The organism is Arundinibacter roseus (assembly GCF_004348825.1).
In the GTDB taxonomy this organism is placed as follows: Bacteria; Bacteroidota; Bacteroidia; order Cytophagales; family Spirosomataceae; genus Arundinibacter; species Arundinibacter roseus.
The window spans coordinates 458,170-515,840 of the sequence record NZ_SMJU01000001.1; the positions used below are offsets into that span (position 1 = coordinate 458,170).

53 protein-coding genes (2 of these 53 only partly in view) are annotated in these 57,671 nt (G+C 46.0%); 40 read left to right on the forward strand and 13 right to left on the reverse strand.

Annotated features, from left to right (window positions below; all coding sequences use genetic code 11):
- The 28 genes from EZE20_RS02065 to EZE20_RS02200 form a co-directional block, all read left to right on the forward strand.
- Positions 1-2,589 carry the 3' portion of a class I SAM-dependent DNA methyltransferase gene (locus tag EZE20_RS02065; protein WP_132113947.1) on the forward strand. Its footprint begins 108 nt before the window's first position, so only the last 2,589 of its 2,697 coding nucleotides appear in the window; its start codon lies beyond the left edge, outside the window; its stop codon occupies positions 2,587-2,589.
- 132 nt (positions 2,590-2,721) lie between these two features.
- On the forward strand, positions 2,722-3,135 hold the full coding sequence (locus EZE20_RS02070) for a GxxExxY protein (RefSeq protein ID WP_132113949.1): 414 nt from the start codon (positions 2,722-2,724) through the stop codon (positions 3,133-3,135).
- Positions 3,136-3,272: 137 nt separating this feature from the next.
- Positions 3,273-3,791, forward strand: a complete 519-nt coding sequence (locus EZE20_RS02075) for a Fic family protein (RefSeq protein ID WP_132113951.1) — start codon at positions 3,273-3,275, stop codon at positions 3,789-3,791.
- A 121-nt stretch (positions 3,792-3,912) separates the two neighbouring features.
- Complete coding sequence (locus EZE20_RS02080) at positions 3,913-6,048, forward strand: DEAD/DEAH box helicase (RefSeq protein ID WP_132113953.1); 2,136 nt, start codon at positions 3,913-3,915, stop codon at positions 6,046-6,048.
- Positions 6,035-7,192 carry a GIY-YIG nuclease family protein gene (locus tag EZE20_RS02085; protein ID WP_132113955.1) on the forward strand — a complete coding sequence of 386 codons (1,158 nt, stop codon included), beginning with the start codon at positions 6,035-6,037 and terminating at the stop codon, positions 7,190-7,192. The genes EZE20_RS02080 and EZE20_RS02085 overlap by 14 nt, the downstream gene beginning before the upstream one ends.
- Positions 7,193-7,537: 345 nt before the next feature.
- A complete protein-coding gene (locus EZE20_RS02090) occupies positions 7,538-8,293 on the forward strand; it encodes a hypothetical protein (protein WP_132113957.1) in 756 nt (251 codons plus the stop codon).
- A gap of 11 nt (positions 8,294-8,304) precedes the next feature.
- Positions 8,305-10,395: a DUF3883 domain-containing protein gene (locus tag EZE20_RS02095; protein WP_132113959.1), complete on the forward strand. Its 2,091-nt coding sequence runs from the start codon at positions 8,305-8,307 to the stop codon at positions 10,393-10,395.
- Positions 10,396-10,573: 178 nt separating this feature from the next.
- Complete coding sequence (locus EZE20_RS02100; RefSeq protein ID WP_132113961.1) at positions 10,574-12,688, forward strand: bi-domain-containing oxidoreductase; 2,115 nt, start codon at positions 10,574-10,576, stop codon at positions 12,686-12,688.
- A 9-nt stretch (positions 12,689-12,697) separates the two neighbouring features.
- Positions 12,698-14,587 (forward strand): heparinase II/III family protein, encoded by a 1,890-nt coding sequence (locus tag EZE20_RS02105; RefSeq protein WP_132113963.1) that lies wholly within the window; start codon positions 12,698-12,700, stop codon positions 14,585-14,587.
- A gap of 12 nt (positions 14,588-14,599) precedes the next feature.
- Positions 14,600-15,844: a glycosyltransferase family 4 protein gene (locus EZE20_RS02110; RefSeq protein ID WP_132113965.1), complete on the forward strand. Its 1,245-nt coding sequence runs from the start codon at positions 14,600-14,602 to the stop codon at positions 15,842-15,844.
- Positions 15,845-15,895: 51 nt separating this feature from the next.
- Positions 15,896-16,345 carry a methylglyoxal synthase gene (locus EZE20_RS02115; RefSeq protein ID WP_199879861.1) on the forward strand — a complete coding sequence of 150 codons (450 nt, stop codon included), beginning with the start codon at positions 15,896-15,898 and terminating at the stop codon, positions 16,343-16,345.
- 51 nt (positions 16,346-16,396) lie between these two features.
- Positions 16,397-17,011, forward strand: coding sequence for a thioredoxin family protein (locus EZE20_RS02120; RefSeq protein ID WP_132113969.1), 615 nt, complete (start codon positions 16,397-16,399; stop codon positions 17,009-17,011).
- 37 nt (positions 17,012-17,048) lie between these two features.
- Complete coding sequence (locus EZE20_RS02125) at positions 17,049-18,212, forward strand: 4Fe-4S binding protein (RefSeq protein ID WP_132113971.1); 1,164 nt, start codon at positions 17,049-17,051, stop codon at positions 18,210-18,212.
- Between the two features lie 39 nt (positions 18,213-18,251).
- Complete coding sequence (locus tag EZE20_RS02130; RefSeq protein WP_132113973.1) at positions 18,252-18,770, forward strand: NADH-quinone oxidoreductase subunit J family protein; 519 nt, start codon at positions 18,252-18,254, stop codon at positions 18,768-18,770.
- Entirely contained in the window at positions 18,770-19,084 is a 315-nt protein-coding gene (gene nuoK / locus EZE20_RS02135; RefSeq protein ID WP_132113975.1) for an NADH-quinone oxidoreductase subunit NuoK, read from the forward strand. The genes EZE20_RS02130 and nuoK overlap by 1 nt, the downstream gene beginning before the upstream one ends.
- 45 nt (positions 19,085-19,129) lie before the next feature.
- Positions 19,130-19,576, forward strand: coding sequence for a DMT family transporter (locus EZE20_RS02140; protein ID WP_132113977.1), 447 nt, complete (start codon positions 19,130-19,132; stop codon positions 19,574-19,576).
- A 7-nt stretch (positions 19,577-19,583) separates the two neighbouring features.
- Positions 19,584-20,165 carry a hypothetical protein gene (locus EZE20_RS02145; RefSeq protein WP_132113979.1) on the forward strand — a complete coding sequence of 194 codons (582 nt, stop codon included), beginning with the start codon at positions 19,584-19,586 and terminating at the stop codon, positions 20,163-20,165.
- A 102-nt stretch (positions 20,166-20,267) separates the two neighbouring features.
- The gene (gene gldG / locus EZE20_RS02150) at positions 20,268-21,929 is read left to right on the forward strand and encodes a gliding motility-associated ABC transporter substrate-binding protein GldG (RefSeq protein ID WP_132113981.1); all 1,662 of its coding nucleotides are present in this window, start codon (positions 20,268-20,270) and stop codon (positions 21,927-21,929) included.
- 228 nt (positions 21,930-22,157) lie between these two features.
- On the forward strand, positions 22,158-23,282 hold the full coding sequence (gene dnaN, locus EZE20_RS02155) for a DNA polymerase III subunit beta (protein WP_132113983.1): 1,125 nt from the start codon (positions 22,158-22,160) through the stop codon (positions 23,280-23,282).
- Positions 23,283-23,583: 301 nt separating this feature from the next.
- Positions 23,584-26,688: a histidine kinase gene (locus EZE20_RS02160; protein ID WP_132113985.1), complete on the forward strand. Its 3,105-nt coding sequence runs from the start codon at positions 23,584-23,586 to the stop codon at positions 26,686-26,688.
- 4 nt (positions 26,689-26,692) lie between these two features.
- Entirely contained in the window at positions 26,693-27,481 is a 789-nt protein-coding gene (locus EZE20_RS02165) for a LytR/AlgR family response regulator transcription factor (RefSeq protein ID WP_132113987.1), read from the forward strand.
- A 537-nt stretch (positions 27,482-28,018) separates the two neighbouring features.
- Positions 28,019-29,017 (forward strand): TolB family protein, encoded by a 999-nt coding sequence (locus EZE20_RS02170; RefSeq protein WP_132113989.1) that lies wholly within the window; start codon positions 28,019-28,021, stop codon positions 29,015-29,017.
- 74 nt (positions 29,018-29,091) lie between these two features.
- On the forward strand, positions 29,092-30,216 hold the full coding sequence (locus EZE20_RS02175) for an RCC1 domain-containing protein (protein WP_132113991.1): 1,125 nt from the start codon (positions 29,092-29,094) through the stop codon (positions 30,214-30,216).
- Positions 30,217-30,220: 4 nt separating this feature from the next.
- Positions 30,221-30,730, forward strand: a complete 510-nt coding sequence (locus EZE20_RS02180; protein ID WP_132113993.1) for a hypothetical protein — start codon at positions 30,221-30,223, stop codon at positions 30,728-30,730.
- Positions 30,731-30,796: 66 nt separating this feature from the next.
- Positions 30,797-33,292 carry a BACON domain-containing protein gene (locus EZE20_RS02185; RefSeq protein ID WP_165933386.1) on the forward strand — a complete coding sequence of 832 codons (2,496 nt, stop codon included), beginning with the start codon at positions 30,797-30,799 and terminating at the stop codon, positions 33,290-33,292.
- Between the two features lie 57 nt (positions 33,293-33,349).
- Positions 33,350-33,691, forward strand: a complete 342-nt coding sequence (locus EZE20_RS02190; protein ID WP_132113997.1) for a hypothetical protein — start codon at positions 33,350-33,352, stop codon at positions 33,689-33,691.
- 107 nt (positions 33,692-33,798) lie between these two features.
- Positions 33,799-34,173 (forward strand): LytTR family DNA-binding domain-containing protein, encoded by a 375-nt coding sequence (locus EZE20_RS02195; RefSeq protein ID WP_165933387.1) that lies wholly within the window; start codon positions 33,799-33,801, stop codon positions 34,171-34,173.
- A gap of 193 nt (positions 34,174-34,366) precedes the next feature.
- Complete coding sequence (locus tag EZE20_RS02200) at positions 34,367-34,921, forward strand: hypothetical protein (RefSeq protein ID WP_132114001.1); 555 nt, start codon at positions 34,367-34,369, stop codon at positions 34,919-34,921.
- A gap of 100 nt (positions 34,922-35,021) precedes the next feature.
- On the opposite strand, the gene EZE20_RS24515 is transcribed toward EZE20_RS02200, so the two are convergent.
- The gene (locus EZE20_RS24515) at positions 35,022-35,156 is read right to left on the reverse strand and encodes a hypothetical protein (RefSeq protein WP_262709634.1); all 135 of its coding nucleotides are present in this window, start codon (positions 35,154-35,156) and stop codon (positions 35,022-35,024) included.
- 23 nt (positions 35,157-35,179) lie between these two features.
- On the opposite strand from EZE20_RS24515, the gene EZE20_RS02205 reads away from it, so the two are divergent.
- Positions 35,180-36,280 carry a hypothetical protein gene (locus EZE20_RS02205; RefSeq protein WP_132114003.1) on the forward strand — a complete coding sequence of 367 codons (1,101 nt, stop codon included), beginning with the start codon at positions 35,180-35,182 and terminating at the stop codon, positions 36,278-36,280.
- Here EZE20_RS02205 and EZE20_RS02210 read toward each other — a convergent pair.
- A complete protein-coding gene (locus EZE20_RS02210; RefSeq protein ID WP_132114005.1) occupies positions 36,277-37,995 on the reverse strand; it encodes a hypothetical protein in 1,719 nt (572 codons plus the stop codon). The two genes, EZE20_RS02205 and EZE20_RS02210, sit on opposite strands and share 4 nt — an antisense overlap.
- Positions 37,996-38,389: 394 nt before the next feature.
- On the opposite strand from EZE20_RS02210, the gene EZE20_RS02215 reads away from it, so the two are divergent.
- From EZE20_RS02215 to EZE20_RS02240, 7 genes are all read left to right on the forward strand, one after another.
- Positions 38,390-38,959 (forward strand): RNA polymerase sigma factor, encoded by a 570-nt coding sequence (locus tag EZE20_RS02215; RefSeq protein WP_132114007.1) that lies wholly within the window; start codon positions 38,390-38,392, stop codon positions 38,957-38,959.
- The gene (locus EZE20_RS02220) at positions 38,931-40,430 is read left to right on the forward strand and encodes an outer membrane beta-barrel protein (protein WP_132114009.1); all 1,500 of its coding nucleotides are present in this window, start codon (positions 38,931-38,933) and stop codon (positions 40,428-40,430) included. Before EZE20_RS02215 ends, EZE20_RS02220 begins: the two co-directional genes overlap by 29 nt.
- Before the next feature lie 110 nt (positions 40,431-40,540).
- Complete coding sequence (locus EZE20_RS02225; RefSeq protein ID WP_132114011.1) at positions 40,541-41,773, forward strand: serpin family protein; 1,233 nt, start codon at positions 40,541-40,543, stop codon at positions 41,771-41,773.
- A 157-nt stretch (positions 41,774-41,930) separates the two neighbouring features.
- The gene (locus EZE20_RS23925) at positions 41,931-42,083 is read left to right on the forward strand and encodes a hypothetical protein (RefSeq protein ID WP_165933388.1); all 153 of its coding nucleotides are present in this window, start codon (positions 41,931-41,933) and stop codon (positions 42,081-42,083) included.
- Between the two features lie 146 nt (positions 42,084-42,229).
- Positions 42,230-43,528 (forward strand): LVIVD repeat-containing protein, encoded by a 1,299-nt coding sequence (locus EZE20_RS02230; protein ID WP_132114013.1) that lies wholly within the window; start codon positions 42,230-42,232, stop codon positions 43,526-43,528.
- A 12-nt stretch (positions 43,529-43,540) separates the two neighbouring features.
- Entirely contained in the window at positions 43,541-44,137 is a 597-nt protein-coding gene (locus tag EZE20_RS02235) for a hypothetical protein (protein ID WP_132114015.1), read from the forward strand.
- Positions 44,138-44,160: 23 nt separating this feature from the next.
- Positions 44,161-44,628 carry an META domain-containing protein gene (locus EZE20_RS02240; RefSeq protein WP_132114017.1) on the forward strand — a complete coding sequence of 156 codons (468 nt, stop codon included), beginning with the start codon at positions 44,161-44,163 and terminating at the stop codon, positions 44,626-44,628.
- A gap of 3 nt (positions 44,629-44,631) precedes the next feature.
- On the opposite strand, the gene EZE20_RS02245 is transcribed toward EZE20_RS02240, so the two are convergent.
- Entirely contained in the window at positions 44,632-45,771 is a 1,140-nt protein-coding gene (locus tag EZE20_RS02245) for a glycosyltransferase family protein (RefSeq protein WP_132114019.1), read from the reverse strand.
- Between the two features lie 18 nt (positions 45,772-45,789).
- The gene (locus EZE20_RS02250) at positions 45,790-46,659 is read right to left on the reverse strand and encodes a UDP-2,3-diacylglucosamine diphosphatase (protein WP_199879862.1); all 870 of its coding nucleotides are present in this window, start codon (positions 46,657-46,659) and stop codon (positions 45,790-45,792) included.
- Positions 46,660-47,064: 405 nt separating this feature from the next.
- On the opposite strand from EZE20_RS02250, the gene EZE20_RS02255 reads away from it, so the two are divergent.
- Positions 47,065-47,274, forward strand: coding sequence for a helix-turn-helix domain-containing protein (locus EZE20_RS02255; protein WP_228713497.1), 210 nt, complete (start codon positions 47,065-47,067; stop codon positions 47,272-47,274).
- Between the two features lie 121 nt (positions 47,275-47,395).
- On the forward strand, positions 47,396-47,683 hold the full coding sequence (gatC, locus tag EZE20_RS02260) for an Asp-tRNA(Asn)/Glu-tRNA(Gln) amidotransferase subunit GatC (protein ID WP_132114021.1): 288 nt from the start codon (positions 47,396-47,398) through the stop codon (positions 47,681-47,683).
- 282 nt (positions 47,684-47,965) lie between these two features.
- On the opposite strand, the gene EZE20_RS02265 is transcribed toward gatC, so the two are convergent.
- From EZE20_RS02265 to ruvX, 3 genes are read right to left on the reverse strand one after another with little or no spacing between them, the layout of a single operon-like run.
- A complete protein-coding gene (locus EZE20_RS02265) occupies positions 47,966-48,748 on the reverse strand; it encodes an amidohydrolase (RefSeq protein WP_317129148.1) in 783 nt (260 codons plus the stop codon).
- Between the two features lie 39 nt (positions 48,749-48,787).
- A complete protein-coding gene (gene def, locus EZE20_RS02270) occupies positions 48,788-49,366 on the reverse strand; it encodes a peptide deformylase (protein ID WP_132114023.1) in 579 nt (192 codons plus the stop codon).
- Between the two features lie 42 nt (positions 49,367-49,408).
- Complete coding sequence (gene ruvX / locus EZE20_RS02275) at positions 49,409-49,855, reverse strand: Holliday junction resolvase RuvX (RefSeq protein WP_132114193.1); 447 nt, start codon at positions 49,853-49,855, stop codon at positions 49,409-49,411.
- Between the two features lie 213 nt (positions 49,856-50,068).
- Here ruvX and recJ point away from each other — a divergent pair, with 213 nt between their 5' ends.
- Entirely contained in the window at positions 50,069-51,781 is a 1,713-nt protein-coding gene (recJ, locus tag EZE20_RS02280; protein ID WP_132114025.1) for a single-stranded-DNA-specific exonuclease RecJ, read from the forward strand.
- 74 nt (positions 51,782-51,855) lie between these two features.
- Entirely contained in the window at positions 51,856-52,587 is a 732-nt protein-coding gene (lptB, locus tag EZE20_RS02285; RefSeq protein WP_132114028.1) for an LPS export ABC transporter ATP-binding protein, read from the forward strand.
- 14 nt (positions 52,588-52,601) lie between these two features.
- Here lptB and EZE20_RS02290 read toward each other — a convergent pair whose 3' ends face one another.
- From EZE20_RS02290 to arsN2, 6 genes are all read right to left on the reverse strand, one after another.
- Entirely contained in the window at positions 52,602-53,315 is a 714-nt protein-coding gene (locus EZE20_RS02290; protein WP_228713498.1) for a hypothetical protein, read from the reverse strand.
- A 137-nt stretch (positions 53,316-53,452) separates the two neighbouring features.
- Positions 53,453-53,842: a hypothetical protein gene (locus EZE20_RS02295; protein ID WP_132114030.1), complete on the reverse strand. Its 390-nt coding sequence runs from the start codon at positions 53,840-53,842 to the stop codon at positions 53,453-53,455.
- A 13-nt stretch (positions 53,843-53,855) separates the two neighbouring features.
- Entirely contained in the window at positions 53,856-55,223 is a 1,368-nt protein-coding gene (locus tag EZE20_RS02300; protein ID WP_132114032.1) for a vanadium-dependent haloperoxidase, read from the reverse strand.
- A gap of 288 nt (positions 55,224-55,511) precedes the next feature.
- On the reverse strand, positions 55,512-56,207 hold the full coding sequence (gene recO, locus EZE20_RS02305; protein ID WP_132114034.1) for a DNA repair protein RecO: 696 nt from the start codon (positions 56,205-56,207) through the stop codon (positions 55,512-55,514).
- A gap of 142 nt (positions 56,208-56,349) precedes the next feature.
- A complete protein-coding gene (locus EZE20_RS02310) occupies positions 56,350-56,955 on the reverse strand; it encodes an arsenate-mycothiol transferase ArsC (RefSeq protein ID WP_132114036.1) in 606 nt (201 codons plus the stop codon).
- 43 nt (positions 56,956-56,998) lie between these two features.
- Positions 56,999-57,671: the 3' portion of an arsenic resistance N-acetyltransferase ArsN2 gene (gene arsN2, locus EZE20_RS24580; protein ID WP_132114038.1), read on the reverse strand. 641 nt of this gene lie beyond the right edge of the window; 673 of the gene's 1,314 nt are visible here — the last part of the coding sequence; its start codon lies off the right edge, out of view — the gene reads right to left on this strand; it ends in the stop codon at positions 56,999-57,001.

A 57,671-nucleotide genomic window follows, 5' to 3' on the forward strand; every position in this document is an offset into this window, starting at 1 on the left:
ATCAAGCGCTTACAGATTGGTTCGCTCAATCTGGCAAAGCAGGCCGGCGAAATAGCCTGGAAGAAAAAACTCTACTACCGCGAGATTCCCGCCGGAGACGATCTGAACGCCCAACTCGACGAGCTGCGGGCCGATGCGGCCGTTACCAAACATGATCCGCGCTTTATCGTGGTCACGGACCACAGGTCCCTCGCGGCCTGCGACCGCAAAACTCAGGAGACAATCTGCTGCACGCTGACCGAACTGCCCCGGCACTTTGATTTTTTTCTGCCCTGGGCGGGCATGGAAAAAACGCAGCTCCAAAACGAAAATCCCGCTGATGTAAAGGCCGCCGAGAAAATGGCCCGGCTATACGACGAAATCCGGAAGGACAACCCCACCGATACGCCCGAAGCCGTGCATGGCCTCAATGTGTTTTTGTCGCGGCTGCTGTTCTGCTTTTTTGCCGAAGATACCGGCATTTTTGAAAAGGCACAGTTTACCAATGCCATTGGCAGCCACACGCAGACCGACGGCAGCGACCTGCATGCGTATCTCGACCGCCTTTTTGAGATCCTGAATACGCCCGCGCGGGCAGCAGACCTACCGGCCTACCTCACGGCTTTTCCGTACGTCAACGGTGGGCTGTTTCGCAACCGCCACCACGCACCGGTGTTTACGCGCCGCAGCCGGCAGGCCGTCATCGATAGCGGCGAGCTGGATTGGAGCGCCATCAATCCCGATATTTTCGGGTCTATGATTCAGGCCGTGATTACGCCCGAGCACCGGGGCGGGCTGGGTATGCACTATACGTCGGTGCCCAATATCATGAAGGTCATTGAGCCGCTGTTTCTCAACGAGTTGCACGAGGAGTTTGAGGCGGCACAGGGCGCGCCCAAAAAACTCAACGCCCTGCTCACACGCATGCAGCGCATCAAACTCTTTGACCCCGCCTGCGGCAGCGGCAATTTTCTGATTATTGCCTACAAGGAACTCCGGCGGCTCGAAATGAAGATTTTCCGGGCCCTCAACACGCTCGCACTTTCCAACATCAGTCTTAGTAATTTTTACGGCATTGAGCTCGACGACTTTGCGCACGAGGTCGCGATTCTTTCGCTGTGGCTGGCGGAGCATCAGATGAATCAGGAGTTTTTCCGGGAGTTTGGCCGCTCCAAACCTTCCCTGCCCCTCACGAGCGCCGGGCACATTGTACACGGAAACGCCTGCCGACTCGACTGGGAATCCGTTTGCCCCAAACTCGAAGGCGATGAAGTGTATATTCTCGGAAATCCGCCGTATTTGGGATATAGTATGCAAAATAAAGTGCAAAAAGAAGATATTGATTTAGTTTTTAAGGGGTTAGATAACTATAAAAACTTAGATTACATTGCCTGTTGGTTTTTGAAAGGAGCTAATTTTATTCAAAATTATAACGCTCAATTCGCATATGTAAGCACAAACTCTATTTGTCAAGGGGAGCAAGTGGCATGTCTATGGAGACATGTTTTTATTAGAAATCTCGAAATAGGATTTGCACATACCTCATTCAAATGGGCAAATAACGCAAAGTCAAATGCAGGGGTTATTGTAGCTATAATTGGAGTTAGAAATTTGTCGAATAAGAAAAAATTTATTTTTAGAAACTCTACAAAAAAAATAACTTCCAAAATTAGCCCATATTTGATTGAAGCAGGCGATTTTATAATTCAGAAAAGAAGTACTCCTCTTTCACAATTTCAGCCTATACTTAGAGGTAGCGGTCCCATTGATGATGGAAATCTAATTTTAGATAGTTTTGAAAAAGATGAATTATTGGCAAAATATCCATCAGCGAAAAAGTTTATTAAAAGACTATTAGGAGCTCATGAATTTATTAATGGATTTGAAAGATGGTGTTTGTGGATTGAGGACAATGACTTAAATGAAGCAAAAAGTATACCTGAATTTCAAACACGCATCAAGAAAGTAGAACTATTTAGACTTTCCAGTAATAAGAAAAATACTAGAAATGATGCGATAAATTCCCATAGATTTAGTGAAAATAGATTTAATAATACTCATGGATTATTTGTTCCAAGAGTATCATCTGAAAGGAGAGTTTATATACCATTTGGTTTTGTTGAAAATACTGTAATAGTTGATTCTGCCCAAGCTATCTATGATCCCGATCCATACCTTTTCTCCATCCTAACCTCCCGCATGCACATGACCTGGGTGCGAGCTGTGGCGGGTAGACTAAAAACGGACTATCGTTATTCCAACACCCTCTGCTACAACACCTTCCCCTTCCCTCCCATTTCCGAAACGCAGAAGCAGGAGCTGGAAGGGCACGTGTATAATATTTTGGGTGAGCGGGAGGCGCATTCGGAAAAAACCCTGGCGCAGCTCTACGACCCCGAAAAAATGCCCGCCGGCCTGCGCGAAGCCCACCGCCAAAACGACCTCGCCGTGGAGCGCTGCTACCGTAGCCGCCCTTTCGAGAGCGACGAAGAACGGCTCGAATACCTCTTCAAACTCTACGAGCAGATGATCGCGCGGGAGCAGGAAAAGGGGACGTTGTTTGAAGGTGCCGGGAAGAGGAAAAGGTCTGGAACTTTGATTAGAAAATGATTAAATGAAGACTATGAGATTGTAGGGTTTAGATTTTGTGTGTGCTGTGATTGGGATAATTAGATTGTTTTGATTTTTTGATTGACTTCTTTATTATATTTTGGCTGTTTATTATTTAATTAACTGATTATCATGGAAGAAAAGCCTATTTATCCGTTGTCTGATCTGACTGGAAAAATAATTGGCTGTGCGATGGAAGTACACCGAACTTTGGGTAATGGATTTCAAGAGGTAATATACCAGCGGGCATTGGCTATTGAAATGAGTGAACAGGGCTTGAAATTCAGTCGTGAGCACGAAATGGATATTTTCTATAAAGGTGAAAAGATTGGATTACGTCGGGTTGATTTTTTTGTGGAAAGCAATATTATGCTGGAACTAAAAGCCGTCATTCAACTCGATGATGTTCATCTTGCACAAGCAATCAATTATTTAGAAGCCTCGAAAATGCCGATTGGACTTTTAATAAACTTCGGCAGTACAAGCCTCCAATTTAAACGAGTTATGAAACCTACCAGAAAACGCACTAATCAGAATCCAAAATAATTACAACCATCAATCAGTTAACCAATAAAAAATTATAATTTCACAATCCTCAATGATAAAAAAGCACGGACTAATGGTCATCAGTCAATCATAAAATCATAGTCCCACTCCCCGAAATCGTCAGCGAGTTTACTCGGGTGGCAGTGACGGTGTATTCCGGCATAGTAGATACGGAGGTCATCTCCATTCTTGATTATATAGATAAGCACTACCGGCTGACACAAAAGGAGTTCATTGCCCTGGGACTGATAGCAACAGAGAAGAAAATACTTTCTACTCAATTGGCCACCAAACTGCAACTGGCTCAGGAAGACAAAATGCGTTCGTGGGTAGGCCCACTGATTGAGAAAGGGGTTATCATCAGTCAGGGCGTCAAAAAAGGAACAGAATATTTATTAAATCCTGAGCTGTTTTCACAAGCGAGATTAGACATAAAGCCCTCGTTAAAGACCATTGAGCCTTATAAGCTAGAAGCATTGATTATCGAGGACCTGCGCTATAATGGTAAAAGTACAATGCAAGAAATAATGAAAAGATTGCCAGAACTATCCAGTAGTCACATTCAAAAGGCTGTATATCAACTTGTTGAAAGAGGGGATTTGTTACCCGAAGGAGGCAAAAGAAATAGGAGATATACGTTGTCCAAAAAAAAATAAATAAAAGTAAAATTAGAAAATAAACTACATAACTAACTATAAATCAGATATATATATTTTCATTTATAAAAAGTAAAAAGAAAATAAAACACAGTTTAGTCAGCAATTAACCCTTTTCTTAATGCCCGATATAGTCCACGTCACCTACGCCCAAACGGGCCAAAGCGCTACCACTGATCCGCTGGGAATGCGCGAAATGCAGCAGAAAGTCTATCAGGCCCGCGATGCGCAGTACCTTTTACTCAAAGCCCCGCCTGCCTCGGGCAAATCGCGCGCGCTGATGTTCGTGGCCCTGGACAAGCTCATGAATCAGGGCATCCGGAAGGTCATTGTGGCCGTGCCGGAGCGCTCCATTGGGGGGGCATTTGCGGCCACCCCGCTCAAAGCGGACGGTTTCTACGCCGATTGGTCGCCCAATCCGCTGTACAACCTTTGCACGCCCGGCATGGACGGCAGCACGAGCAAGGTGCAGGCCTTCAAAAACTTCCTGAACAGCGGCGAGCAGATTTTGATCTGTACCCACGCCACACTGCGCTTTGCCTTTGAGGAACTCGACGAATCGGCCTTCGATACCATCCTGCTGGCTATCGACGAATTTCACCACGTATCTGCCGACGGCGACAGTCGCCTGGGCGAGCTGCTGCGGAGCATCATGGCCAAGTCCAGCGCCCACATTGTAGCCATGACGGGCTCCTACTTTCGGGGCGACAGCGTGCCGGTGCTACTGCCCGAAGACGAAGACCGCTTTACCAAAGTCACCTACAACTATTATCAGCAGCTCAATGGCTACCGCTACCTGAAATCACTGGGCATTGGCTACCATTTTTACCAGGGCAAATACACCTCGGCTATTCTGGAAGTGCTGGACACCAACAAAAAAACCATCCTGCACATTCCGAACGTCAACTCGGGCGAGTCTACCAAGAAAAAGCATGAGGAAGTAGACACCATTCTGGATGCCGTGGGAGAAGTAGTTTCTGTCGATCCTGACTCCGGCATCATCCACCTCAAACGCCATACCGACGGCAAAGTATTGAAAGTAGCCGACCTGGTAAACGACACCTCCCGCGACCGCGAAAAGGTGGTGGCTTACCTGCGGGGCATCAGCTCTGCCGACGAGCTGGACCTGATTATTGCCCTGGGCATGGCCAAAGAGGGCTTCGACTGGCCCTACTGCGAGCACGCCCTCACGGTAGGCTACAGGGGCTCGCTCACGGAGATTATCCAGATCATTGGCCGCGCCACCCGCGACAGCGCCAACAAAACCCACGCGCAGTTTACCAACCTGATTGCCCAGCCCGACGCCGCCGATGACCTCGTACGGGTGTCGGTCAATAACATGCTGAAAGCCATCACGGCTTCGCTGCTGATGGAGCAGGTACTGGCGCCCAACTTCAAGTTTAAGACCAGGCTGTCGGACGACGATCGGACGGAACCCGGCGAAATAAAGGTGCGTGGCCTGAAAGAACCCAGTACACAGCGGGTGCAGAACATTGTGGAGTCGGATCTGAATGACCTCAAAGCCCGAATTCTGCAAGACGACACGATGCTCAAAACCATCCCCGGCACGGTAGACCCGGAGGTAATCAATAAAGTACTGATTCCAAAGATCATTCAGGCCAGGTACCCGCAGCTCACCGAAGAAGAAGTGGAAGAAGTACGGCAGTATGTAGTGCTCGACTCCGTGGTGAAAAACAACCTGATGGTAGACATACAGGAGCTCAAAAAGGCGATTCAGAAAGACGAAAGTATTCAGAAAGCCATACAGGGCGGAGTGCCGGAAAGTCAGATTAACAAAGACCTGGTGCCCAAAGTAGTGCAGGCGCTATACCCCGACCTGGAACAGGACGACCTGCGGAAGTTCAGCGAATTGGCCGTTGCGGAGGACAATCCGGCCTACTCAGGTTCAGAAAGTGGCGATACACGTTTTATTCGCATGGCCGGACAGTTTGTCAATATAGATGACCTGCACATTGACCTGATTGACCGCGTCAACCCGTTTCAGAAAGCCTACGAGATTCTGTCAAAATCGGTGACGACCAAAGTCCTGAAAGTGATTCAGGACAGCATTGAGGCTACGCGCATTCAGATGACGCTGGAAGAGGCTTTGCTGCTATGGCCAAAGATTCAGGATTTTGTAAAAACCTTCCGGCGAGAGCCCGGTTTACACGCTTCCGATCCTCTGGAAGTACGCATGGCGCAGGCGTTGATCTATCTGAAAGAACAAAAACGCAAGGCACAGTATGGACAAGGATAAGCTACTGCGGGCAATTTTTGAAAACGATCCGCTGGGCCTGCTCAACATAAAGCCGGCGGGCCATCCGGTACGTAATGAAGACGAACGGCTGGTCGCAAGTTTTCAGGAAATTGTCGATTTCTTTGAGAAACACAGCCGCCCGCCCGCCTCCGGTGGCGGTATTCAGGAGCATCAGCTCTATACCCGACTGGAATCCCTGCGGAAGAATCCCGAAAAAGTAGCGGTGCTCCAAAAACACGACCCTCATAACCTGCTGCAACCAGAGAAAAAGGAACTTACCTCGCTGGAAGATGTGCTGTCAGATGATATTTTGGGCCTACTGAATGACGACGCCGGGGATTTATTTGACCTGCGCCACGTACCCAAAGAAACCACAATGCCCGACTACGTGGGTAAGCGCACAGTCTGTGAAGATTTTGAGCAGTTTGTACCCTTGTTCACGGCCTGTCAGGGCGACCTGAAAACGGGCAAACGGAAACTGCTGCCTTTCCGCAACGAGCAGCAAATTGAGAAGGGATATTTCTTTGTGCTGAAAGGGATTTTGTTGTACGTAGCCGACGTAGGCACCCGCGAACAGGACAAGGGGAAAGTCAACGCCCGCCTGCGCTGTATATTCGAGAATGGCACCGAGTCGGACATGCTGCTGCGCTCTTTGGCTGCCGAACTATACAAAGACGGCCGGCGTGTTACCGAACATCAGGATCGCTATCTGAATGGGCTCCGGGGGATTGGGCCGGAAGACGAAAACACCGGATTTATCTACATTCTGAAATCGCAGAGCCAAAATCAGGCGATTCGAAGTATCCAAAACCTGTACAAAATAGGCTTTACGAAAATGCCCGTAGAAGACCGAATCGTACAGGCCCGACAGGACCCAACCTTCCTGATGGCTGACGTCCGGATCGTGATGACCTACCAATGCTACAACCTGAACCCACAGAAACTGGAACAATTGCTGCATAGCTTCTTTGGCAACTCCTGCCTCAACCTCGACGTATTCGATCAGGCCGGTCAGCGCCACACGCCCCGCGAGTGGTTCATTGCACCGCTGCACATCATCGAACAGGCCGTGCACCTGATCCTATCAGGCGAGATTGTGCACTATCGGTACGATGCAGAGAAGGAGGAGATTGTGGGGAGGTAAGTGGAGATAAAATTTAGATTGTATTCACCAACACTTTGGCTGAGTCGTTCAAAATGAATATTGAAGCATATATAGCCAGTTCAGAGGCTTTTGAAATGTTTAATTCTTTTTTTACCCAATGACTCGAAGTATACTAAACTAGATTGACTCCGCAATATTTAGTCTTGATCTTGGAAGACTAAGTATAACTATACAGTAGCCGTACACTTTTTCAGTTTCTTTGTCTACCAATTCACTATTTTATTACCCTTAATTTCCAATTAGTAAGTATTTTTATTAATTTTCAAGAGATCGTACCGCGCTGATCTAGTGATTTCTTATATTGTCGCAAAAAGGAGATAGTTTATGACGAGAAGTACTAACCCTGTATCTGATTTTAATGTAGAGATTATTGGCGAGAAGAAAGTAGAGAAGCCATATGCAGAAACCCTTCAAGTCTTCACCTTTAAGGTTTCAAACCTGTTGCCAAAGGAGAGAGAAATAGAATTCATGCCATGTATTTATATCACTAGTAAGCAAGAGCAGTTAGAGACTAGGGATTTAATAAATACATCAAGTCTATGGTCTGATAGTCTTAAACCAAATGTATATAAAATCTATGATTTCTTATTCAAGGAAGAGCAGCTATCCAAAATTGTAAATGGTGACCAAATCTTTATTGCTCTAATGCTAGAATCTAAATCCGTACAATTAAAATATGAATTCATCCGGGAAAAAGGTAGTTGGGTTTTAAGTAATTTCACAAAGATCGATTTCATATTGACCAAAAAGTTGATCCAAAATAGTCTTACAAAAAAACTTGAAAGGCTTGAAGTTTTTGAAGAAAAGTATAAAGTCACTTTTGAAAGTTTAACCATAGAAGTAAAAAGTAATGATTTAATTACTGTTGTTGGGGAACTTCATTCAAGCGAAGGAATGTATTTAAAAAACACTTCATTCTTTGTTTATGCTATTGCTTATGATGAGGAAGGAATAATTATAGCTCAGAACAGAGATCGTATCCATAAAGAACGTTTCTATGGTTTCGAAATTATTGACTTTAATTTAGCAGGTCACGATATCGTCAACCGGGTACGAAAAATTAGAGTTTATCCTACTTAAAAATTAAGCTTATGTTTGCTAAAACCATTCGAGAAAAATTATTAAGTGAGGCTAAACAATCACCAGACCTTCTCTCAGATTTGGCTGGCTTGGAGAACTACATTGCTGAAAGCTATAATAATCGATCCTTTATAGAGCTTTTACAAAATGCAGATGACTCTGGTTCGACTAAGTTTAAGATACTCAAAGTTGGCGATCTACTATATGTCGCAAATAATGGCAGACTATTCAATGAATTAGACTTTGAGAGTCTGTGTAGAAGTGCTGCATCATCCAAAATCAGAACAAAGTCAATAGGTTATAGAGGTATAGGTTTCAAGTCAGTAGTAGGTTTTGCGCAGGAAATCCATATCATAAGTGGAGAACTTGAAGTAACCTTTTCAAAAGCCAGAACCCAAATAGAAATACCAAATGCAACAAGAGTACCATTGATAAGGGTTCCTCACTTTTTGTTAGAAGAAGACAAAATCAAATTAACAACAACCATTGAACAGCTACGAAATGAAGGGTTTACCACCATTTTTGTATTTACTGGCATCCAAAATAGTAAAATCGAAGCCGAGTTTGAAACTTTTAATTACCGATCTTTGATTTTTCTTCGCAATGTTACTTTTACAGACATCTCCATATCACAACCTAATATCACCTACGTAGTTAAAAATAAATTTTCAGATACTAAAACTAAGATTATAATTACCCAAAATGGTATTTCTTCTTCGTGGTTATTATCGGCAGTTAGCAAGTCTACTATTGCTTTCCAATATAAAAATGAGGAAGTGGTGAAAATACCGGGGAATGAAGCATTGGTTCATTCCTTCCTTCCTACTGAGGTTTCTAGTGGGCTCGGCGTACTATTAAACTGTGATTTTAGCACTGACCCATCAAGACGGCATCTTATATATGATGACCAGACTATTTCGTCGATTAAGGAATGTGCCTACCATATCATGGGTATAGTGAATGATTGCCTGAATACTCCTTCGCAGGATTCTGTGCAAATAATCAATGCACTGATCCCCTACAATGACCCAAGAACTCTCTTGCTCAAAGCTCGCTCCTTTGAAAAGTATTTACTTGAAGAGCTTCAACTTTGTAGTTTGAATACATTTGACTCCATTAGACTTCCACCTAGTTGGCTAAACCCTAAGGATTATTATTCAATTGTTGATAATAATTTCAAAACGTTTGAGTGGGCTTTCCTTCAACTGCAAGGCTTTAAATCATACTCTTTATATCTCGGCTCATCTGAAAGTCACCTAAACGACTTCAAAGAGTATATAAACAATACAGAAATAACCACTCTCGGGTGTGTCCAAATATCTAAGTATATATTTAAAATACTTATTTCCGGCAACCTAAGTAACAAAGAAGAACTTTCGGACATACGGGTAATTTACACCTCACAGGGAAGACTTTCGCTTATAGAGTTATCCTCGCCATTAGTACTTGATGAGCGTTATTTATCTCTGCTCCTTGAAAATGGAATTACTCAAAGTGACATAAAATACACTTTCTCCAAGTTTGTAGCTGATTTTAACTTTATAAATAATAAAAGTGGCATTGCTAATAATACACATACTAAAGTGCCTAATCCTGATTTGTTAGTTGATAAGAGTAAGCCATTAAATAAGATCGAAGCTAATTCGCAAAACTTAACTTATGGTGGAAACCAATCACGTTCCGAAGGGTTAAGTAATACTTATAAAAGTAAGCCGTTTACCAATGCTGCAAAATGGAGAAGTGCCGAAGAATTGACTCTTCTAGTCTTAAATGCATATGGCTATAATCTCGAAGACGTTAGCAAACAAAATATCGGGTACGATATTTCAGGTACTGATCCCAAAGGTAATCCAATTCAAATTGAAGTGAAATCAATCAATTTACCAGGTCAGAAGTTTAAGCTTACCAATAATGAGATCGCTGTGGCTCAGGAGAAACAAGATTCCTACAACGTAGCTGTAGTTCGCCAAATTAATCACACACTAGAAATTTGTCTTATACCAAACCCCATTAACAATTTGTCATTCAACAGGCAATGTGTTCAGTGGATATGGGAGTGCGACCACTATGATTATAACCCCGTCATTTTTAATATTGAATAATTCCCCTAATAGAGGTTTTACTTAGAACTCCCATCCACCCCATAAAACGAATCGCCCCCGCTGTTCGTTTTTTTTTATGTCTTCTATCGTAACTTGCGATTGCATTTACTTTTAAAACATATCCTTCACCAACAATCAGTTGACTTTATCAGGTAGAAAGGCAAAACCCCTGCTCGCTATGAAACAACTTATTCAAAATCTAAAAAATGGTCAGACCAGCCTGGAAGACGTACCCGCTCCGCAGGTGAAGCCGGGCACGGTGCTGATTCAGACACGCCGAAGCCTGGTGTCGCTCGGTACCGAACGCATGCTGGTGGAGTTCGGAAAAGCAAACCTGCTGGACAAGGCCCGTCAACAGCCCGATAAGGTAAAAATGGTGTTTGATAAAATCCGGACAGACGGCCTGAGGCCCACGCTGGAAGCCGTTTTTAGCAAACTGGATCAACCCCTGCCACTAGGCTACTGCAACGTCGGTACGGTACTGGCGGTGGGTGCAGGCATAACGGATCTGCACGTGGGCGACCGCGTTGCAAGCAACGGCCCGCATGCCGAGGTGGTGTGCGTGCCCCGCAACCTGGTGGCGTCGATCCCGGCAGAAGTATCGGACGACGAAGCCGCATTTACCGTCATTGGCGCCATTGGTTTGCAGGGCATTCGCCTGCTTAATCCTACCCTTGGCGAAACGATCGTGGTGGTGGGCCTGGGTCTCATTGGTTTATTGACTGCTCAAATGTTGCGGGCAAACGGCTGTCAGGTCATTGGTATTGACCTCGACGAAAGCAAATTGGCCCTTGCCCGGGCGGCGGGTATCAGCACCTGCAACCCCTCCGCCGGCGATGATCCGGTGCAGGTGGTCGAAAGCCTCACCCGGGGCGTTGGCGCAGATGGCGTGATTATTACCGCTTCGGCCAAAAGCAACGACATTATCTCACAAGCCGCCCGCATGTCGCGCAAGCGGGGTAAGATTGTGCTCGTGGGGGTGGTGGGATTAGACATTAGCCGGGCGGAGTTTTACGAAAAAGAACTTTCCTTTCAGGTATCCTGCTCTTACGGGCCGGGCCGCTACGACGACACCTACGAGCAAAAAGGGCAGGACTATCCGCTGCCGTTTGTACGCTGGACCGAAAATCGAAATTTTCAAACCGTGCTTCAACTGATTGCCTCCCGGCAACTTGACGTGCAACCACTCATTACGGAACGGGTGCCGCTGAGCGAGTACCACACCATCTATGACCAAATCGGCACGTCGCGAGCGATTGCGTCGCTGCTTGTGTACCCTGAGCAACTCGCCTCGCCGGGAGCGGTGCAGCATACGACCGCAACCTTTGACGGGCGTCGGGGCATTGCCGGGATCATAGGGGCCGGTAATTTCACCAAAATGACCTTGCTTCCTGCCCTGAAAGGATTTGAAATAAAATACATTGCCAGCGCAAACGGCCTCTCTGGAACAACCCTCGCCAAAAAGTTTTCGATTGCCAACAGCACTACTGACCCGCAGGAAATTCTTCGGGACCCGGAGGTTGACCTTGTGCTCATTACAACCCGACACCATCAGCACGGCACGTTTGTACTCGACGCGCTGCAGCACCGAAAACATGTTTTTGTAGAAAAACCGCTGACTATTTTTGAAGAAGAACTAGACGAAATTGAGCAGTTTTTTATTCAAAATAATCCTTCTTTATCGCTTACTGTCGGTTTCAATCGTCGGTTCTCGCCGCATGCCGTACAGATGAAAACGCTGCTTGGGAGCGCGCCCATGAACATTGTGGCTACCATGAACGCCGGCTTTATTCCGGCTAACTCGTGGGTACACGACCTGGCCGTGGGCGGTGGGCGGATTTTGGGCGAAGCCTGCCATTTTCTGGATTTGATTACCTATCTGACTGGAAGCAAACTAACGGCTGTTTGCATGAACGCAATGGGCACGCAGCCCGACCAAACCACCGACAACGCCAGTATTTTGGTTCGGTGCGAAAACGGCTCCACGGCAACGATTCACTATTTTTCCAACGGTAGCAAAGCCTATTCCAAAGAACGTGTGGAAGTGTATTCCCAAAACCGAACGCTGGTACTGGACAATTTTCGGCTCCTGACCGGGTATGGTTTTAAAGGATTTTCCAAATTAAAAACACAGCAGGACAAAGGGCATCGCAATCAGTTTCGGCAGCTGTTTGAATCCGTTCAGCAAGGTGGGGCAAGCCCGATTCCGCTGGCAGAAATTCTGAATGTTAGCCGGGCTACTTTTGCGGCTCTCAAAAGCCTGCAACGCAACGAGTGGGTAGAAATAAACTAAAAAAAAACGATGAGTTCTCGGGCAAAAGACATGATTCAGCTACTACGCAACATGGGCTTGCCCTACGTAGCATTTCGGATTCAGCACGAAATCCGTCGACGGTCGGGCTGGGCCAAAAAGAGATTTCCGGTCAATCCACCGGCTCAAACCTTCGGCTCACTGACGGAGTGGCGGGCGCTTCCAGTTGCCTTTTTTAAGCCTGTTCCTAAATTACCTTTGCCTCCTGCCGAACAAATTTTGCTCAAAAACAGAGTCAATGCCCAGCGTGAAGGCAAGGTTTTGTTTTTTAGCTCCCAAACTCATCCTGTCTCCGATTGGCTCACGCACCCGCTCACGGGCTTTCGCTACGAACCGACGACACATTGGTCAGAAGTCCCTGATTTTTCGCCCGAAGCCGGGGACATTAAGTATGTATGGGAAAAAGCCCGGTTCACGTTTTTGTATGATCTGATCCGGTATGACCATCATTTTCAGGAAGACCAATCAACGTTTGTTTTTGAAGAAATAAACAGCTGGATTTCTGCCAATCCGATCAACTGCGGCCCGCATTGGCGATGTAGTCAGGAGATTTCGCTTCGCCTGCTCAACTGGACTTTTGCGCTTCACTACTACCGCAACTCCCCTGCCCTCACGTCGGAGCGCTTTGACCAAATCATGCACAGCATGTACTGGCAGTTGCGGCATGTGGAAGACAACATTCAATTTTCGCGCAAGGCCGTGCGCAACAACCACGCCCTGACCGAAACCCTCACGCTGTATCTAATGGGGCTGCTCTTCCCCTTTTTTCCCGGAAGTGCTGCACGCAAAATCGCTGGTAAACGCTGGTTTGAACAGGAAATCGAGTATCAGATTTATGAAGACGGTACGTTTCTGCAATTTTCCATGAACTACCATCGGGTGGTCGTGCAGTTGCTTAGTTGGGGCATTTCGCTGGCGCATCTCAACCACGAGCGCTGGGCACCCGTGGTGTACGAGCGTGCGGAACGGTCGCTTCAATTTCTGCGGGCTTGCCAGGATTCGTATACCGGCTGGCTGCCCAACTACGGCAACAACGATGGCGCCTTGTTTTTCCCTTTAACGGCCTGTCATTTCCGTGATTTCCGGCCACAGCTCAATGCCCTTGCCGCTGCCCTTGACCAAACCTGCCCTGCGCAAACGGAACTTTGGGCCGAAGAAGCACAATGGCTGGGATTGCTGCCTCATGAAAGTGCCGAAACAGCACCTTTAGAAGGTTTTTTCACCTTTCCAAAGGGAGGTTATTCTGTATTCCGTGAAGGGCCCATGCTACTTTTTATGCGGTGTGGCTCCTATGCAGACCGCCCGTTTCAGGCAGATAATCTTCATCTGGATCTTTGGATGGATGGCGAGAATCTATTGCGCGATGCGGGCTCGTATCTATACAATACGGATGAAAAATGGACCCGGTATTTTGCCGGAACGGCCTCCCACAACACGGTCATGCTCGGGGATTTTGATCAAATGCGCAAAGGTCCGCGCTTCATTTGGTACGACTGGATTCGGGAAAGTAGCCTGTCGGGCTGGTTGGCAGACGGCGATAAGGCCGTGTGCGAAGAGCAATTTACGGGTTTTAGGGCCCTCGGGTCGGGAATCGTTCACCGCCGACGGGTGACAAAGAAAAATGGGGAATTTTCCTGGGTCATCGAAGATTGGCTCCTGAATGCTCCACCCGCCCTGCCGATGCATCAGCGGTGGCATCCGTCGGCGGTTTTTTTGAAAAAATATAGCTTGCGGGCTTTTGATAAAATGCATAAAGAAATTGCGGCTACTCAGGCCGAAGGTTGGTATTCGGAGAAATACGGTGAAAAAGAGCCTGCACCTCAAATCATTTTTACTACCTCTCAGCGCTATATCCGAACAGAAATAAGGCGAATTCCTTAACTTCGCCGCACTATGCGCATCCTTCTCATTCATCAGTTTTTTCTGGAAGATAACGACGGTGGCGGCTCCCGCTGGAACGAAATGAGCCGAATCTGGACTCAGGCCGGGCATGAGGTGACGGTCCTGGCTGGTATGGTCCACTACATGGGGCAACGCCCTGACCGATACAAAGGCCGCTATTTTCACAAAAGTACCAATCAGGATGGCGTACGGGTGATTCGCTGCCATGTTTCCGAAAGCTATAATTCAAGTTTCCTCGGAAGGCTTTGGGCCTACTTTTCGTTTACATGTTCCAGTAGCTGGGCCGGGCTTCGCTATGCAACCGATCGGTACGACTGCCTGGTGGTAACTTCCCCACCCTTGTTTGTGGGCATCACCGCCCTGCTGCTTTCGTGGGGAAAGCGCATTCCTTTTTTGTTTGAAGTCAGAGATTTGTGGCCCGAATCAGCTATCGCCACAGGCGTATTGACCAACCCAACGGTGATCCGGTTTGCTTATTGGTTTGAAGCGCTTGTGTATCGACGGGCCAAAACGATCAACGTACTGACGCCGGCCTTTCGGGACGCTTTACTGCAAAAACACGTACCTGAGGAGAAAATTATCTTCATACCCAATGCCGCCGATTTTGCGCTTTCAGAAGAACTTCTCACCACGTTTGATGTAGCTGCTTTTCGGCGTCAACATGCCCTGGATTCCAGGTTTGTTATCACGTATGTTGGCGCTCACGGGGTGGCCAATCACCTCGAACAAGTACTCGAAACCGCCGATCTGCTGCGCGATACCAACGTACTTTTTTTACTTATCGGGGACGGAATGAAGAAAAAAGAATTGATGCAACAGGCACAGGACATGAACCTTAGCAACGTGCGGTTCATAGATTCTGTACCCAAGCGGACGGTTTTTACCTATATTCTTGCCTCCCAAATGGGAGCTTCGGTTTTGAAAAAAACAGACACCTTCAAGACCGTTTATTCCAATAAAACATTTGATTATTTTTCGTGTAAAAAGCCCGTTTTGATGGCTATCGACGGTGTTTCACGGGAATTGGTCGAAACTGCCGAAGCCGGAATATTTGTAGAACCGGAAAATCCGCACGATTTTGCGCAAAAAATCCGCCTCTACCTGGCTCATCCCGAATGGCTGGCCCAGCAGGGCGAAAACGGCTATCAATATGCCCGCACGCACTTTGACCGTGACGTGCTGGCGCGTCAGTATCTGGCTCATCTGGAATCATGGGACGCTCGCAAAAGTCTTTAATTTTTCAAAAACAAAAAGAAGATTTTAACCAACCTTCAACGCTTCATTTCCATGCAACCACGCAAAATTCTTTCCCGCAAGCGAATTGCTCTGGTAGCTCACGACAACCGCAAAGCCGAGTTGATGGACTGGGCCTACTACAATCGCACCACCTTATCGAGGCATCAGCTCTATGGCACCGGAACCACCGGAAAAATGCTGGAAGAGGTTTTGGATCAATCAGTTACTAAACTTTTGAGCGGCCCACTCGGGGGTGATCAGCAAATTGGCGCAATGATTGCCGAAGAACGAATTGACCTTCTGATTTTTTTCTGGGACCCCATGGCGGCCCAACCCCACGATCCCGATATTAAAGCTTTGCTACGCCTATGCGTCGTATGGAATATCCCGATGGCATGCAACCGGGCTACGGCCGATTTTTTACTTACATCACCCCTGATGTACGAAGACTATGACGCCCGACAGGTTGATTATTCAGGATATTTGAAGCGAAAAATGTGAACTGAAAACCGATAGGCAAGGTTTTAGGTACTAACATTACTCGATTTGTCTATGAATGCTCCACAGACTCTTTTTTCTTCTAAAACAATCCGCCAAACGTATACATATACCGAATACCTCGCCCTGATGGATCAGGTGGTAGCACAAAAACAAACCACAGGCCCGAAACAATCGCCGGAACTAGCTGAGTATACCCGTCTGAATCAATACCGGATGCATCGCCTGGATAAAACTCTGGTGCTTGATCCGGTGTTGCAACAACTGGTGTTTCAAATTGCCACGCCACAAACCTGGTACGTACTTACCGAGGCCTGGTGTGGAGATGCCGCGCAAAATCTGCCCGTTATTGCCAAAGTAGCTCAGGTGAACCCAAACATAACACTAACCCTGCTGCTCCGCGACGAACACCCGGAGCTGATGGATGCCTATCTGACGCACGGTGGCCGGTCGATTCCTAAACTCATTGCGATGGACAACTCCGGACAGGAACTTTTTACCTGGGGACCGCGCCCACAGGCGTTGCAGGAGCTCGTGGAAGAGCATAAAAAGAATCCTGTCAAATCGTACCCGGAGTTTCTGGAAGATGTGCAGCGGTGGTACAATGCCGACAAAACGCAGTCGGTACAACTGGAATTGACCGAATTGTTGAAAACCATTTATGTGTAATAAACTACTACTTTTGTAGAGACAGTAGATTAATCAAATGCCTTCGAGCTATTTTCAACATATTGCCTCCGGGATCAAAACCACCCTCAAAGGCATGAGCCTGACGTTTCGCCATGCCTGGGCTGCCCGCAAACGCCGGATGCCGGGGGATGTACGGCTGCCTTCGTTTTTTGAGCAGGCCGATGGCATGGTCACGATTCAATACCCGCTGGAAACAATCCCAATTCCTGATAATGGCCGTTATCGATTGCACAATGAAATGGATGACTGTATTGTGTGCGATAAGTGCGCCAAGGTTTGTCCCGTAGACTGCATTGAAATTGAACCAATTAAGGCTATTGAAGAAGTAGGAAAAGCCTCCGATGGCTCGTCGATTCGGTTGTATGCGGCGAAGTTTGACATTGACATGGCCAAATGCTGCTATTGCGGACTTTGCACGACAGTTTGCCCTACGGAATGTCTGACGATGACCCGTACCTTTGATTATAGTGAGTTTGACGTTCGGGATATGGTGTACGAATTCGGGAACCTCACCTCAGCCGAAGCAGAAGAGAAAAAACGTCTGCTCGATCAGTTTCAAAAAGAAAAAGAAGCACTTAAAGTAACACAGGCTGCTCAGAAAGCAAGCGTTCCGACAGAAACTGCGGCGGCGCCGCGCCCGGCGTTCAGACCCGGCATGAAACCGAAAACAACGGCTGTTGCGCCAGAAGTAGAGACTCCGGCTGAGACTACGACCCCGGCGCCAAAACCCGAATTTAAACCGGGCATGAAACCAAAAACTGCCACAGAATCACAAGTCGAAAAAACAGCCGAACCGCAGCCCGTGACCGAAGAAAGCCCGAAACCCAAGGCGCCTTTTCGGCCTTCCATGAAACCCAAAACTGCCACAGAACCACAAGCCAAAAAAACAGCCGAACCGCAGCCCGTGACCGAAGAAAGCCCGAAACCGAAGGCACCTTTCCGGCCTTCAATGAAGCCGAAACCGGCCACAGAACCGGAGGCAGAAAAAGCAACTGAACCGCAGGCCGTTCCCGAAGAAAGCCCGAAACCAAAGGCACCTTTCCGGCCTTCAATGAAGCCAAAATCGGCCACAGAACCGGAGGCAGAAAAAGCAACTGAACCGCAGGCCGTTCCCGAAGAAAGTCCGAAACCGAAGGCACCTTTCCGGCCAACAATGAAACCGAAACCTCCTCGTGAGTAAACCTCTTTTTGTATAAATTAATCAAAAAAGTCCTTTCCATTGGAACTAGCCGTTTTCTATTTTTTTGCTTTTCTGGCGCTTGGGTCGGCAGTTTTTATACTTCTGACCAAAAATCTGATGTATGCAGCCTTTGCGCTGTTTCTTTCTTTGGTAGGCGTAGCTGGTTTGTTTGTACTTTCGGGAGCTGACTTTCTGGCTATTACGCAGCTCATGGTGTATGTCGGAGGAATTCTCGTACTAATCATTTTTGGTATCATGCTCACCCGAACGCCCGATAAAACGGATGATTCACAAAGCGCCAACCGCATTTTGCTCAACAGCCGCCGCCGATTTTGGGGCCTTACGCTCAGCATTTCTTTATTTCTGGTATTGATCGCCACGATTACCCAGGCTACGTTCCGGCTTAGTGGCATGCCTATCAAAAGCCGTTCTACAATCAAAACGTTGGGCGTAGAACTCATGACAAGCCACTTGTTGCCTTTTGAAATTGCCGGAATCCTGCTGTTGGTTGCCCTGATTGGTGCCGCTTACCTCGCCCTAAACCGAAGCCCATCCTGATGCAAACCCCAATTCCACTTTTTCATTTTCTGATCGTTGCAGCCGCACTATTCAGTATCGGGCTGGCCGTAGCTGTTACCAAGCGGAGCGTCATCGGGATTTTGATTGGGCTCGAACTGATGCTCAATGCCGTTAATCTAAACTTGATTGCATTTAGCCGCTATGATCCGGTTCTGCTGCGTGGCCAGTTATTTGCCCTTTTTGTAATCGTCGTTGCGGCTGCCGAAGTTACGGTAGCGCTCGCCCTCGTGCTGCGGGTATACCATCATTACGGCAGCATTGACCCCGACGAAATGAATCAGCTTAAACACTAAAAGTCAATCAAAACGGGTATACGCCATTAACATTTTTTCTTACTCATGAACTGGATTTTCCTTTTTATTGCGTTTCTGCTTGGGGTGGCCAACACCGCCCAATCGGGAATTAACTCTCAGCTACGGGTATCGCTCAATAATCCGATTCTGGCGGCAATCCTTTCCTTTATGAGCGGCCTGATCGTACTGATTGGAGCTTATGCCCTGTTCAATCAATCGGCCATTCCGACGTTGGATTCCTTTCGTCAAATAACCTGGTGGAAGTTTACCGGAGGACTTTTGGGGGCTTTTTATGTCGTATCGGTGATTTTTATTGTACAGGATCTGGGTCCGGCCAACATGCTCTGCCTGATTGTGGCCGGTCAGCTTATTTCTGCTCTGATAATTGATCACTATGGCTGGCTGGGATTTTCGGTTCATGCCATCAATCTCCCCCGAGTTTTGGGTAGTGTGCTGCTGATTTTGGGGGTTTATTTAATTCTGAAATATTAAGCAATAAATGGCGGAACCTATTCATTATCAGCTGTACCCTACCCTGCTCAATACCTTTGCGTACTTTCAAAAAGGGTACCTGAGTGAGCAGGAACTGCTGGATCGGATTAACCGCGTGCCAATACCCCAAACAGCGGCTCAGGCAAGGGGCGTTTCTTTTGAGGAAGCCGTAATTAAGGGGACGAACGAGGATGCGTTTGACGTTGACATTTTACAAAAAGCCCGAAAACTACTCCCCCGCCCCATGGTAGCTACGCAGGTGTACTGTCAGTTTCAGTTACAGAATGTACTGATTTATGGCTACGTAGATGTATTGGGAAAAACTTTGGCGGCAGATCTAAAAACAACCGCAAAGTATCACCCCGGGCGCTATGCAACCGATCACCAAAATTTTTACCTGCCTGCTCTGAGAGCCAAAGGCGTGCGTAATTTGCGGTATATTATTACTGATTTCAAGGAAGTTTATCAGGAAGACTATTCGCTGCAAACGGACTTATCCGTTCAGATTTCTCAACTTGAAGAATTTCGGCTTTTTCTGGAAAACCATCGGTCTGAAATCACCGATGCCAAAATCTTCCGAAAGTCCTAAACAAGCCTTTCTCAGGTTCATAACTGTCACAATCCGCTTAGGGAATACTACATTTGCCCTTCCTTTTTGTATTTTTGCCCCTCTATTGAGCGTTTAAGCTTCATGAAAAAAAGTATCCTGCGATTTTCCTTTCTTCTGATTGCCCTCGTCGGAATCAACTGGCTGAGCTCCTTTGTTGCACTCCGCTGGGACTTGACCGAAGATAAACGCTACACGATCTCCGACGCGAGTACCCAACTCATGGAAAGCCTGGATCGTAACGTGCACGTAACGGTCTACTTGTCAGGAGATTTCCCCCCCGGTTTTGAACGACTCGAAAAGGCGACCCGAGAAACACTTGACGAGTTTAAGGCTTCGTCGCGCGGACGGCTGACCTATCAGTTTATTGATCCGTCTGTGGCTACTTCGGAAGAAAAAAGACAACGTCAGTATCAGCAGCTGGTGGAAGCGGGCCTGGTACCAACCAATCTTTTTGCCAACGAGCAAGGCAAGCGCACCGAAAAAATCATCTTTCCGGGCGCACTAGTAGAAGTCGATACCCTGGCACTGCCGGTGCAGATTTTGAAAGGAAATAAGAGCGGTACTCCCGAAGAAAAACTCAATCAATCGTACGAAAATATCGAGTTTGAAATGGCATCAGCTATTCGGCAGCTTTTGCCCACAGACCGAAAAAAAATAGGATTGGTGGTAAGCCACACAAGCAGTTCTCCGGCGCTTTTTTCGGATTTGGTAGCCACTTTGCAGCTTAAATACGATGTATTTCTGGATGTCAATAACCCTGAGACATACGACGGCCTCGATGCACTACTGCTGTTAAAACCCGATCAGCCATTTACCGAAGAAGAAAAATACAAGCTCGATCAGTTTGTGGTTAATGGTGGAAAAGCGCTCTTCTTTACCGATGGTGCCCGCATCGACAGCGTTGGACTGGATGGTACCTATGCCCAACCGCTGGATCTTAATCTGGGCGATTTGTTTTTTAAATGGGGACTCCGGGTCAATGCGAATCTGGTGAAAGATCTGAATTGTGCACCTATTGTACTAAACGTAGGCGCTATGGGCGACGAGCCGCAACTCAAACCCCTGCCCTGGCGTTTTTATCCGTTGCTCAACCGCTTTGGCGCACACCCGATTGTCCGAAACATAGACGCCGTGTACACCCGCTTTTTAAGCTCCATTGATACCGTGGGTAGTGAGGCTGGCTTACTCAAAACTCCTTTGCTAATGACCTCACCTTATACCCGAACGCTGACGGCCCCCGCGATGGTAAGCTACAATGAAGCCCGTCAACAGCCCGATCCGGCTGATTATCAGGGAGGTGAAAAATTGGCCGCTGTGCTGCTGGAAGGCACTTTTACCTCCCTATTTCAAAACCGACTGCTACCGCAGGATCCACGACGGGCAAACTTTCAGGCCTCCGGCACTGACGGAAAAGTGGTCGTCGTTGCGGATGGAGATGTCGTTCTCAACGACTTTGACTACCGCCGGAACACCCCTTTTCCGCTTGGCTATGACCGCATTACGCAAAATATATTTGGCAATAAAGACTTCATCCTGCATGCCCTGGATTATATGCTCGAACCCGAAGGTCTGATTCAGGCACGCTCCCGACAGATTAGCATACGCATGTTGGACAAAATCAGGATTCAGGAAGAGGGCACACCCTGGCAACTACTAAACATGCTCGTGCCGGTAGGACTTGTCGGACTTTTCGGGGCCATAAGATATGGGCTCCGGCGGCGAAAATTCGGAAAGCAAGCGTGATGGGTTCGTTATTTTTCTTACTTTTGTTTTTTACAGAGCATTTCTCTAAAAAGGTACATAAGAGTCAATTTTTGTTCTCTATTCTACCTGAAAACAATTATCATAAAACCTTTGTAATCAACGGGTACAGGTTACAGCCCTCGCTTTTCAACAGCCGGGCCTGTACATAAATCTGCCGTAGATTGCATCTAAAATAGTACAGTCATTTTTTAAAAGCTACCAACTCCTATGAAGTTTGTTGTATCCTCTTCGGTGCTCCTGAAGCAGCTATCGGCCATAAACGGAGTCGTTTCGACTAACCCCATCGTGCCCATATTAGAAAATTTTCTGTTCAGGTTAGAGGGAAACATCCTGACCGTAACAGCCTCTGATTTACAGACTGTTATGATTACAGAAATTGAAGTTGAAGGAGGCGACAAAGGCGCAATAGCCGTTCCGGCGAAGCTTCTCCTCGATACACTGCGCGGCCTTCCCGAGCAGCCCATTACCTTTAATGTTGACGAAGAGACATTTGGTACCGAAATCGTGTCGGACAATGGCCGATATAAGCTTTCGGGCGAAAACCCCATTGATTTTCCAAAAACACCAACCGTAAACCGGGGACAAGCCGTTGATTTTTCTTCGGCTTCACTCGGAACCGCGATTGCCAATACTATTTTTGCCACGAGCACGGATGACCTTCGCCCGGCTATGACGGGAGTTTTTGTGCAAATCGGCACCGAAAACGCAACGTTTGTGGCTACCGACGGACACCGGCTCGTGCGGTATCGCCGCACCGATATTCAATCGAGCGCTGATACGTCAATGATTATTCAGCGCAAGGCGCTCAATCTGCTCAAATCGTGTTTGCCTTCCGACGATGTTCCGTTGAAAGCTGAATTTACAGCATCTAATGCTTTTTTTAGTTTCAACAACATCCGGATGATTTGTCGCCTGATCGACGAGCGCTTCCCGGATTATGAAAATGCAATTCCGACCAATAACCCCAATACGCTGACGATCAACCGGATGGAGATGCTCAATTCGTTGAAACGGATTTCGATTTACTCCAACCGCACGACGCATCAGGTACGGCTCAAAATGACGCTGAACGATCTGTCGATTTCAGCCGAAGATTTGGACTATTCCAACGAAGCCAACGAAAAACTCATGTGTGAGTACAATGGCGACCCGATGGAAATAGGCTTTAATGCTAAATTTTTGATAGAAATTTTGAGCAATCTGGTCAGTAAAAATGTAACCTTTGAACTCTCTGCTCCAAATCGTGCCGGACTCATCATTCCGGTAGAACAGGAAGAAAACGAGGATATTTTGATGCTTGTGATGCCGGTGATGCTAAATACGTATGCCTGATAATTTGGCTAATTTTAGGTTAGTTTTTTCTATGATATAGCCTCGATTTTTACCACTGAGTTTCGATTGTGGTGCTGCGAAATGAAAATTAATTTTCATTTCGCAGCACCACTTTTTTTTTCAAAAAGCATCAAATTTTAGTAACCTTTTATTTTAAATGTTTTACTAAAATAGTGCTCTTACTTGTTACCTGAATAGGTAAAATAGAGTCCTACACACTTTTAGCCAGCATATAGAGATTGGCTTTGCATGTATGGAATAGTTCTTTCTTTGCACGCATTTAAATAAATCAACCCTCCACATGATCCATTTAGATATGCATCGAATTTTATGTTTGCTCTCTATTGCAGTATTTCTTTCGATAGGTGATAGCTTCGCCCAAAAGTATCCCATCGTTCAATATACCCCCAAGGACGGTCTCTCCCAAAGTCAGGTAATGAGCCTTTTTCAGGACAGCCGGGGCTATATTTGGGTAGGTACCAAGTATGGATTCAATAAGTTCAATGGCGAAACTTTTGAGCAGTATCCCCCTGATTACAAACACTTTACTACTCAGATAGGCGCATTTGCAGAAGATAGCAAAGGTCATCTGTATATTCAATCAGATCCAGGAGTTCTAAGCTACTTTGATGGCAAAAACTTCGCTCGTATAGGTGCGGAATGGCAGATGTACCACAACCTAAGCATAGATGATCAGGACCGCATCTTTTGCGTCAACGACGAGGGCACCCTTTATACAGTAGATGCAGATACTTTGGTAGCAGCCGATTGGCCTTCGCTCGAAAACCAAAAAGTAAAGTATATCTTTTACGACAAGAGCAGCCGGTCACTTATTGGGCATATAGATTCCGTGGGGCTTGCACGCATCAGCCCTCAACGGTACGAACTCATTGACCCCATTTTTGAAACAAGAAATAAATCCTTTGATGAAAAAAGTTTCTTGTGGAAGTATGCCCCTAATGATCAGTCTGTCATAGAAGAGCTATCATCAGGCCAATATACCTTCTATGTGCAGGTAAATGGCAAAGAGTGGCTGCCGTTCTTACGTACCAAAGGCAACCGCTGTGAGGTGCTGCGCAAGGTGCCTTTCGACTGGATTTTTGGATTTCAATCCCAAACCTACCTGCTCGAATCCAATACGTCAAACTTCATCTCCCTGTTTCCGGCAGTTCTAAATGACAATCAAAGTGTCCTTTACACCCCTCAGGGGGCCTGGTTCGGCACGGAGAAAGGACTCGTACATGTCTTGCTCAATGGCTTTCGGTACTTCCCTGAAAACGAGGTGCCTTACGCATGGTCGGTGGTAGAAGACGCCAAAAAAGATATATGGATAGCGAGCTATGGCTACCCTCTTCAACGGTACAATGGCCAACGCCTGCATCCTGTGAAAGGCTATCAGGAGGTTATGCGGCAAGAAATGTGGAAAGCACAAAAATTTATCAGTCGGCATAGCGTCCATTACATGTGGTACTATCAGGCGCTGCGCGATAAGCTCGGACACTTGTGGCTACCGGAAGGAGGGGGAGTTTTATGGCATGATGGTAAAAAGTTTGAATTTATCACGCGTTCCATTCCTGCTATCAGTGCTCCAACGTCCATTGCTTTTTGCCTGCTCGAGGACCCTGACCGCAACCTCGTGCTGCAAGGCAGCCAAACTGCGGTCCATATTTTTGAAAATCGGCCGCCCTTCCGCAGCCGCAGCCTTACCCCCAAAGAAGGCATGAACGTAGAAGGTTATGTATTGAGCATGGCCCTGGAAAAGCCCGGGGTATACTGGTTTGGGGGCTGCAATATGATTAGCCGCTACGATGACAACATAAAGCAATGGAAAGAGTATAGCGCTGAAAATCAAAAATATACTGGAAGCTGCACAGGAGCTATGAGCTTCGATACGCATGGAACGCTTTGGCTTGCCACGATACGGGGCGGCCTGATGTATTTGGATAGCCGCCGCGACAGCACCCGCACACTGCCATCGGGTGTACCAGAGCTCGAAGGGAATACGTTCATTAACTCTGTGGCGCTCCTGGACGATGATCACCTGCTCATTGGGGCTATGTATAACTTGTACGTGCTGGATCTGAAAGCCTGGTATGAAAGCCGTAAAGTGGTGTTGAAAAGCTACAATCATCGCAATGGTTTTATGGGTATAGAGACCGGCCAAAACGGAATTTATAAAGATAGTCAGGGAAAAATGTGGGTTACCTCAGGTACAGTGCTGTCGGTGATAGATCCCAAAAAACTCAATCTCAAACCACAGCTTTCGCAAACATACATTACCAAACTCAACCGACAGCCGGTACCTTTTGTCCAATTTGCGCGCGACAGCGTGTTTCAGTTGCCCTTTGGCACCAATACTTTCCGGGTAGACTTCGAGTCGGTGGGCGGCGATAAGCCCTTTCGGTCGCAGTATAGTTATTATGTAGAAGGCCACAGCGAACAGTGGTCGGCCTGGCAGAAAGAGCCCTTCGTCACACTTTCTAATCTGCCGTCAGGTACGTACAAGTTGCTGGTCAAATCACGCATGGGAAGTTCTGATGGTAGCGATAGCCCGGCGGCAGCGCTGCGTTTTGGAGTAAAGGTTTGGCCGTGGAAGTCGCCTTATGTGCCTTACTATGCAGCAGGTCTGATGCTTTTGCTGGGGAGTGTAGCAGGTTGGTACCTCCTGCGGCAACAGAAACAGCTGTTGCAGGAACAACAGCGCAGCATGGAGCAGGAACAAAAAAATACCCAACAAACCTACGATCTCAAATTACTGGAACTCCAAACGGCACAGGCCCAAATAAATCCGCACTTTATTTACAATGTGCTGAATACCATGAAAAATCTGGTGTACGAAGGCAAAATACGGCTCATGATTGACTCTATCGTCAATTTGGGCGATTTGATGCGTAGCTATCTGTCGGCTTCTATGAGCTTGGATGGCACCCGCCAATCCTTAGCGGAAAGCCTGATTACGCTCGAACAGGAAATAAAACTACTCAAAATGTATATTGAGTTTGAGCAATTGGTGTATCCCAATCGCTTCCATGTACTTTTTGAGGTTTCGGAGGAGCTACCCGTAGACTACATACAAGTTCCGCCCATGATTATTCAGCCCTTTGTTGAAAACGCCATTAATAAAGGCTTATTCCCGCTAACAGGCAATGGCACTTTGACCGTGCGTTTTTGGCAGGAAACCGACGAAACGCTGGTATGTCAGGTAGAAGACGACGGTATAGGCCGGGAGGCATCGCGGCAGATGCAGGCCACTGTGCTACAGGCCCATCGCTCTGCCGGAACCAAACTTGTAGAAGCCCGCGCTGAGGCATGTCGTTCCTTAGGATATCTTATAGATGTTCAAATAGCTGACAATGTACCACATGGAACCATTATAACCATAAAATTCCAGGATCTGGATTCTTAAACCAATGAAAAAACTCCGTACCATTGTAGCCGATGACAGTGAACCGCAACTCAAAACGCTCTGCCATGAACTGGAAGAGTTCTGCCCGCAAGTGCAGATTGTTGCCAAAACGCTCACCCTTAGCGCCACCTACGAAGCCATCAAAACTTTTGAGCCCGATTTGCTGGTACTTGATGTAGAGTTTCATGCCGAAAGCGGAACGGCCTTTAATCTCATCGAGAGGTTACAAATCGAAGGCGACATTCAGTTCCTGCTTATATTTGTTTCGGGTCATGCGCGCGAAAAAAACTATGCAACCCTTGCTGCCGACTATTCGGCGTTACAATGCCTCCAAAAACCCGTAAGCCCACAGAAGCTTCAGAAAGCTGTTGAACTGGCAGAGGCGTGGTTTGGCTATCAGGGAAATCAGGAGGTTTACAATCAGCAAATCAAATCGATGATGGATTTGCTTCGAACCAAAGATTTCAGGAAGCCCTTTTTTATTAAAAGTATACGAAATCAGTGGATAAGCCTTGATCCGGAAGAAGTGCTCTATCTTGAATCTGACGGCAAACAGACCATTTTTTTCCTGACTCAGGATCGCAAAGCGATAGGCATGGAGTCGATTGGGGACTATGAATACCTCACCGAAAACTACTCCTTCGTTCGCATACATCAGAGCTATATCGTCAATCTTGACAACGTAAGCCTGTTTCATTCGCAGGAAAGATATTTGAAAATGAAGAACGGGAAAATTATCAATACTTCCCGTTCGGGCGCTTCCTTACTACGTGTCCGCTTCTCGCAGCGATGAGTCTAATCCAAAAAATGACCAAATATTCCAAAAAACTACCACTTATGCCGGAGACTCAGGAAAAGTAACAGGAAAAAACTAAACTTGTGTTTGTGAGTATATTTTGTCCTTTACACACAGGATGATAACCTCATAAACTTTCTAACTTGCTACCTTTCAGCTGCATGCGAAGTAGCAAATAAACTCACGTTATGAAAAAGGAATACCTCTGACTGACTCAAAATAATGAGCCGGAAAGGCATCTATGTTGCACCCTTAATTGACGTCCACTGCGCAGAAAACAGTTAGCATAGAAAGAGAATATTCCGAATAGCTATACACATTTATAATTAGACTCTGACCGCATTTCTATTTATAGTAAAAAAAATAATTTTTTTTACTATAAAACATGTGATTCAAATTAATAATAAACGATAATAAAAGCAATATCTAGTACTTTAATTCCTGATTATTTAGTTATAAAATATTAGGCATTAAATACTTGTAAAATCTTGAACCAAATAAACAATTATTACCATAACAAATACCCCCCGAACTATGAAATCGTTACCAAAATTATTAAGTGGATTTTTTTTACTAAGCACAGTTGTAATAGAAGGCTGTAAAACAGCAGCACCCATCCTTACACTCCCAACAGCACCTGGAACTACATCTAATGCTGAAAGTTTAACGCGAGAAACAAATGAACCTAGTCAGGAATTTTATCCAAAAGTGAGTCCTGATGGAAAATACCTATTATACTTTGCCGCAGAAACAGAGAGAGTTGAGGTTCAAAGTAATCCAAATAGTGGTTATTTTACAAAGCTATTTGAACAATCAACAGCTCCATCAAAAGTAAAAGCATCAGGCACTATTGTAAAGAAAGAAATTGGCTCACAAATAAGAAGTCCTTTGATTCAGGATGCCAAGGATGCTATATGGTTGCCCGATGGATCCGGAGTTATTTTTTCGTACAGGAAACCAGCCCAACCTGTTATTGTAAAGACAAATATTAATGGAGTAGGCTTGAACTATGTTTCACAGGGTGCAATGGGTTCAAATGATTCAGAGCCAAATGTAACAAAGGATGGCAGTAAAGTGATATTTAATACTTTGGTGGGAAGTAGTAAAATGATATGTTCAATGAGTATAAATGGAGGAAGTTTTACCGTCCTGACAGAAGGTGAACACGTCTCGATAAATCCACTCAATAGTGACCAGATTATCTATAATCTAACAGTAAATGGAAGAACTCAAATATTTACAATGAACTTAAGGTCTGGCCAAAAAACACAGTTAACATCGGGAGAATTTGATTGTCGTGATGGGGCATTTTCAAATGATGGTAACTGGCTGGCATACAGTTCGAACCAGGAAAGTCCAAATACAAATAAATATCATATTTATATGATGAAAACGGATGGAACGGATGTGAGACAACTTACACAGGGAAGTACAAATGAAGGTGACCCCTGTTGGAGTCCAGATAATTGGGTTTTCTTCTATTCAAATGCTGCCAGTAATTATAACATCTGGAAGGTCAAGCCAAGGTTTTAAAATTCACCAAGCTGGAGAAGATATAGATTCTCCAGCTTAATTTTATTTATGACTAAATTTAACTGGTATTACTTATGATCTTTCGAGAGGTATGTTTTCCAAAATTAATATCTTTATTAATTATAATTATTTTCAATAATGCTTGTAATCAAGGAACGACAGATAATCTAATACCTAATGATAAGTTTCTTATTAATGAAGACCCAAACGGATACTCTCTATACGGATTTGGGGAAAATCAAGTCAACGAGTTTGGAAATACAACTTTAGGGTTTTTCAATAAATCTAAATTCCTAACTTCTAATGTAATAAAAGTACTTACTTATGGCAATTCGACAGCGATAATAAAATCTGATAGTAGCTTTTGGATTTCTGAAAATGCTGAATTTAAAAAACTTATTGAAAAGGTTAAAGATGCAGCTATCAGCTCAACTAATATTTATTTCATAGATATCCAAAATAAGCTATATGGACTAGGATCAAATAGTAGGGGGCAGCTAGGCAGGGATAATTATGGAGGTAATTTTTCTAACCCAAAATATATAGATTCAGATGTAATTTCCGTTTCAGCTGGACTAGATTATCTCATGTATATTAAAGATGATTTTACATTATGGGGTCTTGGAGATAATTTTGGTAATCAAATTCACCCGGAATTTGTTGCAGATTTTATCTACCCTCAAAAGGTTATGGAAAATATTAAGAAAGTTCGTTGTAGTAATTACCTTACATTATTCCTAGATAAGAACAATAATATGTATGGAGTGGGAGATAATTATAATAATAGGTTTGGGATTAAAGATATGAAAGATAATAGTTCAATTAAGGAGCCATTTTTGATTAAAGGTGATATTAATAATTTTGCCATTGGAGACGGATTTTTATTGTTTGTAGATAATAAGGGAATATTATATGGATGTGGAATAAACAGTCATGGGCAACTAAACTCAAAACCTAGTGAACACTACTACAGAGAACCAATAAGTCCTAAAATAATAACTGAAAATGTTGCAAATATTGCAGCAGGTAATTCTCATTCTCTTGTATTAAAAAAGGATGGTTCATTATGGTCATGTGGAAAAAATTCAAGTGGACAACTAGGAGATGGCACTTTTTTTCAAAGCAATAAATTGATCAGAATTGATTCAAAAGTGAAAAATATATTTTCTTCATCTGAGCATAGTCTCATTTTAAAATAAAGAGATGAAATCACTAAAACTATTTCTGTTTATAATTTTGGGAATAACAATTATATCATGTTCAAAGCTGAATGATATAACTCCCAAAAATTTTATCAAAATAGATAAAGACACATATAGAGTCAAGACCGGTCTGTTTGAAGATTTTGGATATGATTCTAAGTATAAAGAGTATAATATGGAATTTGCTCTATCAAGTTTAAACCTTAGTGAGATTAATAGTTGTAATGGTGATTGTGATGCAGCAGTTATTTCCTTGGATGTATATGGAGATAGTAAGATTTTATCAAATGCTATTTATGAAATCGATGGTTTAAATCAAAAATATGCAACGGTTATAGTAGAATCTGTCAAGAGAGGTCGTGGATCTCACGACTTTAGAGTTACATCTGGTACTGTTGAGATAATAGGAAATTCTATTCCCGATTTAACAATTAAAATTAACGGTTTGGGAATGAAGGGAGAGATGATATCAGCAGTATACAAAGGGAATTTCATAAAGGCGGAATTATAGTTTTGATTCAATTTTTTCATCATCCTGTGGTAGATATTTATTATGAGAAATCTGCTTTTCTTATTCTTGGCACTCGCTCTCACACCAGCATTTTCCCAAACGCCTGGCTGGCAAAGCTTCGCCTTGAATGCTCCCGCCGGTGATCTGGTCGATTTTGATTTTGATAAGGATGGGAAAATATGGCTCATAAGTCGAAGAGGTACAGGTGGTTTAATGATGTTTGATGGCAAGAAAGTGACCCAATACTCCATTACTGATCAAGCCCTTAGAAATGAAAATTTTAGATCCATAGCCGTGGACGATGCGGGTAATAAATGGATAACTACTTATGACAAATTATTACAGTTTGATGCCAAAAATACCTTGTTTGTTAATTACATCACTTTTACTAGTACTGCAAAGAACCTAGGATTGACTTCTGCTGAAAGTAGTAATGGAATTACCTGGGTACATGACAGTAACTCAGGAGGTTTGCTTCGCATTGAGAAAGGCGTGATTGTCAGGCATTCCTATCAGAGTATTATTGAAAAGATAAAAAGCAAGGCAAATATTTCTCAAAATGGAGATATCGAATTAGTGTTATTGCGAGAAAATCCAACATTAAAACTTGATAAAGCAGGAAGAATTTTCTTAACGTTTGCTGAATGGCGAAGTACTGGATTTTGTTTTTATGATGGCAAAGACATCACAATTATTCAGCAAACGGATGAAGAAAAATTAGGTAATCTATTGAATGCGTCCTATAATGCCGCACTTACTCAGGGTAAAGCTGATACCGTTTTTTTAAGGTCTGAGGGTGGGGCAAGGGTATATTTTGGCGAACTTACCAGAGAGAGTATATTCGATCAAAGCGGTTGTGTGTGGACTGCGGGTAGTGGCAACAGGCCACTGCTGTTACACCTTTGCTCAGGCTCATCCAAACTCTACTCATCCCTCATTAAGAACTTCCCCTCTCACCGCTTATTTGAAGAATATAGAGAAGATAGGCCCACTAGCTTTCTAATAGATGGAAAGAACCGTCCGCTTGTTTTTTATGGAGGAAAACTTGCGCACCTGGTCGATCAAAAATGGCACGTCTTCGACAGTTCCAATAGCCCCATACCTGACCAGTATTCAATTATCAAAAAGAAAATTGCACCCGATGGTAGCTTATGGATGTTGTCTTCCAATACCTTGACAAGGTATTCTACCACGGAACAACCCGATTATCTACTTAACGTATCACCCGATCTGATAAATCCAATTCCGAGAACAGGCGGAACCTATGTACTTACGGTAAAATCCAATGTAAGTTGGAAAGTTTCTTTTGAAGGATACTTAAATGCAAAGGTAAGCCCCACCGAGGGAAAAGGCGATGGCAAAATAACGGTTACAATTGATCCTCGCGCGAGCATACTTGAACAGCGCTTTCCAGTAGAATTCGGAATGGTGTCTATTATAGGACAAGGCCAAATCGCCGAAACTGTTCTCCGCATGACCAATCAGGCCCCGGCGATTTTTGTCACTTCCAGCATTCCCTCGCCCGTACCCGATGCAGGAGGAACCTACAATATAGCCGTCTCCTCTCAAACCAATTGGGAGAGCAGTAGTGCGGATAATTGGATTACGCTTGACACCAAGAGCGGAACCGGCAATAAGTCCATTGAAGTAAAAGTAGCTGATAACCCCACGTCAGTCGAGCGCACAGGTAAGATTACCGTTAGTGCCAAAGGTGAAACAAAGGACCTGCTTGTGACCCAATCAGGTAAGCAATTCAAAATATCGTTTTCAGCAACTACCATTCCTAACCCCGTACCAGAGCTGGGCGGTACGTATAGGCTGGATGTTGCGGCGAATACTCCCTGGGAAATTGTAAGTTCAGATAGTTGGCTGGTACTGGATACGAAAAGCGGGACGGGCAACAAGCCTATTGAGGTGAAAGTAGCTGTTAACCCAACCTTTACAGATCGAACGGCAAAAATTACGTTAACCTCCAAATATGATGTCAGGATAGTAAATATAAGGCAGTTAGGAAAAGTTGCCACTATTGATTTTTTTGGAAATATACCCAGGCCTTTTCCAGGTGAGGGTGGGAAGTACGAGATAATAGTAGATGCCAATAGCGACTGGAAGGTAACGACCCTATCCAACTGGATGAAGTTCACGCCTATGTCTGGCCCGAGCGGTAAAACTACGGTAAGCCTGGAAATCCTTATGAACCCCAGTACAACCCAAAGCCGGAAGGGTGGATTTGGAGTCACTCCTACTGGCGCAATGGGGGAGACATTTGTGACCCTGGAACAAGGAAAACTCATTGTCACGGCCCTCGAACCGGATGCTGCCAACGAGCGGTACAAGGTTTATCCAAATCCGGTCGGTAATGAGTTGACGATAGAAATCAACACCCTACGTCCTGATATTCGGTGGAACATTTACGACATGAACGGGCAGGCTGTGCAGTCAGGTTCGGTAGAAAGTACTAAGACCACTATTAATACCCAAAAACTTCCGGCTGGAGCCTATGTGCTATCTATGAGCCATGAGAATGAGATAATGCGGAGCGTGCGGGTAGTGAAAGAGTGAACAAACGAAGCGGAATTTGAAGCCTATCGAAAACTCCCCTCCATAGAATTAGCCCCTTTGCTTGCTTACTATGATACACAGGGCTCTGCTTATTCAACCATAAAACTAAATGTAGAAGGAAGTGCAAAGAAGAAGCGAATACTGACCAATCCCGGCAACCCATCCGCACATGATATTCTGGATATATCGCTTGTAGAACTACGGGACGATGAAGCACTCGTCAAAACGAAGGAATATTGGTACTTACGATGGTATGATATTGCCACGAAAGATTACATCAGCTACGTGTATAAAGAGACCAATGAACAAATTTATTTGCTCGTTTGGAAAAATGGACATTGGCTCATCAAGTCAAATGCTTATCCTCCAAGCAGTGATAATGACACAGAGAATGAGTGATGAAAGTAATTGCAAAACGTCTTGCAAAGTCTGCTAAACGTTTTGCTAAAGATATTCTGGCAAAAAAAAGAACCTTTGCTTATTCACTGACATACCCCCCCATCCCAATGCAATCATCAATATCCCCACAGTCAAAACACCTAACTATCTATTCTCAAAAAACAGCATACTCGGCAGAGGGGTTGTTTCTTCCCTATCCACATGGCAAGGTTTGTGTGCCTTTGTCCAACATTTTGGTGATTCAAAGTGAGCGAAATTACACTCGGTTGTATTTTCGGGATGGAACACAATTCCTCTATGCAGTCACACAAAAAAAGCTTTTGTCGAAGCTCCCCACAGCACTCTTTGATAGAATACATCGGGGATATGCTGTCAATCGCATGCATATTTCCAGGATATGCCCTACCTGCGTACAACTCATCGACGGCTCAGTGTGGGCTATTAGCCGACGAAGGAGAAAAACGCTGAATAACGAAGCCTAAACATTGATTTTAGTTATATAAATTTCAAATTTTTCCCTATTCCCTTTATACCAGACTACTGACTTTTATAACAATCACTAGTTTTTCTTTCATTTATCAGTTTTAATACGCTATTTTGTTGAAAAATTAGTGTTGTCATCCGTACCCATTTAGTTACAAGCTAACAACTAATCTTTAACAGAATCTCTATCGAGTGAAACGTCTACTGATTCTTGGCTCACTTTCGCTGCTTTTGCTCAATGCATTGGGATATTATCCCGTGTATCTCTGCATGCAGTTGAAAGCACAGTTTGAGATGAAGCAGCGCCTGGATTCTCGTGCTTTTGGTGAAGATGAGCTTTTTAGCATCAAAATCCCGCTTAATCTTCCCTATTGGACCGAAACCCGACAGGCCCCGGAGCGCATCGAAGGGCAGATTCGCTACAATAATGAGTACTACAAGCTATATCAGCAGGAAGTCATTGGCGATACTTTACTGGTTTTGGCCGTTAAGGATCATTCCGAAAAAGCGATTCTTGACTCGATGCACGAATGGGTAAAGATGACGATTTCGGGCCTGCCCGGTACCTCCCAAAAAGCCGCGGGCTGGGTGAGTCATTTGATTAAAGATTATTTTTCTTCTCAAAACCGTACGCACTTTTTCCTGTATGAATGGGTGGCTGATGCACCGCCGTCTGCCGAGCCTGTAACCCCTGTTTCTTCTGATTATTTTCTGATTCTGAGTCCACCTCCCGAATTCCAGGTCTAATCTTCGGATATAGCCTTACTGCTGCGCCAATCCTCTTTGGAGGCTGGTTCATCCTGATTTTGTGTAAATTCCTATTTTTTTGAAAATAAGATTTTACTACTCAGTCCGGCTGTATCTGCATTTCTCCTTCTTTTTCCTGTTTGCTCAGACCAATCGCTTTTGTGGTTGGAGTAGCTGTTATTTCTATTTTCTGAAAAATAGAATATCCGTGCTGTGTGCGACAGATTTTATTCATCAGAATCATTTATGTCAGAACTCATGAAAACATTTATCTATACATTACTCGTCTCTATTTTCTTTATTTCGGCGGCAGCCGGACAAGGCTGCGTAGCCGTACGACACATGAGCTGTGCCGCACCGGGGTTGTCATCTTCTGACCTTTTCAAACAGAAGCATGGCAAATGGCAGGTCAATACCGGGTATCGTTATTTCCGGTCATTCCGGCATTTTCGGGGCGATGTTGAAGAGCACGAGCGTATCGAAAACAACACCGAAGTCGTCAATCTTTCACACGCGCTGGATTTAGGCCTTAGCTTTCAGCCTACCAATCGTCTTTCCTTTGCAGTCAATGTACCCTTGCTCTACAACGACCGCTCTTCGCTATACGAGCACTATGGCAACAGCCTGACGGCCAACCCGGAGCAAAAGCGATTTTATACACATTCAGCCGGAATTGGCGACGTTCGCGTCTCGTCGAGCTATTGGCTGATTGATCCTATGAAATTGAAAAAATATAACGTAGCGCTGGGATTAGGAGTAAAACTTCCTACCGGAAATTACCGGGTTGAAGGTGATTTTCATAAACTGGACGCCGAAAAACAAGATTATATCATTCGCCGGCCGGTCGATCAATCCATTCAATTGGGCGATGGAGGGCTAGGTTTTAGCCTGGAATTACAAGCATATCTACAATTGGGAAATTCTACTTCTCTGTATGCCAATGGATTCTACTTATTTAATCCGCGCGAAACCAACGGTGTGAGCCGCAATCCGGCGAGTAACTCTACGGCAGTGGATGCAGAATTTTCGGTTCCCGATCAGTTTGCCGCCCGATTGGGAATCAGTCAGACGATTCTACCGGGCTTGTCGGTGATGCTTGGCGGGCGGGCCGAAGGTGTGCCATCAAAAGACCTGATTGGCGGCAGCGCGGGCTTCCGGCGGCCGGGCTATATTGTGTCAGTTGAGCCGGGAGTTGCCTACATGAAAAATGGATTTTCGGCGGCTGTAACGGTACCCGTGGCGCTTTATCGCAATCGTACCAAAAGTTTTGCCGATTTGCAGGACCCTACCGGACAACGTCACGGCGATGCAGCCTTTGCTGATTACCTGATTTCGGTCAATGTCAGCCGTTGGTTTTAACTTGCCCGTTTCTCCCTTTTAGCCTGCTGACGGCCACGTCCAATGGTAATTTGTTTGATCGAAACAAACAGGCTGTGCCAGATTAGGTTAAAGAAAGATTCGTCTGCTGCGCGTTCAATTACCGCCTCGCCAACTCGGGCGGGGCGGTTGCCACGCGGGTTATTTTCATTGATGATTACATTATTCAGGATGCGGGAAAGCAGCGAGCGCTTTTTCAAATCGTCCGAGTCTTTGTCCATTTTCAAAATATCTACCTCCAAATCATCGTAGTGCAGTTCAGTTTTGATACTCGATTGTGTATCTGTGGCCTGAACAGAAAATTCGAGACGAGATACTTTACCTGAGCGAATCGACGCCAAAGCAAGGGCTTCCGTTACTTCGTTGAGGTGGGTCATCTCAAAATCCTTCATCACACCTCCGCACCGAAATGCCCCGCGAGGCGATGCAAGATCAAAATCAAAATAGGTGGCAAGACTTCCCTGATTCATAAAGCGGGTAGACACCTGTACCTTGCAATGTCCATTGCGGCGAATCCATTCGGGATCATTGGTCAAATTGGTAATTGTGCCTTGCGTGCCATCAAAAAACACCGCACCGCTACGATTGGTCTTTTCGTTCATTTCGCCGTAGCGCACCCGAGTACTTTTGAGATGAACCTTGTCAAATCCAACCCGAAGCTTCGATTTCAGTAAAATTTGATGCGGATATTTGCCCATCTTGCTGTTATCAATTTGGGTATAACGCTTGTCTTTATAAATATCCATGAGTCCCGCATCAATATACAGATTCCTGGCAAAAAGCTGCCGATCAGCCAAAAACCGTTTCATGTCTACCTGCGTTGCCTTTATATTTTTAAATTCCAGATCCAGCCGATCCACGGCCCGGCCCAGTTTTTTGCTAAAATCTGCTTTCGAAAAAAGCGGTTGATAATGTACGTTTTTTACCTGTAGCGTACTGTCATGAGTCGACAGGCTCAGCTGAGCCATTCGGAACACATACATGGCATTTCCCGAGGGGAGTTCCAGGCCTTCGGCTTCGAGAGTGATATTTTGAGAATAAAAAATACGGCTGGAATCCTGCTCGGAATCTTCATTTATTAAAAAATCAGATACATCCAGAAATACCTTTTTGAGATAGCTTTTCTGCGGTTTTTGCGATTCCACCGAATGGTTTACATAGGTAAAATCTACATTATTCAAACTGATTTTATCAATCCGAATAGACTTTAACACTTTACTTATAAGCTGATAAGGCGTTTGCGACTGTTTTTTTTCGTTATACGATTGCGGATCATGCACAATCTCAGCTACCGGACGATCAATTAGAATTTCCTGAATGGATAAAGAATTAAGAAAAAATAACCGCATAAGCGACACGCCCGACAGTCGGATGGTTTCGGCCCGAAGCAAAAACCGGTGATTGGGAGCTGTATTATTTTTTAGCAGGTACTCATATCGGGTCGAATCGGTGGTTAGGTTTACGCCCTTTACTTCTGCATTTCCCAGGGGAATATTTATATTTATTGACTGATAATCAATCTTGTACAATCCATCCGAAGCGTCAACCACTGATTTTTTGAGGGCGGCATCCAGTTCATTTTTGAAGTAGGTTGGAAGCCAAAGCGAAACCAAAAATGCAAGCAGAAGTAAGCTGCCGGCAATACCGGCGAACCAGAAGAAAATTTTGATATAACGTGGAGCACTTCGTTCGGGCATGGGTCAGGAGAGGCTAAGGTATCAAGTCGAAATTGATAAAAATTCCGTGCCACTGCGCTTTATGTATGTGAGCAATGGTAGCCTGCCTGGTTATTTATAAACCATTAAGAAAGTAAGAAAAGTAAGATTCCCTGAATAAAAGTACTTTTGTGTAAACGAAAGTTTATTTAACAAGGTGGTATTATTAGAAAAATTGCTTCTGTCCTTCCAACCTTTTGGCTGACTTACGTCTCTAAGAGATAATTGAGGAAGAAAATCGGAATGAGATTGGGTGTGAAACGGATGAGAAAGCGGGAATCTCTCTCATTCTGAACTTCCTGACCCAAGCAAAAACGAAGGATAGCACGAAATAGATCCTAAACCACCGAAGCCTACGAAGCACCCCTACCTTAGGATGACAGTGAACGAACATGACCTGGTAAATGGTTGTCGACAGCGCGACCGAGGCGCTCAAAAGCGCCTATACGACGTTTTTGCCGGGAAGATGTTTGCCCTATGCCTGCGGTATGTTAAAAACAGAGCCGATGCGGAGGATATTTTGCAGGAATCGTTCATAAAAATTTACGAAAATATCGATTCCTTTCGGGGCGATTCTCCGCTTCAGTATTGGCTAAAATCTATTGTTGTCAATACCGCCCTGAAACATATTCGGAAGCAAAAACCATGGATGGATCTGGACGATGTGCAAAGTCACGAAGCAAACGTAGCTGAGTCGGCAAATCCGCTTTCGGGCTTCCAAATGCAGCAGTTGCTGGAATTTATTCAGGAGTTGCCCCACGGCTGCCAAACTGTTTTCAACCTCTATGCTATTGAAGGATATCAACATAATGAAATTGCCGAGTTAATGGGTATTTCCGAAGGGACTTCCAAGTCTCAATATTCGAGAGCCCGCACGCTATTGCAACAAAAATTGAATAAAGAACAACGGTTCGACAATGAATCAGTCAGAAAAACACAGTTTTGAGGAAGAATGGCAGCAGCTATTTGACTCTGCCTCCGAAACGCCCCCACCGGCTGTTTGGAATGCGATTGAGCAACACCTTGACGGGGAGAAAGGCGCTGCCGTACTCCCACTTGTTTGGTGGAAAAATCCACGGATTGCGTATGCCGCAGCGGCTGTCATGGCCCTGTTGCTCGTGAGTTATCCTGTATTGAAATGGGCCCGTCAGGACTCTCCCGCGGGAGTTGTCGCCACGACGCAGCAGTCCATGTCAAAGAAAGGTAGCGAGTCTTTGTCTTCGTCAGAAGAAAACGGTTCGTCACCTTCATTTAACGAGGAGGCTGGTATTTCTAACGAAACGACACTTTCCAGCGCTACCGAAGCCGGGGCCTTGGCTCAGCATGAAATTCCTGCTACAAAAGTGCCGTCCGTTTCAGAAGAAGAAACTCCATCAACTATCGAACCTTCCGCACACGACCTGATGCCTACGGGAGCGCAACTTGCTCAGCAGTCAACAGTAATGGCCCTCACCAAAAGTAGCCGAAGACCATCTTTGGCTGACGACGGACCGATTATTACGGGCGGGGCTGTTTTACCCGAATTTCATGCACCTTCCATAGCTTCACTTGCTCTGCTTTCTCCCCGTGAAACTACCGAACTTGCCATATATGTGCAGAAACGCTACGTGCATTTCTCCCCCGCCGCTACGGATGCCGCAATCAGCGAGCCGCCCACCCGCTCCCGCGAATATTGGGCAGGAGTTGGGCTGATGCCCGCTTCCTTTAATCCGGGGGTACAGGTTACAACGCCTCCTGCGGCCTTTGCGATGGCAAACGCAAAACGGGAGTCGCTGACCAATTCCAGCAAAGCAGGGCTTTCATATGCTGTGCAGATGCAGGGCGGCATGAAACTCTCTAAACATTGGTCTCTTGAAACGGGCGTCAGCTATTTGCAGGGAAATTCTACCTTCGAAAGCGATGGCTACGTGCTTGATGCTTTTACAAATCGTAGCGCAAACGTATTGGAAAATGCCCTTTATTCGAGCAGTTCAACCTCGAAAAGTGCAGATATGAGCCCGAGTTTTATTGGTAATCCAAACAACTCCGCTGTTTTTTACATAGATCTGGATCAGCAGGCTACTAACGACTATCAGTATGTTCAGCTACCCGTGCAGGCGGGCTACACGATCAATCCGGACGGGAAATTGAACTATACTGTGCTGGGTGGGATGGTTGCTAACCTTTTCCTGCAAAATGAACTCGAATCAGCACCCGGCTACACATTTACGAACTCAGCGTCTGACGGCCTGTACAGAACCCTGAACTGGTCTGCGGCTACGGGAGTGCGGGTCAACTATCGGCTGTCTGATCACTGGAATGCAAGCCTGACGGGGGCTTACCAGAAAGCCCTGGCTTCCGGCCTGCGCAACAACAACAGCGTAGAATCCCGACCGCAACTTTATGGCCTTTCGTGGGGGGTTCGATACGTATTTTAATTTTTTTGGGCAAAACATTCCAACCTATTTCCTGGAATAAGTCTCTTTATTCACACAGGACTTCTACTTCCTGTAAATTGACTATTGTTTAAAATTGACCTTTATTAGCCATGAAACAAAACTTTTTTGTCCTGCTTGGAGCTACCATTTTTACCCTTTTCCTGGGAAGATGTACCACCGATGACTCCATCACACCACCCACCGGAACGCCCGTAGAGATTGCCCCGCAGATAGCCGGTCGCACTAATGAATTTGCTTTTGATTTTTTTAAAAATGTAAAAAATACCCAGCCTGCGGAGGATAATGTTTTTGTTTCACCCCTAAGCCTGCACATGGCGCTGGGAATGCTGCTTCACGGAGCCGAAGGCGAAACTGCGGAGCAAATCAACCAAACGCTCAAAATGGCCGGTGTCTCTGAGGCAGACCTGCGTACGGCTTATCAGGCATTGCTCAAAGGTTTACCAAAGGCAGACTCCCGGGTCAATCTGGGTTTGGCCAATTCGATGTGGTATCGCAATACCTTTGCCGTTCAGAATGATTTTCAAAATGTATTGCGCGAGTCTTTTGATGCCGAAGTAACGAGCCTTGATTTTAACAGCCCCTCGGCCAAGGATAAAATTAACCAATGGGCAAGCGACAAAACGTATGGAAAAATCCCGCAGGTTATCGAAAAAATCGAGCCGGAACACGTGCTCTTTTTGCTCAATGCTCTGTATTTCAAAGGAGACTGGAAATATCAGTTTGATGCCTCAAAAACGGGAGATGCTATGTTTCGCCTGGCAAACGATCAGGAGAAAAGCGTGAAAATGATGCGTTTGAAAGAAGATTTCAGAGTAGCACAACGCCCCGGTTATTCGGCTATTGAGCTGCCCTACTCTACCGGACAGTTTGCGCTGACACTTCTGATTCCGAATGAAGACGCAACGGCAAACGACGTGATTCAGAACCTGAGCGCAACAGCCTGGGATGAACTTCAAAAAACGTACCTGCAAAAAGCGAACGTGGAAGTAGGATTACCCCGCTTTACGCTCGATTATGAAATTAATCTGAACAGTACGCTACAGGCAATGGGCATGACCAAAGCATTTAGCAGCGCCGCTGAGCTAGGCAAAATCAACCCGAGCGCACCTTTGGCCGTGAGTTTTGTCAAACAGAATACGTTCCTGGGTATTGATGAAAAAGGCACTGAGGCCGCGGCCGTAACCACAATTGGCGTGGAGCTAACGTCTGCGCCGATCAATCCGTACATCTGCGACCGGCCTTTTGTCATGATTCTGAGTGAAAAAACCTCCAATACTATTTTGTTTATGGGGCGAATCATGAATCCTGAATCAGGTAAATAAGAGAAAATGACGGATAAAAAATCAATCTGTTCACCTCCTTGCAGCTTTAAAAATACCTTTTATTAGCCATGAAAATTTTGTAAAAATTAAGCCTAATAATTCTGATTTTCAGTAGACTACTGATGATAAGCGATAAAAACAGGATGCGATTAATGTCGTGGATACGCAGTTTACAGCTACCTGGTACTTTAAAAACGATACGACCTATCAGGCTTACGAAATCAGGGAGGGACGCCTTTTTATGCACCAAAGGGCAGAACAGGGCGCGGTATTGGCCGACGGCTCTACCTACGAATACAAACGTCAGTAGTCATTGACGTTTCGGGGTGCGTGATCGTCCGGCAGCTTTGCTTCCGGACGATTTTGTTTGCTCACTTTCCAACCTTTTTTTCTGCGAATGAATCTAAGAATCAAATGGATATTCCTAAAAGTAACCTTTTAATAACCTACTTCGCCATGAGAAAAGCTATACTTCTTCCGGTTCTGCTGCTGGCATTGAGCCTGTGGTCGTGCAACGACCGCTGCACCGAAACCCGCGTAACCAAACAGTTTACGCCCGTCACGATTTCGTTGATGGAAATCCGAAAATCTGTAACTACACAGGCACCACGAACGCTCGAACATCCGGGTAAAATTTACGTACGTGGCAATTACCTGTTTATCAATGAAATAAAAGAAGGTATTCACATTGTAGACAACAGCAATCCGTCAAATCCACGTTTTGTGGCTTTCGTGAATATTCCGGGCAATGGCGATATGGCCGTGCGGGGCAACAATCTATATGCCGACAGCTATACGGATTTGGTCACGCTGGACATTTCGGACCCGGTTCAACCCAAAGAAATTAATCGGGTAAACGAAGTCTTCAAAACCGGGCAGTTTGACGGGGGTTGGTGGAACTACAACGAGTCAATCGGTGCCATAAATGGTCAGGATGTAACGTATGTAACCCAGGAAATCGAAACAAACTGCGAAGAAAACCCCGTAGTCCCCGGCTTTTGGTGGTGGGGCGGCGGCTTTTTTCGCACCATGGATGTTGCATTCAGTGCCCAATCGATGGCCGCACCCGGTGGCGGCGGTGGCGACGGGCAGGGCGGCTCAATGGCACGTTTTGCGCTTTACGATCAGTATCTGTATACCGTTGGACAAAACGACCTGCATCTTTTTGACATCAGTACACCAACCAAGCCTGCCGACTTTGCAACGATCAATCTGGGCTGGGGCATTGAAACCATTTTTCCTTACAAAGACAAACTTTTCATCGGCTCAACCACCGGCATGCATATTTATGACAACGCCAATCCGGCCAAACCCGAAAAGCTTTCGGTATTTCAGCACATGATGGCGTGCGATCCGGTGGTGGTTCATGACGACGTAGCCTACGTGACGCTTCGCTCCGGTACCAACTGCCGTGCGGCCCAAAATCAGCTTGACCTGGTAGACATCAGCGACCTGACCCGCCCACGGCTAATTAAAAGCTATCCGATGCAAAATCCGCACGGCCTCGGCATCGACTTCCCGACGCTCTACCTCTGCGAAGGAGCCTTTGGTATGAAAGTATTTGATGTACAGGATCGTTTCGCGGTGGATAAAAACCTGATTTCGCACTTTAAAGATATGGATGCTTATGACGTGATTCCGCTGGGGAAAAATCTGATGCTCGTAGGCAAAGACGGCCTGTATCAGTTTGATGCCTCCAATCCCCGGCAAATTCGTCAGTTGAGCAAGATTCCGGTTGGCTCTCTTTCTATCTAAACTGCCTCGCTCATGAAAGTTTCAGGACTATTTTTGATTCAGTTGCTGCTAATTTTACCGGGATTTTCCCAAAGCATTTCACCCAAAAAAGCCTACGTCAACCATACCGAAGTTGGTTTGCTTTTGGGGCGTGTGAGCTATGATGGAAACTACGGATGGGGCGGCGGTAACCCCAACCAAATCGTGAAGAATCGTACCAACCTGAGCATGCAGATGTTCAACGGCCTGCAGTACAACCACCGGCTGGCCGTTGGCCTTACTACCGGGCTCGACTGGTACACGGCGGCTTTGATCAACCCGTTGGCGGCAGGCGCACGCTACGACCTGACGGGCAAAAAAAACGTCCGGCTTTTTGCTACTGCCGATGCAGGATACGGCTTTGCATGGTTTCATAAAAATTCGGAAGGCTACCACCTGACCGGCGGCACGATGCTAAATCCCGGTTTGGGACTGCGCTTCGGCAAACCTGATGGAACGGCTTTTACCTTGTCTCTGTCGTATAAATATCAGCAGGCACGCCTGGAAATCCCGACCGCCAATGACATAGAATCGCGGGTAGAAAACCGGGAATATAATCGGCTGGCGCTGCGTATGGGGCTGCTTTTTTAACAAAATAATTAGTACTAGTTGCCATGAAAAAAGTTCTTTCCTTACTTCTGAGTTTCGGTTTTCTTTTGCTCTTTTCTTTTCAGTGTGAGCAAAAAGAATGCTGCGGCCCACCACCGGCAAGCTGCTTTCCCGGCGCTTCGCTGAGCGGAACGTGGCGGCTGGAAGCTTACCAAAACCTGTCGACCAACCAAAAGGAATCCAATCCGGATGCGGACGGGCGGGGTGTGCAGCTTACTTTTGCAGAAGAAGGCCGAACTGGTACGATTACCGGACATACGGCCGCCAATACGGTTTTTGGAAGTTATACCAAAACGGATTCCTGCGCTCTAACAAACGTAACCTTTGGCGGCACCAAAGTGGGCGAGCCCAACCCGTGGAGTGCCAACGTATGGTCGGCGATGCACGGAGCAACCGCATTTGAGGTCGGAGGTAACGAGCTTTTTATTTATTTCAATGGTAAAACAGAACGGATGATTTTTCGGAAAAATTAACAATCACGCGTGAAGTACCATTCGGGGTTCGAGGGAAGCATAAGCTTCCTGCTGAGCAGTTTCCATTACTTCTTCAAGCTGTTTGATAAACACCCGCTCGCTCTCCTGGGCCCATGCCTGAAACTCCGCCTGCGGACTTTGGTAATACGGCAGAAAGTCGGTCAGGATGGATAAATCAAACGTGGAAGAAGAAGCGCCTGCTCCTGACAAAACGCCGTCGATAGCGTTGCAGGCCTGCTCAAAGTGATTCGGGACGGGCACCATCAACACGGGCTTGCCCAAATACATCGCCTCACACACAGACTCAAAACCTGCCGTGGTTACCAACGCCCGGCAGGTTTCCATCATGCGCAGGTATTTGGGGCCATGAATGCGGTGAAAGGTCAACGTTTCATCTACCTGCCATTCGTCGGGCGCTCCGGGATTGTCCCAAAAACAATGCAATGGTACATCTGGATTTTTCTCATGCCACGCCCGAACCTGACTGCTCAGACCGGGGTGCGTCATGTAAACGAGCACAAAGTCTTCGGCTACGGGTTGCAGATCTTTGATTGCCTGACGAAGCAGCGGCGGCACCACGGTAAGCGATTCGGAACTATGCTGAGGTATTTTTCGGAACGAAAGTGCCAGTTTTTTCTTTGCACCCAAAGCCGTCAGTTGTGTATTAAAATTGACCAATTGACGATCCAGCCAACTGTTTTTGGGAAAAGGAAACTCAGGATGTAGCAGCAAATACTGATGCGCTACACAAACCATTGGTGTAGCCGGACGATACATAAGGTTGTAAAGCCCGCCGAGAACTTCGTAGAAATTAACAAGTATATCCGCTTCTATTTCCTGTACCTGCTCATGAATCCAGCGCAAACTAGCCACGTAGGCAGGCGTGCGCAGCAGATGCGTCCGTACCGTTTTTCCTACACAAATTCCTCCTTTTTTTGCATCATACAAAAGGTTGGGACTACGAAAAGAGCGCACCTCCGTTTGAATTTGTTCGGAAAAAAAAGAAGGAATACTGCGCCCCGGCGATGTACCCACCAACACCGCTGCTACCTCATGCCCGGCTTTTGATAGCAACTGCCTCAGCGAAATAGCCTGCGTTAGGTGCCCACGGCCTTCTCCCTGTACAATGAATAGAACTTTCATAGCGTATGAACGTGTAGATTAGGTACGAAACGTAGTATTTCCCAGGTCTGAGGGAGGCGGGGCAGAAAACGCAACCAACCGCTCTTTCCGGCCAAAAAACTCTGAAACTATGGTATCTTCGCTCATTTCGGGGTCAGCGTGTTTGGATTCGTTATAATAGAGCAGGCTCCATTTTCCGTCAAAATCTTCAACCAACGCGCTGAGCGATTCTACCCAATCGCCCGAATTCATGTAGGTGATGCCGTCGATTTCACGGATAGCGGGTTGGTGAATATGCCCGCAGATAATGCCGTCACAGTTGCGGGAACGGGCCAATTCGGTTAATTTTTCTTCAAAATCCGAGATATAGCTCACGGCCATTTTGACCCGTTGCTTTATTTTTTGAGAAAGCGAGTAATACGGCAGTCCGCGCCAGGCCCGGTAGCCGTTGTAGAGTTTATTGAGCCACAGCAAAAACGTGTAGCCAACATCGCCCAGATAGGCCAGCCATTTTAGATTGGAGGTCACGGAGTCAAAAACATCTCCATGCGTAACATAAAACCGTTTTTCGCCCGATTTGAGGATATAATCTTTCCGGATTTGAAACTGCTTTCCGAGGCGCAGCGGTAAAATCTGATCCAGAAAATCGTCGTGATTTCCCCGCAGATAAATAACCTTTGTCCGGTGCTCATCCATCATTTTGAGCATTGCCTTAAAAAAAGCCGTGTGCTTGCGCTTCCAGGCACCGTACTTTTTCAGTTGCCAACCGTCAATAATATCACCGTTGAGGATTAGTTTGCGGCAGCTATAATATTTCAGGAAACTCGTTACTTCCTTGGCCTTCGAGCCGTTTGTACCCAGGTGGAGGTCAGAAATAATGATGGTCCGGAATTCAGTCTGTATTTTCATACTACAAATAAGCACAGACTGTATTACCTGATTATTAAGGCGTTATCACTTTGCTGTCAATAAAGCATCAGTGCTTATGTGTATACGTAACATAGCGTTAATATCAGGGGCAGAACCTTGTTGGAAGATTATTAATTTGCAGGCAGGGAAATGGATTTCGGCCTAGGTTAAAGAGAAGCGTACTATTTATTGAGAAATATCACGAATCAGGAAGGAATTTGGAGAAGACAAATTTTTAGCTACGGGTTTTGATTATTGGTTGTTGTACTTGAAATATGAATCTGCGCTTCAAAAAAAGTTAATTTTTGTGTACTACCGTCACATCATACATTTGAAATTTTAGCAGATTTTAGTTACTTGGTGAAATTCTGAATTTTGAAATCCTTCTCACCTTTAACTCCTTACATGATTATGTATCCGACCAACCTCACCCTCTGCAAACTCCGGGAAGAAAAAGGGTATTCGCAGGAATTTGTGGCTGCGCAATTAGGTACCTCACAGTCAACCTATTCAAGAATTGAATCCGGGCAACGCCCGCTGAAAGCAAAGGAATTGGTTGCAGTTTCCAGTTTGTACAATATATCCATTGATAAGTTACTTGATGGGGGGGGGTAAGTCGTTCCTCCTGAAAACATAGCGCCAACAGCCCCGGAGGTGCGCCACTATCAGCCGCCAAACTTAATTCGTTTTCACAACTACATCGCCTATCTTTGCAGGCAAAATTGCCTGATTACTCATGAAAATAGATCACGAATCTTTGCATAAAATCGCTCATTTGGCGCGTTTGGAAGTAAAACCCGAAGAAGAAGAAGCCCTGCTGGAAAGTATGGAAAACGTACTGACGTGGATGGAGCAGCTCAACGAGCTCGACACCACGGGCGTGGAGCCCCTTACGCACGTAACCGACGAGGTCAATAATTGGCGTGAAGATGTGGCCCAAAACACTTTATCGCGAGCCGAAGGCCTGCAAAATGCTCCGAGCCACGACGAGCAGTATCTGAAAGTACCAAAAGTGATTGAATAATTCCCCTTTAATTCTTGATGAATAGTCACTATTTCAGGTTTCCCTATATGTAACATATTGGCAAATGCTCCGTAGGAGCTAACTGTTTGTAGCTCCTGTATTCACCAGATGCACCTAGCTCCGTTAGGAGCGGCCCATTGGCAAGTATGCGAGGGCAAATAGGAATTTAACCAATTATTGATCTTACAAATAGGTTGTTTTCGGCATAAAATGCACCTTCAATGCACTTTTTAGTTTGAGGTACTCAATTTACGTTAATTCGCCAGCCTCTCCCTTTGCTACTCAGGGACGAATGTCAAACGAATCGGCATCCAAATGCGCCGGAAACCGCTGACGGAAGACATTCAGTGGTTCTTTTTCCAGCTTCACGACCTTTATCGTTTCTGCCTGCCCGAGGTCGGTGATGAGCTCTCCCGCAAAATCGACCGCAAGTGAGCCGCCCGTATAGTCGAGGCCGTTGCCATCGGTACCGATGCGGTTCACGCCCAGGCAGTAACTCAAATTTTCGATGGCGCGGGCTTTTAGCAGCGTCTCCCAGGCATAGGTACGAGCCGACGGCCAATTGGCTACATACAGCAGCACATCGTAGGGGTTTTGGGGCGACTGCCGGCTCCATACCGGAAACCGCAAATCGTAGCAAACAAGCGGACAAATCTGCCAGCCTTTCCAGTTCAGCAGCAGCCTTTCGCGGCCCGGATGATAGGTCTGATGCTCCTCTCCCATCCGAAACAGGTGACGCTTGTCGTAATATTGATAGGTGCCATCGGGACGCATGCCCAGCAAGCGGTTGTAGAAGGCTCCACTTTCTTTAACTGCAAAACTCCCCACCACCAGCGCCTGCGTCTGCGCCGCTATCATTTTCATCCAGCGGGTCGTGGTGCTATTGAGAGGTTCGGCGAAGTGAGCCGCATTCATGCTGAATCCGGTTGTGAACAGCTCCGGCAACACCAGTACATCGGCAGGCTCGGGCAAATCTGCAATTTTTTCTTCCAGATTCGCCCGGTTATAGGAAGGATTTTCCCATTCCAGCGAAGTTTGTACCAAAGCTACCCGCAGCGTGTTCAAGAGCGTTTTTGTCAGAATTTGGGTAAAAAGAAGGTGTATTTACTTACGCGCAAAAAACTTCATACGATAATCTACATCCACAATTCCTTTGGAAATATCGCTTAGTTTACGTTTCAAAAGTTGCTTTTTCAGCGTAGGCAAATAGTCCGTAAAAAGTTTGCCCTGCAAGTGGTCGTACTCATGCTGAATGATGCGGGCGGCGGTTCCGTCATAGGTTTCTACGAGCTCATTCCAGTCCAGGTCGCGGTATTTGATTTTGAGTCGTTCGGGTCTGAAAACTTCGCCCCGAATGCCGGGAATACTCAGGCAGCCTTCTTCAAAACCCCATTCTTCACCGTCTTCTTCCAGAATTTCGGGATTAATAAACACCTTTTTGAATCCTTCCAGCGAAGGCTCTTTGTCTTCTTCTTTTTCGCCTTCGTTCATTGCCGTGCCATCCACCACAAATACCTGAATGCCCAGCCCGATTTGCGGAGCGGCAAGGCCAACGCCGGAGGCATCGTACATAGTCTCAAACATATCGTCGGCCAGTTTTTTCAGGTCCAGCTCGTCTTTTTCAAGGGCTCTTGTCACTTTGCGTAAAACGGGGTCACCGTAGGCTACTATGGGGTAAATCATCTGAATTTTTACTAATTGGTCAATTAAAAAAATGGGTATCTATTAGTCTCGACTCGAAGCGTTGCCCAGCGGGTTGATTTGCTGACTTTCCATAAAAGACTGTAAAATAATGGTAGCGCTTACTTTATCAAGGTTTCCTTTTTCGCGCCGCTCACTTTTTTTACTCCCTCCGGCAATCATCGCCCGAAGCGCCATTGAGGACGTAAAGCGTTCATCGTGAGGGTAAACAGGAATTTCCGGAAAAGTGTTCTCCAGCTTTTTTATAAAGGTCCGCACAGGCTGCGTGTTGTGCGTATCGGAGCTATCAAGTTTTCGGGGCATTCCGATGACGATCCCCGCAATATCTTCCTTCCCAATATACTCTTTCAAAAAGTCGAGCAGCAGGTGCGTCCGCACGGTTTCGAGCGCCGTTGCGATAATCTGCATCGGGTCGGTAACGGCCAGGCCGGTACGTTTTGAACCATAATCAATCGCCAGCAAACGGGGCATACGCAAGGGGTTTCCAGGAGTTTTTGTGCCGCAAAGATAAGACCTTTCCATAGCTTTTCGATACATGCGCCTAATCTACGGCCTGAGTTAGACTTGCTAAGTTTTAAAGTTTATCGCTAATTTTGATACATAAAGCGGGTTGCCTGGCTTTCCCTCTTATTTTTTTGCCCGGTTTGAACACAATTTCCACCGGATACCTTTCTCTTCTTTCCTATGAACGAAAAACGTTGGATTCCTTCCTCAGCACTTACCGCCCTTGAAACACAAACCGTTGCCGAGCTGGCGGAGGCTATTCATGTCAGCCCTTTTTTGGCTACTCTTTTGGTGCAGCGCGGCATTCATACCTTTGAGCAGGCACGTACATTTTTCCGTCCTGAGCTAAGCCACCTCCACGATCCTTTCCTGATGAAAGACATGGACAAGGCCGTGCAGCGGTTGATTCGGGCGCTGGATTCGCAGGAAAAAATCCTGATTTATGGCGATTATGACGTAGACGGCACGACCTCCGTGACTCTTGTGTATGACTTTTTAAGTACTTTCTACCCCCACCTCGACTACTACATCCCGGATCGGTATACCGAAGGCTACGGTGTTTCTACGCAGGGAATCGACTGGGCCGCTGCACATGGCTACTCGCTGATTATTGCGCTCGATTGCGGCATCAAATCGTTGGATAAAGTTGACTACGCAAATTCTCTGGGCATTGATTTTATCATTTGCGACCACCACCGCCCCGGCGACCAACTGCCGCAAGCCGCCGCCGTGCTTGATCCCAAGCGCAGCGATTGCGCGTATCCGTACAAAGAACTAACGGGCTGTGGCGTAGGATTTAAGCTGATGCAGGCTTTTTGTATCCAAACCGGTCGCAAGCCCGAAGAGTTGTACCCCTACACCGATTTGCTGGTCGTGAGCATTGCGGCTGATATTGTGCCGATTACGGGCGAAAACCGCGTGTTGGCGTTTTTCGGATTGCAGCATCTGAATGCTACACCAAGAATTGGCCTGAAAGCACTCATAAAAATTGCTGGTCTTCACTCCAAACTCGATATTACAAACGTGGTATTTGGCCTTGGGCCCCGCATCAATGCCGCCGGACGCATCAAACATGCCAAGGAGGCTGTTCGACTGTTGCTGTGTCAGGATGAAGAAGAAGCCACGGAATTTGCGATGGGTATCAATACCCACAACAACGACCGCCGCACGTTCGATTCCAGCATAACCGAAGAGGCCCTTGCCATGATTCAAACCGACGAATGGCTGGTAGCGGCCAAAAGTACGGTGCTTTTTAAGGAAGATTGGCACAAAGGCGTAATCGGTATTGTGGCAAGCCGCTGCATTGAACATTTTCATCGGCCAACTATTATTCTCACGAAGTCGAACGGAAAAGCGGCCGGTTCGGCCCGGTCGGTGCCGGGTTTTGATGTCTATGAAGCAATTGAAGAATGCGCTGAACTGCTGGAACAATTTGGCGGGCACACATTCGCCGCCGGGCTCACGCTGCCGGTCGAAAACATTGATGCGTTCCGGCTGAGGTTTGAAGAAATTGTGAGCAGCCGTATTTTACCTGAGCAGCTCATTCCGATGATCCGGGTGGATCTGGAAATTGCGCTGGACGAAATTTCCTGGAAGTTTTATAACGTCATGAAACAAATGGCACCCTTTGGTCCCGGCAATATGACGCCCGTTTTTGTGAGCCGGGCCGTGCAGTTGGCCGGACGCCCCACAATCATGAAAGAAAAACACATAAAATTTGACGTTTTTCAGGGTAAATCCCCGGCATTTACAACCATTGCTTTTGGCATGGCGCATCTTTTGCCGGATCTCACAAGCGGCAAACCCTTTGATATTTGTTATACACTGGAAGAAAACAACTTTCGGGATTCGAGGACGTTACAGTTTATGTTGAAAGATATTAAATTCCAGTAAATCAATTTTTACAAAAACAGTTTTCTGCCTCCCTGGAAATTTTACACACAAAGCCTGATTTCCCATACTTTTCCATGATACTAAGAACCGAAAATCTTGTCAAAAAATACGGCGCCCGGCTCGTCAACGATAATGTCAGCTATCAGGTAGCGCAAGGCGAAATTGTGGGATTGCTCGGGCCAAACGGCGCCGGAAAAACTACGTCGTTTTACATGGCGGTAGGTTTGGTAAAACCCAACAGTGGTCACGTGTACCTCGACGACCGGGATATTACCAAACTGCCGATGTACAAGCGGGCCCGCTTGGGATTGGGCTACCTGGCGCAGGAAGCGTCGGTGTTCAGGCAGCTTACGGTTGAAGAAAACATTCGGGCGGTGCTGGAAATGACGGATTTACCTAAATCGGCTCAAAAAGAAAAAGTGGAAGAGTTGATGGAAGAGTTTAACCTGCATCATGTACGCAACAACAAGGGTATGGTGCTGTCGGGCGGGGAGCGCCGCCGTACCGAAATTGCACGAGCGTTGGCCGTTGATCCAAAGTTTATTCTTTTGGATGAACCTTTTGCGGGTGTAGACCCTATCGCCGTAGAAGATATTCAGTCGATTGTGGCCCGGCTCAAACACCGCAACATTGGCATTCTGATTACTGACCACAACGTAAACGAGACGCTTTCCATCACGGATCGGGCGTATTTGCTGTTTGAGGGAAAAATCCTTAAACAGGGAACTGCCGAAGAACTCGCCGAAGATGAGCAGGTTCGGCGAGTGTATCTGGGACAGCATTTTGAACTAAAACGAAAAATATAAGGAGCTGCGGGGGCTTATTTGATTTTCTCCCATACTTCATGAATCGGATCGCCTTTGCTGCTTTTGCCGGAGTGGTCCCAACGACCGTCTTTGAGTGCCCAGTTAAACGAAAGTTCGGCTCCTACCCGGTGGTTGTCGCGAGAGAAAAACTCGATTTTTTCGGTGTACTTTCCATCCTTAATCGTGTAGCTGCCGCCGCCCGTGCCATAAAACCCTTTGACTGCCGGATCAATCGCTGCCCACTGAAACCGCGTTCCTGACAAAATTTTAAGCGTTTTGCGCGTACCGCTCTGATGAATTTTCACCAACTCGCCCGCATCTCCATTGGCTCTTTCGGTGATGTGCCACGTACCTGCCATCGGCACCGAAGCGGCATCGTCTACGAGCATCCACACAAGGTCTTCGTCCTCGCTTCGCAGCGTCAGAATGCTATCTTTCCGATCCACCTGATACGTTACAGTTTTGTTGATTTTGGCGGTATCTGCTGAATGGAACTCCCGGTTATAGGTAAGTTTCCCATCTTTCATAGTAAATGTTCCCCCTTCGGTTCGGTCAAAATATTTGTTCAGGATACTGAACGAGGAAATCATCAGGTAATCGTCCGCCAAAATCATCACGGCGGTGCTGTTGTTTGGCTGCTGCGACTTCCAGGCTCCTTTAAGGGATTGTGCCGATACGTTTATTGCCATCAGGGTGATTGCCAGGTAGAAGAAAAAATATTTTTTCATGAGTTCTAAGGATTTATGAATAATTAGTGATGCTACACAAAGCTACTCAAAAATTGTTCCTCATCCTTTTTGACTACACGCCAGATAGAGTAAATCAACCATTAAGAAACTAAGAAAGTTAAGGTCTCAATTTCCCCTTACTCACAAATTTCCTTCAATCGGTTTTCCACGGCTTCGTCCAGCTTGTCGCGTTGCTCGGGTGCCTGATAGCGGGCTTCAAAAAGACTATCCATCGCCATCGTGATTCGGGTGGCGAGCGCTCCGGTCTGTTCCGTCAGTACCTGCCTGATCGAGTCATTTGTTTGGCGTTGTGCGGCAGTCAGCGGACTATTGCTTTTTATCAGCGAATCTTCCATCAGCTGCATCTCGTTGGCAATGCGAAACCGCTCGTCTTTTAGTTTTCGGGCCTCGCATTGGAGCTCCGCCATCAGGTTCACGTCTTCGGTTTCGGGGGCTTGATTGGCCGTGCAGTTCCACAGCCACAAACTGCTTAGCAGCAGGCTACCAATAATCTTATAGGAAGTCATAAAAGAAAAAAAATCATTTAATATTTTGGGGCCAGCGAATCGCCCTGCTTACCACGTTGTCACCAATAGCACGACCCATATCGAGCCCGCGCTGATTGTCCATGTCGTAGTGAATACCTCCAAAAAGACGCGAATCAGCGCATTCTTTGGACATTTGTTTAAAGTTGGTAAACTTACGCACCGAAAATCCGTGCTGAATCTGCGACCGATCTGTAAAATTATAGGCGCCGTCTCCATTGGTAAACAACTTAATAAACACGCGCTCACCCACGGCAGCTTCGGTAGCGTGCCCCGACGTATAAGCAGGGAAAGGTGGCGTGCCAATTACCGTTTTGAACGACGGATCGATATATTTCTTGATATACGAAACCGGACGAATCAGCGAGTAATCATACTTGATTTTCCAGCAGGTTATGAAGGCATCGTTTTCGGCAATTCCCAGCATTCCGTAGCCTACCGATGCTTTTTCGAGCGTAGCGTTGGTTTCTTCCAGGAGTTGCGTCAGGATATTGAATGTATGTCCGGTAGGTGTACAGGTAGCAAAAGGATCATCGGCCCAAAACCGGGTAATTTCCTGTTCTTCGGGCACTTCACGCTTTACTACTTCATATACTTCCATTGCCGCTTTATAAAAATCGGATTCGGGCTGAGTTGAAAATGGAATGGGTTGCGGGGGCAGTGCATAAGCCATATTAGTGGCCAACATGGGCCGGCATTTTTCCCAGTGCGGGCTCAGGGGCGTCAGATTGTTGGCGTCGGTGGGCACCCATTTGTCTACGCCGGTTACCGGCGTATAAGGCTTCGAAAACGGGTTGAGGTACGACTCGTGACCGCCGTCGGATTTAGAGTATTCAAAAATGGCAGCAGCAATATCTTTGCCCAACTGCACCGACAAATTAGCTACGGTCTTGCTTGCAGCTTCCGGCCTGAATTGTTCAAGATAGGTTTGCTCGGTTTTATTAATGGCGTCAAGATTTTGCTTACTGATTTTCTTTTCAAACATCATCCGCATCATATCGGCAAGGGCTGCGTTAGCTACGAGGCCCCAATGATATTTAATACTGAGGGGGTCGGCCTGAGGCATCATGCCGGGCGTCAGCCCTGTAAGCTGACCTGCCAATGATTCGGCTTTCGGAATGCCTCTGTATACAGCCTCGTAGGCGGTAATACCCGAATATCCGAAAGCACGCGCTGCCTGTGGCGGCGGAAATGACGCCTCTTTTACGATCTTGCATTCGAGCTTAAACCACTCCCGCATGAAGTCAGCGGAATAGCCTGCCGCTACGTTCGCCTGTGGCGGAGCGGAGGGATTGATTTCTGAGGTTGGCGTACAGCTCCAAATGAAGGCTGTAAGCATGGTTAAGTATAGTATTTTTTTCATAATTCCCTGGAAGGCAACGACAAAAGTTTTCTTGTTTTTAGCAATTTGAACAAAAATAATACCAAATTTATTTAGCGTTACAAAAATATTTTTAAACCTTAATTTTACATGTTACTACTCTACTACTTACCACTCTTAAATGGTTTTTTTCTATGAAAAAAGGCTATTTTGATTCGATTTTAAGTAAACTATAAGTTTCATAAATTTAAACAAAATCAATTTCCAGATTCAAAACAAAAACTTTGGCACGAGCCTCCACTACCCTTTCCAGGCACTCAGCGGAGACTGCTAGCTGAGTACTTCGTGCAATACATCCAAAGATTTAATTTCCCCAAGCGAATCCAGATGTATTTTATAAAAAAACAGCAGCATGTTCAGGAGTGAAATTCGCCGGGGCCGGTCCAATGCCACTACCACGCCAAACGGTGCGGTAAGCCAGGAATGCAACGCTAAGTTTTGAGACGCATCAGGGCTTTGCGGGTAATGATTACTTCGCAATTCATTTGAAAAATCGGCGGTTGTTTCCAGACCAAAACCCAGGTAAAACGCCAGCTGTGTCAGTACATGCAGGTGGAAGTTTTCGAAACCACTCTCGGCTTCATCCAAATACACAATGGCACGTTGTAAAAAATCAAAAAGCGGAAGGTTCTCTTCTTCCTCGCGAAGGCATTTGGTCAGAAGTTCGGTAAGAAAAAGAGCCAAACTGGATTTGATGACCAAAAATGGGACGCTATGAAACGGATAAAGACATTTAAGCTCTGAAATTCGGTGAAGGCTATCGGCTTTATTTTTATGATATACGACCAGGTCCAACAATGTAAGAGGCTGAAAAAGAGCTATTTTATTGGATTTGGAGCGACTACTGCGGACGCTGTTCACAATATAACTCTGCATCCCAAAACTTTCCGTGTAGATTTTGGCAATGATGGAAGTCTCCCGGTAGCGGATATAACTTAACGCAATGCCTCGTGTTTTATGTAACATCCGGTTGTTGTTTCGGTACATTTAGCTATTCGCCCTGTCATTAATCAGGAGTAACGAGTTTACTAAATTTCTCCAAAGATAAAAAACCCTCCTGACAAAATCAGGAGGGTGGGTTCAAGGGCATTGATTCACCGGCAAATAGTTACAAATCCGAAAACACATACTTCATTTCGGTTGCAATTTGCCTACACCTCTCGTCGTAGGTTTGGGTTTCCAGCGGCGAATCGTCAGCAGCTTTCGGATCTTCGTACATCACGGGTAAGCGGCACTCCGCTCCGGGAATAAACGGACAGTTTTCTTCCGCATGACTGCACGTCATGATCGCCGCAAAACCCGACACAGGATTTGGAGCCTGATCGTACACTTTTGAAAACGCCTCCACCGGCGGCATTTCATCGTCGTACCACAGCGCATACACCGGATTTTCTCCTTCCGTAGTCTTTACAACCCGCACGCCTGCTCGTTCAAGCGCTGCAATTGTTCGTGGATTGCAGGCTGTATTTTCGGTGCCACCCGAAAAGCACTGAACATCCGATAGGCCAAAGGCATGCGCCGCCACCTGCGCCCATACTTGCCCAAAATGGCTTCGGCGCGAATTATGAGTACAAATGAAGGTAAGGTTTATTGGTTCGTGCGCGGCTATTTTTTCCTGAATATACCCTCGGAGCGCATTCAGAGCAGGTAACCTTTCAGGTGAAATCTTCGCCGGATTCAGCGATTCAAAGTACATGGCAAGTGCAGGCAGCATAGGTATACGGTGTTTTTTTAGGGTCAAGATTTGTTTGTGATTCTTAGCAACAACCGCCTCCCGGTGTGCAGCAGGACGTAGCGGCTGCTCCGAGTTGTACACGGGGTTTACCGATTCGCTTGTGGAGCGTTTCGGCTGTGGACGGACACAAGTTGGAAAACTGCGCCGTTGCCTGAACTTCTGCCGGAACTTCTGTACGGTCGATAGTACTAAACCCTGATTTCTCAAAATACTGCCCTGCCGTAGTTGTTATAAGATACACATCCTCAACGCCTTCTTGTTTTGCTTTGGCCAGTAATTTTTCCTGCAAACGATTCGCCAATCCGTTGTTGCGTTGCGATTGATCAATAGCCACAGACCGAAGCAAGGCCTTTTGTCCCAGATTCTCCAATCCGGCTACGCCTACCAACTTTTTATTCAAACGGGCAATCATAAACGTACCCAATGCGGGTGTCAGATCTTCGGTTGGCAGGCCGTTGGCTTGCAGCAATGCGGAGATTTCGTCAAAATCTGTGGCTTTGGCTTCGGAAATTTCGAAAGGAATTTCCGTTGGTTTTTCAGCATAAAGCGTAATGCTTTCGATTCCCGAAACACCAGTCCGAAAGTCGGCTATTTGCCCTGCTGACAAGTACTTTTCCAAGATATCATCCGGAATTACAATGGGTTTCTGCTTCTGAACCGTCAGGTTTTCAAAACCGGCCTGTGCGGCAAGCGAC

What these genes read in the sequence shown, in the direction of transcription:
- EZE20_RS02160 (WP_132113985.1), top strand. Translation starts at nt 23,584, where the DNA reads ATGATCCATTTAGATATGCATCGAATTTTATGTTTGCTCTCTATTGCA.
- EZE20_RS02175 (WP_132113991.1), top strand. Translation starts at nt 29,092, where the DNA reads ATGATCTTTCGAGAGGTATGTTTTCCAAAATTAATATCTTTATTAATT.
- dnaN (WP_132113983.1), top strand. Translation starts at nt 22,158, where the DNA reads ATGAAGTTTGTTGTATCCTCTTCGGTGCTCCTGAAGCAGCTATCGGCC.
- EZE20_RS02115 (WP_199879861.1), top strand. Translation starts at nt 15,896, where the DNA reads ATGCAACCACGCAAAATTCTTTCCCGCAAGCGAATTGCTCTGGTAGCT.
- EZE20_RS02080 (WP_132113953.1), top strand. Translation starts at nt 3,913, where the DNA reads ATGCCCGATATAGTCCACGTCACCTACGCCCAAACGGGCCAAAGCGCT.
- ruvX (WP_132114193.1), bottom strand. Translation starts at nt 49,855, where the DNA reads ATGCCCCGTTTGCTGGCGATTGATTATGGTTCAAAACGTACCGGCCTG.
- EZE20_RS02100 (WP_132113961.1), top strand. Translation starts at nt 10,574, where the DNA reads ATGAAACAACTTATTCAAAATCTAAAAAATGGTCAGACCAGCCTGGAA.
- EZE20_RS02290 (WP_228713498.1), bottom strand. Translation starts at nt 53,315, where the DNA reads ATGAAAAAATATTTTTTCTTCTACCTGGCAATCACCCTGATGGCAATA.
- EZE20_RS02170 (WP_132113989.1), top strand. Translation starts at nt 28,019, where the DNA reads ATGAAATCGTTACCAAAATTATTAAGTGGATTTTTTTTACTAAGCACA.
- gatC (WP_132114021.1), top strand. Translation starts at nt 47,396, where the DNA reads ATGAAAATAGATCACGAATCTTTGCATAAAATCGCTCATTTGGCGCGT.
- EZE20_RS02095 (WP_132113959.1), top strand. Translation starts at nt 8,305, where the DNA reads ATGTTTGCTAAAACCATTCGAGAAAAATTATTAAGTGAGGCTAAACAA.
- EZE20_RS02180 (WP_132113993.1), top strand. Translation starts at nt 30,221, where the DNA reads ATGAAATCACTAAAACTATTTCTGTTTATAATTTTGGGAATAACAATT.
- EZE20_RS02110 (WP_132113965.1), top strand. Translation starts at nt 14,600, where the DNA reads ATGCGCATCCTTCTCATTCATCAGTTTTTTCTGGAAGATAACGACGGT.
- recO (WP_132114034.1), bottom strand. Translation starts at nt 56,207, where the DNA reads ATGTTACATAAAACACGAGGCATTGCGTTAAGTTATATCCGCTACCGG.
- EZE20_RS02255 (WP_228713497.1), top strand. Translation starts at nt 47,065, where the DNA reads ATGATTATGTATCCGACCAACCTCACCCTCTGCAAACTCCGGGAAGAA.
- EZE20_RS02215 (WP_132114007.1), top strand. Translation starts at nt 38,390, where the DNA reads ATGACAGTGAACGAACATGACCTGGTAAATGGTTGTCGACAGCGCGAC.
- EZE20_RS02295 (WP_132114030.1), bottom strand. Translation starts at nt 53,842, where the DNA reads ATGACTTCCTATAAGATTATTGGTAGCCTGCTGCTAAGCAGTTTGTGG.
- EZE20_RS02245 (WP_132114019.1), bottom strand. Translation starts at nt 45,771, where the DNA reads ATGAAAGTTCTATTCATTGTACAGGGAGAAGGCCGTGGGCACCTAACG.
- EZE20_RS02235 (WP_132114015.1), top strand. Translation starts at nt 43,541, where the DNA reads ATGAAAGTTTCAGGACTATTTTTGATTCAGTTGCTGCTAATTTTACCG.
- EZE20_RS02220 (WP_132114009.1), top strand. Translation starts at nt 38,931, where the DNA reads ATGAATCAGTCAGAAAAACACAGTTTTGAGGAAGAATGGCAGCAGCTA.
- EZE20_RS02165 (WP_132113987.1), top strand. Translation starts at nt 26,693, where the DNA reads ATGAAAAAACTCCGTACCATTGTAGCCGATGACAGTGAACCGCAACTC.
- EZE20_RS02205 (WP_132114003.1), top strand. Translation starts at nt 35,180, where the DNA reads ATGAAAACATTTATCTATACATTACTCGTCTCTATTTTCTTTATTTCG.
- EZE20_RS02210 (WP_132114005.1), bottom strand. Translation starts at nt 37,995, where the DNA reads ATGCCCGAACGAAGTGCTCCACGTTATATCAAAATTTTCTTCTGGTTC.
- EZE20_RS02105 (WP_132113963.1), top strand. Translation starts at nt 12,698, where the DNA reads ATGAGTTCTCGGGCAAAAGACATGATTCAGCTACTACGCAACATGGGC.
- EZE20_RS24515 (WP_262709634.1), bottom strand. Translation starts at nt 35,156, where the DNA reads ATGAATAAAATCTGTCGCACACAGCACGGATATTCTATTTTTCAGAAA.
- EZE20_RS02310 (WP_132114036.1), bottom strand. Translation starts at nt 56,955, where the DNA reads ATGCTGCCTGCACTTGCCATGTACTTTGAATCGCTGAATCCGGCGAAG.
- EZE20_RS02085 (WP_132113955.1), top strand. Translation starts at nt 6,035, where the DNA reads ATGGACAAGGATAAGCTACTGCGGGCAATTTTTGAAAACGATCCGCTG.
- recJ (WP_132114025.1), top strand. Translation starts at nt 50,069, where the DNA reads ATGAACGAAAAACGTTGGATTCCTTCCTCAGCACTTACCGCCCTTGAA.
- gldG (WP_132113981.1), top strand. Translation starts at nt 20,268, where the DNA reads ATGAAAAAAAGTATCCTGCGATTTTCCTTTCTTCTGATTGCCCTCGTC.
- EZE20_RS02070 (WP_132113949.1), top strand. Translation starts at nt 2,722, where the DNA reads ATGGAAGAAAAGCCTATTTATCCGTTGTCTGATCTGACTGGAAAAATA.
- def (WP_132114023.1), bottom strand. Translation starts at nt 49,366, where the DNA reads ATGATTTACCCCATAGTAGCCTACGGTGACCCCGTTTTACGCAAAGTG.
- EZE20_RS02300 (WP_132114032.1), bottom strand. Translation starts at nt 55,223, where the DNA reads ATGAAAAAAATACTATACTTAACCATGCTTACAGCCTTCATTTGGAGC.
- EZE20_RS02120 (WP_132113969.1), top strand. Translation starts at nt 16,397, where the DNA reads ATGAATGCTCCACAGACTCTTTTTTCTTCTAAAACAATCCGCCAAACG.
- EZE20_RS02195 (WP_165933387.1), top strand. Translation starts at nt 33,799, where the DNA reads ATGCAATCATCAATATCCCCACAGTCAAAACACCTAACTATCTATTCT.
- EZE20_RS02145 (WP_132113979.1), top strand. Translation starts at nt 19,584, where the DNA reads ATGGCGGAACCTATTCATTATCAGCTGTACCCTACCCTGCTCAATACC.
- EZE20_RS02240 (WP_132114017.1), top strand. Translation starts at nt 44,161, where the DNA reads ATGAAAAAAGTTCTTTCCTTACTTCTGAGTTTCGGTTTTCTTTTGCTC.
- EZE20_RS02250 (WP_199879862.1), bottom strand. Translation starts at nt 46,659, where the DNA reads ATGAAAATACAGACTGAATTCCGGACCATCATTATTTCTGACCTCCAC.
- EZE20_RS02090 (WP_132113957.1), top strand. Translation starts at nt 7,538, where the DNA reads ATGACGAGAAGTACTAACCCTGTATCTGATTTTAATGTAGAGATTATT.
- EZE20_RS02140 (WP_132113977.1), top strand. Translation starts at nt 19,130, where the DNA reads ATGAACTGGATTTTCCTTTTTATTGCGTTTCTGCTTGGGGTGGCCAAC.
- EZE20_RS02225 (WP_132114011.1), top strand. Translation starts at nt 40,541, where the DNA reads ATGAAACAAAACTTTTTTGTCCTGCTTGGAGCTACCATTTTTACCCTT.
- nuoK (WP_132113975.1), top strand. Translation starts at nt 18,770, where the DNA reads ATGCAAACCCCAATTCCACTTTTTCATTTTCTGATCGTTGCAGCCGCA.
- lptB (WP_132114028.1), top strand. Translation starts at nt 51,856, where the DNA reads ATGATACTAAGAACCGAAAATCTTGTCAAAAAATACGGCGCCCGGCTC.
- EZE20_RS02125 (WP_132113971.1), top strand. Translation starts at nt 17,049, where the DNA reads ATGCCTTCGAGCTATTTTCAACATATTGCCTCCGGGATCAAAACCACC.
- EZE20_RS02230 (WP_132114013.1), top strand. Translation starts at nt 42,230, where the DNA reads ATGAGAAAAGCTATACTTCTTCCGGTTCTGCTGCTGGCATTGAGCCTG.